This is a genomic window from Pantoea stewartii subsp. stewartii, assembly GCF_008801695.1.
Lineage (GTDB): Bacteria > Pseudomonadota > Gammaproteobacteria > Enterobacterales > Enterobacteriaceae > Pantoea > Pantoea stewartii.
Map to the genome: position 1 here is coordinate 1 of NZ_VZPF01000009.1, position 57,671 is coordinate 57,671.

Consider the following 57,671-nt stretch of genomic DNA (forward strand, 5'->3'; position numbering starts at 1 on the left):
AATGGAGGCGAAGCGCCTCAAGGAGCCATGTCCGGTGTTTCACGCGATAGTGTCCATTAAAAAATGATGGACACTATTTTCCCGGAACCGGAGCCCGCTGCACAGACGGTTTAAATGTGACGCTTACTTACATAACAGCGAGCCGATTCCAACCGATCCGCCCCCCATTCCTCAGCCGCAACCCGATCCGCCACCGGATCCGGAGTTTCCGCCGATAATGGATCCGCCGCCTCACCGCAACGTATAAAAAAAGGGCATGCGTTTACGCGCATGCCCTTTACCTTTAATGTATTCAGCAGCGTTATTTAATCTCTAAAACATCAAGGCGTTCACTGACATCGGGTGCATCGTCTTCATCGCTGCGCCAGCCAACCGGATTCGCTGGCAGGGTTTCACGATCGAAAGCGAGATCGCCGCCATCCACCACCGCATCCCCGTGCTGAATGCCTTTGAAATCAAACAGATTCACGTCGGCCATGTGTGACGGCACGACATTCTGCATCGCGCTGAACATGGTTTCAATCCGGCCCGGATAGCGTTTATCCCAGTCGCGCAGCATATCTGCCACCACCTGACGCTGCAGGTTAGGCTGCGAACCACACAGGTTACACGGGATAATCGGGAACTGACGCGCTTCGGAGAAACGAATGATATCTTTCTCGCGGCAGTAGGCCAGTGGACGAATGACAATGTGTTTCCCGTCATCGCTCATCAGCTTCGGTGGCATGCCTTTCATCTTGCCGCCGTAGAACATATTTAAAAACAGCGTTTGCAGGATGTCATCGCGATGGTGGCCCAGCGCGATTTTGGTACAGCCCAGCTCTGTGGCTGTGCGGTACAAAATGCCACGACGCAGACGCGAGCACAGCGAGCAGGTGGTTTTGCCCTCTGGAATCTTCTCTTTAACGATAGAGTAGGTGTCTTCCTCGACAATTTTGTACTCAACACCTTGCGCCTCAAGATATTCCGGCAGGATATGCCCCGGAAAGCCGGGTTGCTTCTGATCAAGATTGACTGCCACCAGACTGAAACTCACTGGCGCGCTCTTCTGCAGGCTACGCAGGATCTCCAGCATGGTATAGCTGTCTTTACCACCAGACAGGCAAACCATGATGCGGTCACCTTCTTCGATCATATTAAAATCGGCAATGGCCTCGCCTACGTGACGACGCAAACGCTTCTGGAGCTTGTTGAGGTTGTACTGTTCTTTCTTGTTAATTTCTTGATTTTGCAGCATTACGTCGCTTCTCAATAATCAAAGGGCCACATTTGAGCCTGTTGCCGTGCCCCCTGATTTGCTTTTATGACAGGTTATCACCCGCCGAAGATTGTCAGCAGGCAAAGTATGCCGCGTATGGTACGGATTACGCGTGCAATTTCCAATATCAATTATCGTTAAGCATAAACCTGATGGTGACTGACCACGATATTTTGCCTTCCGTCTTATTTTTGCCAACTGCACTGGCAAGAGAGATAAGATGAAAAGCAGAGAATAAACACGGTCAGATAAAGGCGTTATTCACGCCGACAATAAGCCGCAATGAAAGCAGAAATGAAGATTTCATGGTGAGGGTAAGGATATGTCTACTGTCGGGTGGGATTTATCCCGCCCGACAAGAACGTGCATCTACGCTTTTATCGTGCGGAAGCGGCACAACGCAGCATCCATGTCCTACATCATCTCCAGCGACTGCACGCCCTTTACTTCCATGATTTTGTCATACAGATGCGCATCGCTGGATTTCCGGGAGAGGGTAACCTGAACGCTTAATTCACATAAACCGCTTTCCTCGTCCCGGTTAATGACCGAAATATTGCCATAGCGGATGCCTTCGCGTTGCATGACCAACAGCACCAGCGGCACGCTTTTCGCCTTGAGATAAACAATTAACGTATGGTGTTTACCAATCAGTAAATGACTCAAACGGCGGAAAACCTCGAGCACCACCAGAGCCAGCACGGTGCCGTAAATGCCGATTTCATACATGCCGCTCCCGATGACCAGGCCGATTGCGGCGGTAACCCAAAGCCCGGCTGCCGTCGTCAGGCCTTTAACCACCTGTTTCTGGATCAGAATCGTTCCGGCACCCAGAAAACCCATGCCGCTGACAACCTGTGCCGCGACGCGGCTGGGATCGAGTGCAACGTGATCCTTCATCAACATGTCGGCAAAGCCATATTTAGACACCAGCATAAACATCGCACTGCCAATCCCGACCAGAATATGAGTACGTAATCCGGCTTCTTTGGCACGCATCTGACGTTCCAGGCCAATCAGACCGCCCAGAATGCCCGCAAGCGCGATACGAATCAGCATATCCATTAACATTCTTTTTCTCCGCTCGACATCATGGTTAAACTATATTCCGCCACGTGACTATGTGATAACAGGATAATTCTGCTTGTAATAGGTCAGAATATTTTTTGTAAAAAGCTATTTCTTCTCTCGACCGCGTGTCAGGGCTGACATATTCTTGCTTAGCCTTTAACTCACCTTCCCGGAGTCTGATTGATGAAAGCCGCGACTTTTCTGCTGGCTGGTGCCGCGTTGTTATTGTCTGCCTGCAGCAGTAACAGCGATGACAACGAGCCGCCACAACAAGCCACCGCCGCCCACGTTCAGCCACGTGTGGTTATGTCTGCAATGGCGGAGGCCAGTTGTACCAATGCAGGGGGAACGCTGGCGTTTTCAAATCAACTGGACGGCTCGCGCATCGGCATGTGTCAGTTAGTCAACGGACGCCGCTGCAGCGAGCAGGCATTGCTCGGCGGTAACTGCGCCCGCTAAACGCGGAGGCCGGCTGTGACCGGCCTGCGTTATCAGGCCGTCACCCGGTTCGGACAGTCTTCGCCACGATGAAGCCGGCTGAGGTTTTCCAGCGTGGTTTCTGAAATCGCCGTCAGAGCTTCAGCGGTCAAAAAAGCCTGATGGCCTGTGAACAGCACGTTGTGGCAGGCTGACAGGCGGCGGAAAATATCATCCTGAATGACATCATTCGATTTATCTTCAAAGAACAAATCCCGCTCATTCTCATAAACGTCCATGCCTAACGCGCCAATTTTTTGCTGCTTAAGTGCATCAATGGCGGCCTGAGAATCAATTAACCCACCCCGACTGGTATTAATAATCATGACGCCATCGCGCATCTGCGCAAACGCGTTAGCATTAAGCAGATGATGGTTTTCCGGCGTTAACGGGCAATGTAGTGTAATCACATGCGACTCGGCAAACAGGGTTTTCAGATCGACATATTCCGCGCCCAGCGATAACGCCTGTTCCGAAGGATAGGGATCGAAGGCCAGTAAACGCATGCCAAATCCTTTTAAGATGCGCAGGGTGGCTATGCCTATTTTGCCGGTGCCAATAATGCCGGCGGTTTTGTTATGCATATTAAAACCGGTCAGGCCGTCCAGCGAAAAATTCGCATCGCGGGTGCGTTGATAGGCGCGATGAATACGGCGATTCAATGTCATCATCAGGCCGACGGCATGTTCAGCGACGGCTTCCGGGGAATAGGCGGGCACGCGAACCACTTCCAGACCCAGTTCAGCCGCGGCTTTCAGATCGACATTATTAAATCCGGCGCAGCGCAGGGCGATAAATTTCACCCCTAATTCCGCCAGTTCCTCCAGCACCGGGCGGCTACCGTCGTCATTCACAAAAAGACAAACCGCATCACAGTCTACGGCAGTCTTGGCCGTGCTTTCGCTCAGCAAAAAATCATAAAAGACCAGATCGAAACCATACTGTTTATTGACCTGTTCAAAATATTTCTGGTCATAGTGTTTAGTACTGTATACGGCGATTTTCATCGTGGTGCTCCTGGAAAAGGGATGCAACAAGGATAACGTTTTCTCTTACTTTTTGCTGACACCTCTTTAACCTTACCGGTCAAACCTTCACCTTCGGCGTGTTACGTGCCATCATTACGCCCAGGATATTGAAAAAAAAGGAGTCTTGTTTTCATGCCACGGAGTTTCCGTCGACGCCTGGCCGCGATTCTGGCGCTGATTTTATTGCTGCTGGGATTACTGCTGACCCTTACACAGTGGCTGCCGCGTCTGGTGGGCCTCTGGCTACCTGCAGGCACGCGCGTCGAACTGGAAAACAGCCCACGCTGGCATGACGGGCAACTCATTTTTCCGTCTCTTCATTATTTAGCCGGTGACTGTCGCCTGGCGAGCGTCAAAAACGCGGCGCTGGGCCGGCAACAGTCGCGCTGGACGCTCAACGCACAACAGGTCACGTTACAAAGCGAATGCCTGCAACAGCTTCCCGAATCACAAACCGCCCCGACCGCACCGAAAACGCTGGCAGAGTGGCAGGCCATGCTGCCGGGCGCAGATATTCACATTGATAAGCTGACGATCTCGCCCTGGCAGGACTATGCAGGTGGCCTGGATTTGACCCTCAATAAAGCCAGCCAGCAGCTGCATTACCGGGGCGATAATTTACAGCTTGAGGCCACGCTGGAAGGTCAGCAACTGACGGTCAGACAACTGACGATCACCCATCCGGCGCTTCCCGAGCCGCTCAGCCTCAAAGGTCATTTTGAACTACCGCAATACGCTAACGGCCTGCCGGTTAACGGCGAGATCGCGGGCGCGCTGGCCCTGGACGGGTTTCCGCAACCGCTAAAAGCGGCACTGCGCTGGCAGTATGAAAGCGGCCTGCTGAACATCACCACAGCGGATGCTGCCCGTCCCTTGCTGCGTCTTCCGTGGCAGGCCAGCCGTGACCGCATCACTATTGAGAAGGGTGAATATTACTGGCCACTCACGGCGCAGCCCTTGTCGGGCTTTGTGACGCTGACGCTGGATAACTGGCAGGCCGGGCTGGATGCCACAACGGTCACTGGCCGCCTTAACCTGCTGACGCAGGGGCGGGGCGGCAAAGGCAATGTCGTTCTGGGCATAGGTCCCGGTCATCTCAGCCTGACGCAAAGCCAGCTGCCGTTACAACTGACCGGCGACAGTAAATTTGCTGCCATGCAGCTGTCTGGCAGTATTCCTGGGCAACTGACCGGATCATTACTGAATCCCGAACTGGTTGTTAAACCCAACGCACTGTTGCGCCTGCGCGGGCGTTTACTTTCAACGCTGAACGTGGATGAAGCGCGCTGGCCGCTGGCGGGGGTGCGCTTATCGTCCCGGGGCATTTCTGGACGTCTGCAGGCCATTCTGCGCGCGCACGATCCCAGCTTTGGCCGCTTCACCCTGCATCTGGACGGCGGGGCCCGTGACTTCTGGCCGGATACGGGTGAATGGCGCTGGCGCTACTGGGGAGAAGGCGAGATGCATCCGTTACAGGCGAAATGGGATGTCAGGGGAACCGGTGGCTGGCGCGGCACGCTTATCCATCTTGATACCTTGTCGACCGGTTTTAACCAGATGCAATACGGCAGCGTGCGGGTGGAAAAGCCGCGTTTAATCCTGACTGCCCCGGTGAACTGGCAGCGAGAGGCGGACAATCCTTCCTTTGACGGAAAATTTCAGATGCAGGCCGGTCAGACGCACTTCAGTTACGGGGGCTGGCTGGCTCACTCAACGCTGGATTTTGCCGCTCGCGGGCGCGATCTTGGTCATTTTGTCTGGGGCGGCGAACTGAAAGCCGGCAAGGTCGGCCCGGTACGGGTTAACGGGCGCTGGGATGGCGAGCGCCTGCGCGGTCAGGCCTGGTGGCCCACGCAGTCGCTGACGGTTTTTCAGCCGTTGCTCAGCCCCGATCTGAAAATGAAAATTCGCGCGGGCGAACTGCGCGCTCAGGTGGCGTTTTCTGCCGCCGCTCAGCAGGGTTTTCACGCGGGCGGACACTGGACGGTGAAAAACGGCAGCGTCTGGACGCCAGACAGCCAGATTAACGGCATCGATTTCTCGCTGCCATTCCGTCTGCAAAACCAACAGTGGCATTTTGGCTTACGTGGACCGGTTTCATTGCGCATCGCAGAAATCAAGAATCAGTTTGCCCTGCAGAATATTCAGGCTGACTTACAAGGCGCCTGGCCATGGCGGGAAAACGATCCGCTCTGGTTGCAGGATGTCAGCATGGATCTGCTGGGCGGGAAAATTACGATGCCGTCTCTGCGGATGCCACAGCACAGCCCGGCGCGCGTGTCGCTTCGGGATATCAGCCTGAGTAAACTCGTCAGCGCGATTAAACCCAGGCAGTTCGCGATGTCGGGCAGGGTGAATGGCGAATTACCGCTGTGGATCACGAATGCGCGCTGGATCATCGAAAATGGCTGGATTGCCAACAGCGGGCCGCTGACCTTCCGGATGGATAAAGACATGGCCGATGCCATCACCGCAAATAATATTGCGGCAGGCGCCGCGATGGACTGGCTGCGCTATATGGAGATTTCGCGTTCCTGGGCCACGCTGAATCTGGATAATCTGGGCGAACTGACCATGGTCGCGCAGGTGCAGGGCACCAGCCGTTTCAGCAACCGCAACCAGACCGTAAATTTAAACTATCGTCATCAGGAAAACCTGTTCCAGTTGTGGCGCAGCCTGCGCTTTGGCGATAATTTGCAATCCTGGGTGGAGGAAAATGCCACTCTGCCGTCGAAAAAGGAACCCTCACCATGAGCCTCAGGGCCTTACTGCTGCTGATAGCCGGACTCCCGCTGACGGGCTGTGTACCGCGCATCGAAGTTGCCGCGCCAAAAGATCCGATTACCATCAACATGAATGTGAAAATCGAGCATGAGATCCACATTAAAGTGGACAAGGATGTGGAAGCGTTACTGAAAAATCAGAGCGACCTGTTTTGAGGAGAGTCCGCATGAAACGCAACGGCATCACATGCTTACTGGCCCTTACGATGAGCCTGCCCGCCTGGGCATTGACGCTGGATGAAGCCCGTCAGTCAGGCCGGGTGGGAGAAACACTGTCAGGATATATTGCGCCGCGCGCAGATGACAGCGACACGCTGGCACTGGTTAAACGCATTAATGACGGTCGTGCTGCACAGTATCAACGTCTGGCAGAGCAGAACAACCTGATAACGGATGAGGTGGCCAGAATCGCCGGACAGAAGCTGGTAAACCGTGCCGCAGCGGGGGAATATGTACGCGGCATCAACGGACAGTGGCTCAGGAAATAGCCGGGCGACAACGTTGTACGGCAGGCATAAAAAAACCGGGCTCAGCCCGGTTTTCCAGATAAGATCGGCGAATCAGGCCGCAACGATGTGTTTGATCGCGTCTTTTGCTTCGGCGGTGGCTTTTGTCGCGACTTCCGGGCCATAGGCAATGCCTTCGGCAAACACAAACTCGACATCAGTGATACCGATAAAGCCCAGGAACAGCTTGACGTAAGGAGTCAGCAGGTCAGAAGCGGTATCTTTGTGAATGCCACCACGGCTGGACAGAATCACGGCGCGCTTGCCTTTGACAAGGCCTTCCGGGCCGGCTTCGGTATAACGGAAGGTCACGCCAGCACGGGCGATCAGGTCGAAATAGTTCTTCAACTGCGTAGGAATGTTGAAGTTGTACATTGGGGCAGCAATCACCACCACATCATGTGCCTGCAGCTCTGCAATCAGCGCATCAGACAGTGACAAGGCTTCCTGCTGACGCGGAGACAGCGGCGCATCAGAAGGACGCAGCGCGCCCACTAACTCACCATCCAGCACCGGTACCGGGTTTTCTGCCAGGTCACGCACGGTCACCTGATCGCCTTTGGCCTTTGCCTGCTCAGCATAGAAGTCAGCCAGCTGACCAGATTGTGAATAGCCTGCAAGAATGCTTGATTTCAGAACTAATACTTTGCTCATCGTAGTTTCCTGTCTGTTACGCGGAAGGCTTCCCGCTCAATGGCTTACACTTTACAAATATTGAACGGAGCGGGAAAGCGCAATATTTCGAGAGCTATATTCGAATTAATTGAACAACCCGTCATGCGCGAGGTCCGCGCGGCAAACGGGAATGTGCTATGATAGGCGCAATTATTATCGTTAATCAGCGGGTTATCTTAGCACTGTACGCTGAGTCCATACCGCCTGAGTAAGGTACGTCATTACTATGTCTTCTCCGGTTTCATCTCCCTTAACGCCGCTTTGGTCGCGGCTTGATGCCCTGATGCTGCGCGACCGGCAGCGGCTGCAACGCCGGTTGCACGGTGCCAGAAAAGTGAAAAATCCTGATGCCCAACACGGTATTGCCGCCGAACTGGAGCAGGATATTCTCGCGGCTGAGCAGCGCGTGGCCCAGCGTATTGCCGCCACACCGCGCATCACGTTCCCGGATAATCTTCCGGTCAGTCAGAAACAGCAGGATATCGCGGATGCGATTCGCGCTCATCAGGTCGTGATCGTGGCAGGTGAAACCGGCTCGGGAAAAACCACCCAGTTGCCCAAAATTTGCCTGGCGCTGGGACGCGGTATCACCGGTTTAATTGGCCATACGCAACCTCGTCGTCTTGCGGCGCGCACCGTCGCGAACCGCATTGCCGAAGAGCTGGAAACGTCGCTGGGCGGCTGCGTCGGCTACAAAGTGCGCTTTAATGATCAGGTCGGTGAAACCACGCAGATTAAGCTGATGACCGACGGGATTCTGCTGGCGGAGATCCAGCAGGATCGCCTGTTGATGCAGTATGACACCATCATCATCGATGAAGCGCACGAACGCAGCCTGAATATCGACTTCCTGCTGGGCTATTTGCGTGAGCTGCTGCCGCGCCGTCCGGATCTTAAAGTCATTATCACCTCGGCGACTATCGATCCGCAGCGCTTCTCCCGCCACTTTAACAACGCGCCGGTGATTGAAGTATCGGGCCGGACTTATCCGGTGGAAGTCCGTTATCGTCCGGTCGTCGAAGAGGCGGACGATGTGGAACGCGATCAGCTTCAGGCGATCTTTGATGCGGTTGATGAGCTGAGCCAGGAGGGCCGGGGCGATATTCTGATCTTCATGAGCGGCGAGCGGGAGATTCGCGATACCGCCGATGCGCTGATGAAGCGCGATTTGCCGCATACCGAAGTGCTGCCGCTGTATGCGCGTCTGTCGAACAGTGAGCAAAATCGGGTATTTCAGTCACACAGCGGGCGACGTATCGTGCTGGCGACGAACGTTGCCGAAACCTCGCTCACCGTGCCGGGCATCAAGTACGTCATCGATCCGGGCACGGCGCGCATCAGCCGCTACAGCTACCGCACCAAAGTTCAGCGTCTGCCGATAGAGCCCATTTCTCAGGCTTCCGCGAATCAGCGTAAAGGACGTTGCGGCCGCGTATCGGAAGGGATCTGTATCCGGTTGTATTCTGAAGCGGATTTCCTGAGCCGTCCGGCCTTTACCGATCCCGAAATTCTGCGCACCAATCTGGCCTCAGTCATTCTGCAGATGACCGCGCTGGGACTGGGCGATATTGCGGCATTCCCGTTTGTGGAAGCGCCGGATAAACGCCATATTCAGGACGGCGTCAGATTGCTGGAGGAGCTGGGCGCGCTGACCCTGAGCGAAGAAGGCCATTATAAACTCACCGGCTCGGGCCGCCAGCTGGCGCAACTGCCGGTGGATCCGCGCCTGGCACGCATGGTGCTGGCTGCCCGGCAGTACGGCTGTGTGCGCGAAGTGATGATTATCGCGGCAGGTTTGTCGATACAGGATCCGCGCGAACGCCCGGCAGAAAAGAAGCAGGCCTCCGATGAAAAACACCGGCGTTTTGCTGACAAAGAGTCTGATTTTATGGCCTTTGTTAACCTGTGGAACTACCTGGGCGAGCAGCAAAAAGCGCTGTCCGGCAATGTCTTCCGTCGCCAGTGTAAAGCCGATTTCCTTAACTACCTGCGCGTACGGGAATGGCAGGATATCTATACCCAACTGCGTCAGGTGGTCCGTGAGCTTGGTATTCCGGTGAACAGCGAACCGGCGGAGTATCGCGAGATCCACTGTGCGTTACTGACCGGTTTACTGTCGCATATCGGCCAGAAAGATGCGGAAAAGCAGGAGTTTACCGGTGCACGCAATGCGCGCTTTGCCATTTTTCCGGGCTCAGGTTTATTCAAAAAACCGCCCAAGTGGACAATGGTGGCGGAGCTGGTGGAAACCAGCCGACTCTGGGGCCGTATTGCCGCGCGTATCGATCCGGAATGGATAGAACCGCTGGCACAGCATCTGATCAAACGTAGCTACAGTGAACCGCACTGGGAGAAATCGCAGGGCGCCGTCATGGCCAGTGAGAAAGTCACCTTGTACGGCTTGCCGATTGTGGCCGCGCGCAAGGTCAACTATGGCGCGATCGATCCTACGCTGAGTCGCGAATTGTTTATTCGCCACGCGCTGGTGGAAGGCGACTGGCAAACGCGCCACGCATTTTTCCGTGCTAATCAGAAGCTGCGCAGTGAAGTGGAAGACCTGGAACATAAATCGCGTCGCCGCGACATTCTGGTAGATGACGAAACCTTGTTTGCCTTTTACGACCAACGTGTAGGGAAAGAGGTGGTTTCCGCACGCCACTTTGACAGCTGGTGGAAACAGGTCAGCAAAACCACCCCGGAACTGCTCAATTTTGATAAGCAGATGCTGATCAAAGCGGGCGCCGATACGGTCAGCCAGCTCGACTATCCCAATGTCTGGCATCAGGGCAATCTCAAACTCAGATTGAGTTATCAGTTTGAACCTGGTGCGGATGCAGATGGCGTGACGGTCCATATTCCGCTTCCGCTGCTGAACCAGGTCGATGAAGCCGGCTTTGAGTGGCAGATTCCCGGTGTACGGCGTGAACTGATTATTGCGCTGATTAAATCGTTACCGAAGCCGCTGCGTCGTCATCTGGTGCCCGCGCCAAACTATGCCGAGGCGTTTTTAGGCCGCGTGACCGCAATGGAAATGCCGCTGCTTGATGCCCTGTCGCGCGAGTTCCGCCGGATGACGGGCGTGACGCTGGAGCGGGACGACTGGCAATGGGAACAGGTGCCCGATCATCTGAAAATGACCTTCCGGGTGGTAGACGAACACAACCGTAAGCTGCAGGAAGGTAAAGATCTCGCGGCGCTGAAAGTGCTGCTTAAAGGCAAGGTGCAGGAAACGCTGTCCAACGTGGCAGATGATGGTCTGGAACAGCGCGGTTTACACCTCTGGTGCTTTGGCGATTTGCCTCGCAGCTACGAGCAAAAACGCGGCAACTACCAGGTAAAAGCCTGGCCCGCGCTGGTCGATGAGAAAGACAGTGTGGCCATCCGGTTATTCGACAGTGAGCATGAGCAGCAGAAAATGATGTGGCGCGGTCAGCGTCGGTTGCTGTTGCTGAATATTCCGTCGCCGGTGAAATATCTGCACGAAAAATTGCCGAACAAAGCCAAGCTGGGCCTCTATTTCAATCCCTATGGCAAAGTGATGGAGCTGATCGATGACTGTATTGCCTGCGGTATCGATAAGCTGATTGCCGAGGCGGGTGGACCGGCCTGGGAACAGGCGGCCTTTGATGCGCTGTGCGAGAAGGTCCGCGCCGAGCTGAATGATACCGTGGTGGAGATAGCAAAGCAGGTTGAGCAGATTCTGACGGCGGTCTTCAATATCAATAAGCGCCTTAAAGGTCGGGTTGATATGACACTGGCACTGGCGCTGGCCGATATTAAGGCGCAGATGAATGGGCTGGTGTACCGGGGATTTGTGACCCAAAATGGCTGGCAGCATCTGGCAGATACCTTACGTTATCTGCACGGTATTGAGCGTCGGCTGGAAAAATTGCCGGTTGATCCCCACAGCGACCGCGCCCGTATGCTCCGGGTTCAGGCCGTTGAACAGGCCTGGCAGGCCTGGCGCAACAAACTGCCGCCGCAGCGTCAGGATGATGAGGATGTGCTGCATATTCGCTGGATGCTGGAAGAACTCCGCATCAGTCTGTTCGCACAGCAGCTTGGCACGCCTTATCCCATTTCAGATAAGCGCATCATGCAGGCGATGGAGCAGATCACCGCCTGACGGCGGCAAACAGGGTCTTGTAAGAATAAAAAAGCCCGCATTCTTAAATGCAGGCTTTTTTGTGTAACGGTGAGAGCTACTGCGCCAGCGCTTCCAGCCGGTCTTTAAATGACGTCACGGCAATCGCGCGGTTGTCAGCCAGATAACGGTCTTTCGCCGCCGGGGCAGAACTCTGCACCGCTATCAGTTGCCAGCCCTTATCGCCTTTCAGCAGGAGCGGAGAACCGCTGTCGCCAGGCAAGGTATCGCACTGATGCGATAAAACCGCCCGTTGCGCCCAGCCGGTAATCAGGCAGTCGCTGTGTGAATACAGGCTGTCGAGATGATCGGCGGGATAACCTGCTTGGGTCACCTTGCGGCCCGCCGCTTTCAGCGCTTCGGTTAAGTCACTACGCGAACCTTCAAACAGCGGAATCGGCGTAATGGCAGAAGGGGGATTGCGCAAAATAATCAAACCGTAATCGAACGGCGCTGCATTGCTGGGGACGATCCAGCCTTCGCCATCCGCTTTCAGCTTATGCACCAGCGACGGTTCAACGCGCGCATCGATGTCATGAATTTCGTAGCGCCAGCCTTTTTTGGTAGACATAAAACGTAGCGCTACGGGTTTATCAAATTTACCTGGAGGTGTCAGTAAACAGTGGCCCGCCGTCAGGGCAAGATGGGGAGAAATTAACGTGGCGGTGCACAGATTACCGCTTTCGGTTTCCAGTTGTCCTATCGCATCCCAGGGGGCCGCGCTGACATCGGTAATGGCCTGGCGATGATCTTTGCCAAAAAACAACATTTTAATTTCGGCGGGTGTCGGTGAATCATCATTATCATCAGCATGAACAAACGCGGTGAAACTGAAAAGTCCAACGATTAACAGGGTAGCCAGGCGCATAGAACTCTCAATAGCGAGAAAAAGAAAACGTTTTGTTATTACTAAAGTGACATAACTATAGTCAGTGAGGCGTGAAAAAGGGAGTTTTTTCAGTGAATCAGTACGCTACAGCGACTAAATAAAAAAACTGGCCGCGATAACGCCACATAAGATCATCACAATCAGAATAATTTCGAAGCTATAGCGACGGACCATATTAGCCACTCCAGTAAAGAAACACCCGGCAGAACCGGGTGTTTTTAATTATTAACGCTTACTCGGACCCTAAAGGGCGACCTTATTTTTTAGCGGCTTTTTTGTGGTGCTTTTTAGCTGCCTGGGCTTTCTGAGCTGGCTTTTTGGTGTGTTTTTTAGCGGCCTGAGCTTTCTGGGCTGCTTTTTTGTGGTGCTTTTTAGCGGCCTGAGCTTTCTGGGCAGCTTTTTTGTGGTGTTTTTTAGCAGCCTGGGCTTTCTGAGCTGGTTTTTTGGTGTGTTTCTTAGCAGCCTGCGCTTTCTGTGCAGTGTCTTTCTTCGCTACTTTCTTCTTAGCGGCCTGCGCTTTCTGGGCAGCTTTTTTGTGGTGTTTCTTAGCAGCCTGCGCTTTCTGTGCAGCTTTATGATGCTTCTTATGGACAGCAGCTTTGTGCTCAGCTTTAGCAGGTGCAGCGGTGGTGGTCGCAGCCGCTGGAGCAGCAGTTGCAGGAGCGGCAGTTGTCTCAGCAGCGAAAGCAACTGAAGACAGACCCATAGCAGCGGCGATTACCAGTGCAAATAATTTTTTCATTGCAAAATCCTCGGACTATTTTTTCATGTGTAGCCCACTGCGGGGCCGGTGAGAAGACTATATGAAAATAAAACTGGCGCGTCCGTGGGTGATTGGTATCGCTGTGTAACCGATTGTACAAAGGGGATGTACGGAAGGAAAAGGCGGCCCTCAGGCCGCCTGCTACCTTAACTGTTCAGGTAACGTTGCTCAAGATGTTTGCGGAAATAGTCTGGGTTGAGCGCTTCGCCAGTAGCATTGACAATCAACTGTTCGGTGGTGAAACGGCTGCCATGTTGCCAGATATTCTGCTGCAGCCAGTCAAATACCGGCTGCAGGTCGCCATGCTGTATCAGCTCGGCGGATTGCGGAATTGCGTTTTGTAACGCCTGGAACAGCTGCGCAGCGTACATCGCCCCGAGTGTGTATGTCGGGAAATAGCCGAAGGCGCCATCGGCCCAGTGAATATCCTGCATGCAGCCATTGCGGTAGTTGCCGCGCGTATCCAGACCCAGGGATTGTTGCATCTTCTCATCCCACAGCGCCGGAATGTCTTCAACCTCAATCTCGCCTTCAATCAGCGCGCGTTCGATCTCGTAGCGCAGAATGACGTGCGCCGGATAGCTCAGTTCGTCCGCATCCACTCGAATCAGGCCCGGTTTAACCTGCTGCGTTAGCCGGACAAAGTTATCTGCCTGAAGGGCGGGCTGGTCACCGAGCTGACTGATGATTTGCGGCAGGATACGCTGCAGGAAAGGTGCGCTGCGTCCCAGTTGCATTTCCATTAACAGACTTTGTGACTCATGGATCGCCGTGGATCGCGCCAGCGCAACCGGCTGACCGCGCCATTGCTCAGGCAAATTCTGTTCGTAGCGCGCGTGGCCAGTCTCATGAATGACGCCCATCATGGCGCTCAGAAACTCATCCTGATTGTAGCGGGTAGTAATACGCACATCCTCGGGCACGCCGCCGCAGAAAGGGTGCGCGCTAATGTCCAGGCGGCCATGGTTAAAATCAAACCCCAGCTCGGCCATCACGCGTAAACCCAGTTCGCGCTGTGAGGCTATCGGGAACGGTCCCTGGGGCGTGATCACCGGCTGCTGAGCCTGTTTTTCGACGACCTGCTGCAACAAGTGTGGAAGCCAGGTTTTTAACTGCCCGAAGGTATGATCCAGCGTGGCGCTGGTCATGCCCGGTTCAAACACGTCAAGCAGCGCGTCATAGCGGGAGCAGCCGTTCGCTTGCGCACGCAGTTCAGCTTCCTGACGGCTTAAGCGTACGACCTCTTTCAAATTGGTCGCAAAACCCTGCCAGTCGTTTGCCGGACGCTGTGTACGCCAGGCATGCTCACAGCGCGATCCCGCAATGGATTTGGCTTCGACCAGTTCAGCAGGCAGTAATGTTGCCTGAACATAAGCGCGGCGCATTTCGCCCAGATTGGCGCGTTCAACATCATTCAGCGATTGCTGTTCTGCCTGATCCAGCCAGTCACCAATGCGTTTATCCGTCAGAATCTGATGTCGCAGCACACTCATTTCCGCCAGCGCTTCGCCCCGTGCGGCGCTGCCACCGGCGGGCATCATGGTTTGCATGTCCCATCCGGCGATGGCGCTGAGATGACTGAAACGCGACAGGCGCTGGAAGGTCTTACAAAGGTGTTGATAGGCTGAAGTCACACAAAGCTCCTGAATGCGTTAACGTCGTGGAAGTTCCCGAAAAGGGAGATCGAGCGGCCAGCTAAAACGCAGGCTGGCACCGCCAAGCGGGCTGGTTTCAACGGAAACCCGGCCGCTGAGCGCATGGGCGATGGAGTGAACGATGGCCAGGCCAAGTCCACAGCCGCCCGTTGCGCGGTCGCGACTCGGATCGAGCCGGACAAAGGGTTCAAATACACGTTCACGTTCTTCATGGGGGATCCCCGGACCGTCATCGTCGACCTGCAAATTACCGACTGCGCCGTCAAACCATAAGCTGACCCGCAGGCGCTGGTTTGCATAGCGCAGCGCATTATTGACAAGGTTGTCCAGCACGCGCTCCATAAGCCGGGTGTCTGAAACGCCGTAATTTTCCCGCTGGGGTAAATCCAGCTCAATCTGCGTATCCGGGTTGATGGCCTGGAAGTCTTCCATGCGTTCACGCAACCAGCTGGCCAGATCCAGCGACTGCAAATTAAGGTCGACGCGTGGACGATCCAGACGGGCATAGGTCAGCAGCTCTTCAATCAGGCTTTCCAGCTGACTCACATCACGATTCAGCGCCGCAGATTCGGCTTCGCTCAGATTATCGCTCATCTCCAGACGATAGCGCAGCCGCACAAGCGGTGTACGCAACTCGTGAGCGATACCATCAATAAGCTGTTTCTTGCTGGCGACGAGCGTATTGATATTCTCAGCCATTTGGTTAAACGCCACGCCAACGCGAAACAGGCTGGAGGTGCTGTCGAAATGAGTACGCACGTCCAGTTGCCCCTGACCAAAACGCTGAGCGGCATGTTCGAGTCGCAGCATCTCTTTCCAGTGCGGACGCAGCCAGATAAATACCGGCAGCCCAAGCGACATGCCAATAAATACGACCAGTGCCATATCCAGCAGGCGCATTTGATGCAGATAAAAAAGGTAAGGTATAGGTCCGACGGTCAGGACGTAATGACTACGCGGAATGTGTTGCAGGAAGGTGTATTTGTCGTCCAGCGCAACGATTTCGCCCGCACGCAGACGGCGTAACTCATTTTCATCCAGTTCGAACCGGCTCATGGGCTCAATATGCAGCTCAAATGACAAACCGAGATCCAGACTTTTGATCGTCTTATTCCAGTCGCGCGGCGGGATTTCACGCAGTTCACTGCGAATCAGGTAGAGCGAGCTGGCCATCAAGTCGTTCATGGACTGGCGGCCTGCGCGTTCGGCGGTAAATTTATAGACCAACCCGACCATCAGCGACATCACCAGAAAACAGACAAACAGCAGCAGGTAGAACTGAATAAAAAGTTTTTTCATACCGAACGCGTGTCCCAGGCCTGCGGCGCAAACAAATAGCCTTTGTTGCGGATGGTTTTGATACGGAATGGCTCTGTTGCGCTGTCGTGCAGTTTTTTACGCAAACGCGAGATGGCGACATCAATACTGCGATCCATGCCATCGTAACTGACGCCGCGTAAGGTTTTCAGCAAGGCATCACGGTTAAGAATTTGCCCGGCATGGCTGGCCAGCACCCAAAGCAGATCAAAATCCGCCGTGGACAGGGCGATATTTTCTTCAAACAGCACGACCTGGCGATTCAGGGCATCGATGGTCAGTGAGCCAAAGCGCAACATGCGTGTATTTTTCGTCGGCGCAGGGGCTTCTTCACTTTGCACCTGTTGTGACTGACGCAGGTGCAGACGCAATCGCGCCAGCAGAACGGCTGGGGGAGCCGTTTTCAGAATATAGTCCTGCGCGCCCATCTCCAGCGCAAGGATATGGTTCATATCGCTGTCAAGGGAGGTCAGCAGCACGATCGGCCCCTGCCAGTTTGCCCGTAAGTCACGGCAGATTGACATGCCATCTTTGCCGGGCAGCATGATGTCGAGCATGACCAGGTCGGGTTGCTGTTCGGCAATGGTGGCTTCAGCCCGATCGCCGCGCGTCTCAACAATCACCTCAATATCATGACGTCCCAGGTAGGCGGCAATGAGCGAACCGACCTCCGGTTCATCTTCTACGTAAACGATTTTATGCATAATTCACACTAACGTAAAAAGGAGGGATAAAGCATAACTTTTCCTGGCGCAGAGCTCTATCCAATCACACGAAATATCCTTGAGTAACTGGTATATAATCCGCAAAATATGCAATCATTAACCCTGCGTTTAATATGAGTTCCGGATTCATTGTGATCACCTTGAGGAGCCAAAGTGTTTGATAAAGAGCTGGCATCAGCGGTATACCGTGATCGCATCCGCTTTAACTACAGTGATTTCCTGTCGGCATCCTGCAAAAAACGTTGGAGCTTTGTGGATGCCATCTATGGCGTACTGCCCATATTCGGCATGGTGACACGCAAATCTGCGCACAGTTTACAGGCAAGTGAAGATCACCTGAAAGAATTAGCCTTGCAAATCATATCAACCCAGGTCAGCGACGAAATCAACATCGCCCGCCTGATTACGTTAGCCGAGCAGCAGCACATTGCCCGCGTGGATATCCAGCTTCCGTATCCGCTGTCAGAGAAACAGCTGGAGGCGATTCATGAAGAGTACCGTAAGCCCGTGACGCTGACACAGCAGGATGACCTGCTGTGCGTGGTTCTCGGTCAGTCTCACTAAGTCAGTAGGGCCCACATCGCAGGCAGGGTTGCCACCATAATACAGACCATGGCAACCCGCTCAACGGGCCGCAGTGCCACCGCATGTCCGCCCCGACGTGCGAACATAAACAGCAAAATGCCCGGCGCATAGAGCACGACAGACATAAACAGATGCAGTGGACCGGAGGCATACAGCAACCAGATGCCGTACACGCTGGCACCAATGCCTGTCACGAGCGCCCAGGGTTTATTTTGCCCTTTGACCACCTTGATCAAATACAATCCCACCAGCAAATAGGGCACCAGAATCATTTCTGAGGCAATGGTCAACAGCATGTTGTAATCCGCACCGGTCAGGGCGATCAGGATCAGGCAAACCTGCACACTACCGTTTGTCAGCCACAGTGAGGCGGCTGGCGCATTACGGACGTTCTGGCGGGCAATACTGCGGGGGAAAGCACCTTGCTGCGCGGCAATAAACGGCACTTCTGCCGCCATAATGGTCCAGCTCAGATAGGCACCGCAGACAGAAATAATCAAGCCCACGACAATGATTGCGTTACCCCAGCTTCCCGTCAGTTGCGTCATCAGGCCCGCCATTGAAGGGTTACGCATTTCGGCCAGCGCCGCGCGCGGCACGATCCCTAACGACAGCAGGATGACCAGCAGATAAACCAGCAGGGCGGCCAGCACGGCCAGCAGCGTTGCCCGTCCGACATCCTTTTTATGGCGAGCTCGCGACGAGACCACTACAGCACCTTCCACGCCGATAAACACCCACAGCGTGATTAACATGGTCTGTTTGACCTGTTGCCATAACGGAACGCCGAGGCTCAGCCCGGAAAAATCAAAATGGAAGCGGTCATAATTGAAGGCCATGACGGCCAGCACCACAAACAGCAGCAGCGGCACCTGTTTGCCCAGTGTCGCCAGCAGGTTAATGCTGGCGGCGGTCTGAACGCCCCGCAATACCAGCCAGTGAACCAGCCACAGCACTACGGATGCGCCCAGCATCGCCTGCCAGGTATTCCCGTTACCAAAAATAACCCTGTCTGGCGTATCGGTGAAGAAACTCAGGGCAGAGAAAACAATAACCAGATAGGACACGTTGGCGATAACCGCACACAGCCAGTAACCCCAGGCGGAACAAAATCCCGTCAACTCACCGAATCCAGCGCGGGCGTAGGTAAAGATACCGCCATCCAGATTGGGTTTGAGTCGCGTCAGCAGCAGCATCGCCAGCGACAGGAAAATAATCCCTGCGCCGGTGATCAGCCAGCCAGTCAGCAACGCGGCCGGACCTGCGACCGCCGCCATATTTTGTGGCAAGCTGAAAACACCCGCACCCAGCATGGAGCTGAGTACCAGCGCGGTCAGGGCACTGAGGCCTAATTTTTTCTCCAAAACATTCTTCCTGCGAGCATAAGTGGCTGGGTGACCAGCATAAACACCCTATTATATCGGTGTTGTGTTGCGTAAATCGCGTGTAATACGCTGAAAAACAGGCGGAGGATTTTACGGAGTGCGGTGAAGGATGGCAATGCGTGACTATGCAAAATTGCGCAGGGATTATGCAAACAGTTGGGCGGCTTGCGCCGCCCTTACTTGCTTATTTGAACAGATCGGCGGTCACGGTCAGGTTACCCCCGCTCTGGTTCTGCCACTGGCGTGTGATGTGGTAGAACTTCGCACCTTTGCCAGCCGCACGTTTGGCGGCTTCCTGCGAAACTTCGGTTGGTGTGCCGAAATGGCCGCTGAAGGTGACCGTATCAAACGGCTGCATCTGTGCCGCGGTGACTGCGTTCAGCTCCTGGATTTCCCGGCCGTCTGGCAGCGTCACAGAATAGCGTTTACCGGTTGAACTCTGCGTTTCAAAGAAGCGGCCCACGGCATTGCTTGGGGTTTCAGAGGAGGCAACGCCCGGAATCTCGACTTTTTTCGCCTCAGCACCGCCTGCGGCCAGCGCGGCTTTACCTGCCTGAGAATCAGCCGGAATGCTATCCGGGCTCTGCACGGCGCGCTGTTTTGCATCCGCCTTATAGATGTAAGCGGTAATGAACTGGTTGCCACCGGTATTGGCATCAACCTGACGCACAATAAAGAAGGACGCAGCGCCTTTTTCTTTCGCGGCTTTAGAAATTGCCTCGTTCACATCGGGCTGGCTGGGGAAAAAGCCGGTCACCGTCACGGTATCAAAGGGTTCAAGGCGATAGGCTTCCGCTTTCGGCAGCTCTTTCAGGCCATTAAACATCCGGTAGTCGGTTTCCTGACTCGCTTTAGGCGCATTCGCCTTATACAGATCCGCGGTTACGCGCCAGTTACCACTGTTACCGTTGCTGTCGTTAATACCTTGAATGTAATACGAATCTGCATTCAGTTCATCAGCACGTTTGGAGACGGCATCCGCCGCATCGCCAATTGCATTAAAACGACCGGTGATATTAATACGTTCGAATGGCTTCAACGCGGCCGCTTGTTCTGGCGTCAGCTCTTTAGCGGCAAACGCATTTCCCGCCAGCAGAGATAACAATGTAGATGCCAGAATAGTGTTCTTCAGCTTCATAAAAATGATCCTTCGCCTTACGCAAAATGAGTACGAAAACGTGTTGGACTCTTGATGTATAACAGAATAGCTGCTGATTATTACATGTTATAAACACGCTGTCGCAGCCAATTTTTGCGATTTCTCTCTTGTTGTGATCCGGTTTTTTTTATCACGGCATCACGAATCGGTATTTTACCTTACGCTTAAGACAGGCAGATGAATTAAACGTTCGTAACTTTATTAAAAACGTTAATGCGTTGTTAAATTAAGGCTTTTCCGAAAGGAATATTCGTATCGAAGGGCGCTTAGTTAGTTATTTATCTGCCAGTGATGCGATCAGACAGTGACGTTATGCGGCATAACGAGGCCAAAACTGGATATTACCGCAAATGTGACATTGGTGCGTCTGTACAGTAGATCACCTGTAACATTTTCAGTAGGTTTAGACACGATTATGCCCTTGCATTTATTCACACCGCCTGAACGCGGATGACGTCAGAGCAGTCTGTACCACAAGGGTCATCATCCTTTAATCGATGAAAGGGAACACTATGTTAATTGGAATACCCAAAGAGCGGTCAGCCAATGAGTCGCGCGTGGCTGCCACGCCGAAAACCATTGAACAACTCATCAGGCTGGGTTTTAGCGTCACGATTGAACAGGGTGCGGGTAAGCCTGCCAGTTTTGATGATGACAGCTATGTCAACGCTGGCGCCACGCTGACCGATCGCCAGCAGGTCTGGCAAGCCGATATTGTGTTGAAAGTGAATGCACCCGGTGAAGACGACATTGCGCTGATGCGCGAGGGCAGCACGCTGGTCAGTTTTATCTGGCCTGCTCAGAACCCTGAACTGCTGGATAAACTGGCTGCGCGTAAGGTCACCGTTATGGCGATGGACGCCGTGCCCCGTATTTCCCGTGCGCAGTCGCTGGATGCGCTGAGCTCAATGGCCAATATTGCAGGTTATCGGGCCATCGTGGAGGCGGCACACGAATTTGGTCGCTTTTTCACCGGTCAGATCACCGCTGCCGGGAAAGTCCCGCCTGCCAAAGTGATGGTGATTGGTGCGGGCGTGGCGGGTCTGGCGGCAATCGGTGCCGCAGGCAGCCTGGGCGCGGTTGTTCGCGCCTTTGACACGCGTCCGGAAGTGAAGGAACAAGTGCAAAGTATGGGCGCAGAGTTCCTTGAACTGGATTTCAAAGAAGAGGCGGGCAGTGGTGATGGTTACGCCAGAGTCATGTCGGATGCTTTTATTAAAGCAGAAATGGCGCTTTTCGCTCAGCAGTCCCAGGAGGTGGATATTATTGTCACCACGGCGCTGATTCCGGGTAAACCTGCGCCGACGTTGATCACCAGGGAAATGGTGGCCAGCATGAAGCCTGGCAGCGTCATTGTTGACCTGGCGGCACAAACCGGCGGCAACTGTGCGCTTACCGTCGCCGATCGGGTCACTGTAACGGACAACGGCGTAAAAATTATCGGGTATACGGATCTGCCCAGCCGGTTACCGACGCAATCATCTCAGCTCTACGGCAGCAATCTCGTCAACCTGATGAAATTGCTTTGTAAAGAGAAGAATGGCGAGATCGTCATTGACTTTGATGATGTCGTCATCCGCAGCGTCACGGTGATTCGAGACGGCGAGATCACCTGGCCTGCGCCGCCAGTTCAGGTCTCCGCCGCGCCGAAAACCGCGGCTGCCGCTGCACCGACGCAAACGAAAAGCCCGGCGGCACCCGTGCCCCCCCGGCGTAAATATGGGCTGCTGGCAGGCGCTGTCGTACTCTTCGCCTGCCTCGCGAATGTTGCCCCCAGTGAATTCCTGTCACATTTCACCGTCTTTGCGCTGGCCTGTGTGGTGGGCTACTACGTGGTCTGGAATGTGAGTCATGCGCTGCATACGCCGCTCATGTCAGTCACCAATGCGATTTCGGGCATTATTGTGGTAGGGGCAATATTGCAAATGGGGCACGGCGGCTGGGTGAGTTTTCTTTCTTTTATTGCCGTATTGATCGCCAGCATCAATATCTTCGGTGGCTTCACCGTCACGCAGCGTATGCTGAAAATGTTTCGTAAGGGGTAAGCTATGTCTGGCGGATTAGTGACGGCAGCCTATATCGTTGCTGCAATTTTGTTCATTATGAGTCTGGCGGGTCTTTCAAAATATGAGACCTCAAGACAGGGCAATATATTTGGTATCAGCGGCATGGCGATTGCGCTGATCGCGTCTGTATTTGGTCCCGACAGTAGTCATGTTGTCTGGATTTTGCTGGCGATGGTTATTGGCGGTGCCATCGGTATTCGGCTGGCGAAACGGGTAGAAATGACCGAAATGCCCGAGCTGGTGGCGATACTGCACAGCTTCGTCGGCCTGGCCGCCGTACTGGTAGGCATTAACAGCTATGTCGATCATGCTCCTGGCTTGCCGGCAGTTATTGAAAACATCCATCTCAGCGAAGTCTTTATCGGCATCTTTATCGGTGCGGTCACCTTTACGGGCTCGCTGGTCGCCTTTGGCAAGTTGTGTGGCAAACTCTCGTCGCGGCCCTTAATGCTGCCTCAGCGGCATAAGCTGAATCTGCTGGCGCTGGTCGTCTCGTTTTTACTGCTACTGTGGTTTGTCAACACGCAAAGTCTCGGTGCGCAGGTGTTTGCGCTGGTGATCATGCTTATCATTGCGTTGGCGTTTGGCTGGCACCTGGTGGCCTCCATCGGTGGTGCAGACATGCCGGTCGTTGTTTCGATGCTCAACTCTTATTCCGGTTGGGCGGCCGCAGCGGCAGGGTTTATGCTCAGTAACGATCTGCTTATCGTGACCGGTGCGCTGGTTGGTTCCTCGGGGGCAATTCTCTCTTACATAATGTGTAAGGCCATGAATCGCTCGTTTATCAGCGTCATTGCCGGTGGATTTGGCAGCGATGGCACAGCTTCAACGGCAAGTGATGAGACCGGCGAACATCGTGAAATCAGCACAGAAGAAACGGCAGAGATGCTCCGATCTTCCCGTTCCGTGATCATTACGCCCGGCTACGGCATGGCCGTTGCACAGGCACAGTATCCGGTAGCGGAAATCACGGAAAAACTCCGCGCCCGCGGCATCAACGTGCGTTTTGGTATTCATCCGGTCGCCGGCCGTTTGCCCGGCCATATGAACGTTTTGCTGGCAGAGGCGAAAGTGCCTTATGACGTGGTGCTGGAAATGGACGAAATCAACGATGATTTTAGCGATACCGATACGGTACTGGTTATCGGGGCCAACGACACGGTTAATCCTGCGGCGCAGGATGATCCGGGCAGCCCGATTGCCGGTATGCCGGTGCTGGAAGTGTGGAAAGCGCAAAACGTTATTGTGTTCAAACGCTCAATGAATACGGGCTATGCCGGTGTGCAAAATCCGCTGTTCTTTAAAGAAAATACTCACATGCTGTTCGGGGATGCCAAAGCCAGCGTAGAAAGTATTCTGAAAGCGCTGTAAAAGAAAAGGGCGACGATAACCGTCGCCCTTTTTACTGAAGGCCGCGTTAATCGTGCTCGTCTTCGTCGTCAAGCGTAATGGGTGAGACAAAATCATCCGGCTTAATCGCCAGCAGGTCACAGCGCAGGTGATCGATCACCTGCTCAGCCGTATTCCCTAGGAAAGCTGCCGACAGTCCGGTCCGTCCAATCGTCCCTAACACCACAATGCCCGCGCCAAGGTGGGCGGACAATTCCGGGATCACTTCTTCCGGCAGGCCTTTTTCAACGTGGGTAAACTCTTCACTGATGGAGAATTTTTGTCGCAGGGCCTTCATGGCTACCAGATGCTGGCCGCGAATGGCATCGTTGTAGACGCTGGGATCAAAATCGGGCAGTTCGATAGCAATGTTGATTGGCGTAATCGGATAGGCGCCCACCAGATGCACTTCGGTATGATTGACGCTTTCGGCCAGTTTAACGGTTTCGCGAATGAGTTTCTGATTAAGCGCATCGTGGTGCGGTTCTTCGCTGGCCAGATTGACCGCCACCAGCGCTTTACCGCCTTCGGGCCAGGGTTGATCCTTAACCATCCACACCGGGCAAGGGCACTTACGTAACAGGTGCCAGTCTGTCGGTGTAAAAATAACGGCTTCCAGCCGGTCGTGCTGGTGCGCCATTTTAAGCACTAAATCATGTTGATGCGCCAGCACTTCCTGGATGATTGCTTCATAGGGCCGGTTGTGCCAGATGACTTTAATGTCTATATCCACACCAGCATCCAGATAAGCCTGCGCCTGTTCGCGAATCCATTCCGAGCGCTGGCTGATCACACCCTGACGCATCGCGGTGCGTTCATCTGGTGACAGCAGGGTGGTCATTTCGTATGAAAAGTCGTAGATGGGCAGAAATGCTTTGATTTTGCCGCCGATAAGCTGGTTGAGATAGACCGCACGTCGCAGCGCGGGCTGGTCATCCTGCTGAGGATCAATGGCGACCAGAATGTTTTGATACTGGGACATAGGCTACTCTCCTTAGACCAACGCGACTGGTTTAAAGATAGCCTATGTTAAGTGCACTAAGAAAGTGAAAAGATGTAGCCGGATCAACAAAATAAGATTTGTTAACCCGGCCTGAGGATTACGCCGCCTGATGGCTCTGACCGGCCAGCGCTTCCAGCATCGCGTGGTTCTCAATGGTGATATATTTGCCTTTTACGGCCAGCATACCCGATTTCTGGAAACGCCCCAGCAGTCGGCTAATGGTTTCAACGGTTAAACCCAGATAGTTCCCGATATCGCCGCGCGTCATCGTCAAACGGAACTCACGCTGTGAGAAGCCGCGCTGGCCATAGCGGCGGGATAAGTTCCAGACGAAGGCGGCCAGGCGCTCTTCCGCGTTTTTCTTGGACAGCAGCAAAATCATGTCCTGGTCGCCTTTAATTTCACCGCTCATCAGGCGCATCATCTGCTGACGCAGGGCAGGCATTTTGCCGGACAGGTCATCCAGCGTATCGAAAGGAATTTCGCAGACCATCGCCGTTTCCAGCGCCTGGGCGAAGCTGGGATGACTGGCGTTCATAATGGCGTCAAATCCCACCAGATCGCCGGCCAGGTGAAAACCGGTGATTTGTTCATCTCCCTGCTCGGTGATGGTATAGCTTTTAATGGTGCCGGAACGGATTGCGTAGAGCGACTTCAGCTCATCACCCGCTTTGAACAGCGTATGGCCTTTTTGAATGGGTTTTTTTCGCTCAATAATATTATCAAGCTGATCCAGCTCATGTTCATTAAGGGTGAAAGGGATGCATAGCTGACTGATGCTGCAATCCTGGCAGTGAATCGCACAACCGCCTGACTGAATACGTTTTTCAGGGAACATAGTAGTTTGCTCGACGATAATTGACTGGGGTCAATTTTACCATTTTCTCGGTGTAAGGGAACTCATCCGAGCAGTTTTTAGGCATACAAAAAGTGTGGTTTCCGCAATACTGCTAAAGGCTGTTATGACAGGGTTTTTTGATGTCATCTTATTAAGATCGTAAACAAATCTTTACGGATTTTTGATCTCATACAGAATTTATCTTAATCTGAAAGGCCAGAAGGGACGATAAAAACGGGATTAGCGCAGGCTTTACCGATTTTGCTACTATTTGGTTTCAAGTCAATTTTGCGTCATATCATTTACCAGGGGCGAGCCATGAACCTTGACGATGACAATCTGTTTCGTGACGCGATGAATGACGTTACGCCACTCAAAGATGCAGAAAATACGCGCTGGAATCACAGCGCCGCCGGCAAAAAAGTGCCGCCTCGGTCACCAGAACCTGAAGACGAAAACTTTTTAACCCGCGGTTACCTGGACATCATTCCTCTTGAGCAGCAACTTGAGTTTAAAGCTGAGGGCATCCAGCAGGGCGTGCTGGATAAATTACGCAAGGGGCAATATGCGCTGGATGCCAGCCTGAATCTGCTACGCCAGCCCGTTGAAACCTGCCGTCAAAATTTGTTTACCTTCATGCAGGATGTCCGTAAAGCCGGCTACAGAAACCTGCTGATTATTCACGGCAAAGGCCGGGACAATGATTCTCATGCCAACATTGTGCGCAGCTATCTTGACCGCTGGTTGCGTGAATTTGACGACGTCCAGACCTTTTGTGTCGCACAGAAGCAGCATGGCGGCTCCGGTGCGCTGTATGTCGGTCTACGCAAAACGGAAAAAGCGCGTCAGGAAAACTGGGAGCGCCATGCTAAACGCAGTCGCTAGCTGTGAAACTTACGAATGGTACTCATCAATACTTCGGCGCTCAGGCTTAAGGTGTTACCGGTGCGCGTGATAATCCCTACGGGTTCACCCGGGCCGGGAGAGGTGATGGGCAACGATATCAGGGCATTGTGGCTAAGATCTTCTTTGACGGCCCCGGAAGGCACAAACCAGATGTAGTCATAGCGCAGCGCCAGCTGGCGGGCCAGCGACGTTGATGACGTTTCGACGCAATGGGGCGGCAGACTGCACCCTTGCTCATCCAGCATCTGCTGTGCCAGGCGGCGCGGCGCGGTGCCTTCCGGGGAAATTACAACAGGCCACTGCATGGCACGTGAAAGCGTGACGTTGTCACTTAAAAGCGGATGCTCCGGTCTGACGACCAGCTTTAATGACTCCAGAAACAGCAGTTCATAGGTCAGGCCGGTCATCATCTCTTTATCCGCCATTCGGCCGATGCCCAGATCAAACTCGCCCGCTCTCAACCCCGCCAGCAACACATTATTATGTAAGGTAGCAACCTGAATGGTCGTGTTGGGACGCAGTTGATGAAAACGGTCAAGAATCTGTGGCAACATGCCCATCGCCGCCGTGGTTAAGGCACCAAGACGAATGACTACCGGACGCTCGTTAATCTGTTCATTAAAACTCTGGCCGGCATGATTCAGCGCTTCTAACACTTTTACCGCATGGATAAGAAACTGTTCTCCCATGGTGGTGAGTTGTGCGCCCAGCCGACCGCGTTCGAACAGACGGACGCCGGTGAGTTCTTCAAGTTCGTTGAGGGTTTTAGAAAGGGCAGGTTGACTGAGACTTAAGGTCTCGGCTGCACGCCCCAGGGTTCCCTGCTGCGCGACGGCAACAAAGGCATGTAAATGGCGCAAGCGAATGCGCTGATTGAAAAGGATATTTTTTTCCATTTACCCAACTTAATGACATTGCCAGGTGACAGGCAACTATTTAAGCTGGATTTTGTTAACTTTGCTGCAAATTTTTATTAACAATGTGTACTTTTTGCAGCGGAGCGTTTTAAGTGGTTGATTATTAATGATGGCGTTGTTTTTTTGCCTGACACAACGTTTTTCACGGTTGCTGAAAAAACATCAACTTACCGCATTGCTTCTGCTTCGGTCGGAAATTTCATGCGTTTTATCGTTAACGATCAGCTATCATAAGTGCCGTTTTTTTTACCAAATCTGATAGTTGTTTAAGTCAGCCGTTGAGGAGTTTACCCGTGAGCAGTGTCGAGGCGGTAGATGTTCGCCAGTTAATTAATCAGGGTACTCTGAGTGGTGGCCAAATTCGGTTAATTGTACTCTGTTTTATCGTGGTTGCGCTTGATGGTATGGATATTGCCCTGATGGGCTTTATCGCGCCGACGCTGAAAACCGCCTGGCACGTCAGTACTCATCAGTTGGGTGTCGTGATCAGTGCAGCGCTGATTGGTCTGGCGCTGGGGGCGATGGTCGCCGGGCCGCTGGCCGACCGCTTTGGCCGCCGGTTAATGATCATTTTCAGCGTCCTGTTTTTTGGTCTGTGGACGCTGGTGACCGCATTTTCCCATAGTATCGAACAGATGATCCTGTTCCGTTTTTTGACCGGGCTGGGGCTGGGAGCAGCCATGCCCAACGTCAGTGCGCTGGTGGCTGAATATGCGCCGGAGCGGCGCCGTTCATTCATTATCACCGTGGTGTTTTGTGGCTTTACCTTTGGGGCCGCCAGCGGCGGCTTTGCCGCGTCATGGTTGTTACCACGTTACGACTGGCATTCCGTTCTGTTGCTGGGCGGTATTCTTCCTTTGCTGGTCCTGCCGGTCCTGATCCGTCAGCTTCCTGAATCGGTACGTTTCCTGATTAGTCGCGGTGCGCCCGCGCAGCACATTCGCGCCATTCTTGAACGTATTCTTCCCGGCAGTACGAGCCCGGATACGCATTTCCATGCGACCGAAGCGGAAAAATCACCTGCTGAACACAGCGCCATCGCAACGGTCATTTCTCCTCGCTACCGCATCGGCAGCCTGATGCTCTGGGGCGGCTATTTTATGGGGCTGTTCCTGGTGTATCTGATCGGCAGCTGGCTGCCATCCCTGGTCAATACACAGGGAATGTCCGTGACGGAAGCGGCGATAATCACCGCGATGTACCAGGCAGGCGGCACGCTGGGATCGCTGTTTGCCGGCTGGCTGATGGATCGCTTCAATGCCAGTCTGTCGCTGGCTGTGATCTACTTCTGCGGCGGTATCGCTATTGTCGCGCTGGGTTTTTCACCGCCGCAGGTCGTTATCATGAGCGCCATTGCCTTCTGCAGCGGTTTTTGTTTTAACGGAGCGAATACCGGCATGAATGCGCTTTCCGCCAGCTACTATCCTACCCATGCCCGCGCAACCGGTTCCAGCTGGATGCACGGGGTGGGCCGAATCGGTGCCATCCTCAGTGCCTTTGTCGGGGCTGAAATGTTGTCACTCGGCTGGTCGTTCAGCGTTATTTTCTTGCTGCTCGCCATACCGGCACTGCTGACCACCGTGATGCTGGCGGTGAAAAATCGCTACGGTTTTAAGCCGATCACAAATTCATGATATTTTCCGCTGACCGCAGCGCGTTGGATTACAGTAGCTGCAACGCTCATGCTGTCAGGTGGTAAATATGGATAACTTTATCAGTGCGGATACGATTCGCACGGGCTTCTCCCAGGCCATGTCGGACATGTATCAGCAGGAAGTGCCGCTCTACGGGACGCTGATGCAGTTGGTGAAAGCGGTTAATGAGGCAACGCTTACGGCTGATAGCGTGCTAGAGCAACGGCTGACCCAGGCCGATGAACTCAGCCGCCTCAGTCTGGAGCGCCACGGGGCCATTCGCGTCGGTAGCGCGGACGAGCTTGCCATGCTGCGCCAGATGTTTGCCGTCATGGGCATGTTTCCGGTGGGCTATTATGATCTGTCGCAGGCGGGCGTACCGGTGCACTCCACCGCGTTTCGCCCCATTGATGATGAAGCGCTGCAGCGCAATCCTTTTCGTATTTTTACCTCGCTGTTACGGCTGGAGCTGATTGCCGACCCGGCGCTTCGGGATGAAGCCGCACGAATATTAGCCTCGCGCGATATTTTCACGCCGGAATGCCGAAACCTCATCGCGCTGCATCAACAGCAGGGCGGACTGACGGCGCCCCAGGCGCAGGCGTTTATCAACGAAGCGCTGGAAACCTTCCGCTGGCATTCACACAGCCTTGTGGAGAGCCGCACCTATCAGGCGCTGAACCAACAACATCGGTTGATCGCGGATGTGGTATGTTTTCCGGCCTGCCATATCAATCATCTTACGCCACGCACGCTGGATATTGATCGTGTTCAGGCGCTGATGCCGACGTATGGCATTGATCCCAAAACGGTGATCGAAGGTCCACCCCGGCGCAAGGTGCCTGTTTTGTTACGCCAGACCAGCTTCAAGGCACTGGAAGAACCCGTCATTTTCACCGACGGTTTTCAGGGCACGCACACGGCGCGCTTCGGTGAGATCGAACAGCGCGGCGCGGCCTTAACGCCGCAGGGCCGCGCGCTTTACGATCGTCTGCTCAGCGAAGCCGGGAGCGGTGCGGATAATCAGCAGCACCAGCAGCAGCTCACGGCGACCTTTGCGGCTTTCCCGGATGATGAAAACGCATTACGTGAAGCCGGCTTAGCCTGGTTTACTTATCGGCTCAGCGAAAAAGGGCGAGCGGAACCGCCGCAGCGTGGGGAATCACTGGCAAGTCTGATTGAGCAGGGGCGGATTCTGGCGGACCCTATTATTTATGAAGATTTTCTACCTGTCAGTGCGGCAGGGATTTTTCAGTCTAATCTCGGGGACAAAACGTCGACACGTTCGGCGGGACAGGCAAGCCGGAGCAGCTTTGAAACCGCACTGGGCTGCCCCGTGCAGGATGAAATGGTGCTGTATGCGGAGCGGCAGCGGGCGTCCTTACAGCGCTGCGGCATTACCTTATAATATGAACGGGGCGGAACCGCCCCGTTTTTCCTTTACTGCAGGCGCGTATCACGGAGCAGCGTAAATCTTCCCGCCCCCAGAAACATCACCACCAGAGCGCCGAACAGGTAAAGTGCTTCCGTTTCCAGTGCCCAGGCACCGACATCGGTGCGATGCCATACTGCGCCGGTTTTGACCAGCAGCGTGGCGACAACCATATTCACGGCAATGATAAACGCCGCTGGCCGTGTCATGAAGCCTGCGATCAGCATCAGCGGCGCAATTATTTCCCCCATCCAGGCACCCCAGGCGATAAAGCCCGGCAGACCGTGTTGTCGCAGTAAATGGGCAATCCAGCCCACGCCATGCACGAGCTTAAACTCACCATGAAACAGCAATAATCCCCCCAGAGTCAGACGTAGCAACAGTTTGCCGAGATCGGGATGATCGGTCATGCGCACAAAAACCTGATTGATACCGCTAAACATTGTCAGTTCCTCAAAGGCGTTTTCGTTACGCTCTCTACTAAAAACATTTTCATGACAGGGGTCAATCACGGCGACGCCTTCGGGCGATTTTTCAGCGCATTTACCGTTTTGCTTAACAACGCGTCAGAACTGGACAACATCAGATTGCCTGAAATAATGAAAAGGCACGCTAACAAGGAACACTGCATGAAAAATGACGGCCTGAAAATCGCGCTGACTGACGGAGAACTGCAGGGCACCCTTGATGACGGGATCTTTGTATTCAAGGGCATTCCGTATGCGGCACCGCCTGTCGGCGCGTATCGCTGGCGCGCGCCACAACCGGTTAAGCCCTGGCACGGTGTACTCAATGCACAGCACTTTTCTGCAGCGAGTTGGCAGAATCGTGACTACTGCCTGGCGATTGGCGGAGGCGATCCTGGTGTATTCAGTGAAGACTGCCTGTACCTCAACGTCTGGACGCCAGAGCTGCAGCCAGAGGTTCCACTCCCGGTCATGGTCTGGCTTCACGGCGGTGGCTTTACGATCGGTTCAGGTGGGCTGGCACCCTATAGTGGAAAACCCTTAGCCTCGCGGGGTGCGGTGGTGGTGACCCTTAATTACCGTTTGGGACATCTGGGTTTTTTTGCTCATCCCGCACTGGAAAAAGAGCAGGCTGACACGGGCCATATCAACAATTTCGCGCTGCTTGATCAGATCGCGGCATTACGATGGGTACAGCAGCATATCGCCGCGTTTGGCGGGAATGCCAGCAACGTGACGCTGTTTGGCGAATCGTCGGGCGCCCGCAGTGTGCTTTCGCTTTGCTGCTCACCGCTGTCCCGGGGGTTGTTCCACAAAGGGATCGTGCAAAGTGCCTATAGCCTGCCAGACGTCACCCGCGACGCGGCACGTGAAAAAGGCGTTATGGTGGCGACCGCGCTGGGTTTACCGGCGGATGCCAGCATGGCGCAGCTGCGTGAGCTGCCTGCGGACGCCTTCTGGCCGCTGGACAGCTCGCTGGGCCTCGGTCCGGTGGCCATTGCCGGTGATATGGTGCTGCCCGAGCCGGTCCTGAAAACATTGATGGCGGGAAAACAGCATCGCCTGCCGCTGATGGCGGGCAGTAACAGCGATGAAGCGAGCGTACTGGTCTGGTTTGGCGTGGAGGCTGCCGCCGTGGTGGGACAGCTACGGCGTAATAACCATTTTCATTATCGGTTACTGCGCTGGATTTACCGTACCGGGGATGATGCGCTGCTGGGGCGGGCTGTCGCGCGGGATATGACGTTTAGCATTGTTCCCTGGCTGATCATGCGTGCGCAGGAGAAAGCGGGCATGCCGGGCTGGCGCTACTGGTTCGACTACGTTTCAGAACGATCGCGCGATCTCTACCCGCACGGCACCTGGCATGGTAATGAAATCCCTTACGTGATGAATACGCTGGCGATGATGCCGCCTGCCGACGACGATCGCACCTTTACCGCCGCAGATCATGCTTTTTCTCAACAGGTTTGCGATTACTGGTTTCGTTTCGCATGTGATGTAACCCCGCACACGACGATGATTGAAGGCAAACAACGCTGGCCCGCCTGGCGCAAAAAGCATGACGTGACAATGTCACTAGGATGGCAGGGTCAAGCGGCTCTCAAACTGTTACCGGGTTTTATGCGCCGCCGCCTCGCTTTGTTCCGTTTGATGATGTCCCGCCTGGTGCGACTGTAAAGGGTGAACCAGCGCGGTGCATGCCAGACGTACGCCGGCCTGCACATTTCCACCCGCACATTATCTGTGCGGGTGGATGAAAAAAAATAACAATACCGTTACATTTTCCCGCGAGCTGCCGATAAATCTCCTGTGTCCGGTTTTACGGATTAACGTTCAAGGGATTTCTGTATGGGTATGCTTAAAAATTTCACTATTCGCACGGTTATGTTGACCATTCTGGGACTGTTTAGTCTGTTGTGGAGCGGCATTGGGCTGTTCAGCATTCATTCGCTTAACTCCCTCAGTGATGGCAATGATGTGGATCGCCATATCGTTGAGCAGATGACCGCGTTAAGTCAGGGTAACGACCAGTATTTTCGTATGTATTACGCGTTTGTCGCGTGTGATGGAGAAAAAGGCCGCCGGTGTCGCCCAGGATGACACCACCTTTGCTCCGGTACAGCAGGCGTTAGATAACATGCGTCATCAACTAGCGCTGTTTAAACAGCTGTCACCCGGACCCATGGACGCGGCCGTGACGAATGAGGTCATTGATAAATGTCAGCAACTGCTGGATCAGGGCGTCACCGTGCAGTTGCAGCGTGCCCGTCAGGATTCGCTGGATGCCTATCGTCAACAGGCGAATGACGTCACACCTGCGCTCAGCCGCGCCTTCGGTGCCAGCACCGAAGCGTTTAACAACGTGGCCAACAAGAAACTGGGACAAACCCGTGTCGAAGTGGATCGCCTGACCGCCGTGACTAAAACGATGATTTCAGCCACCGTGGTGATTGGTCTGCTGATTCTGCTGTTTACCGATCGTTATCTGGTCACAATGCTGGTCAAACCGCTGGAGAAGATTCGCGAGCATTTTGCCGTAATCGCCAAAGGGGATCTCAGTAAACCCGTTCAGGATATGGGCCGTAACTGCGTCGGTAAACTGGTTCCGCTGCTCAGTGCGATGCAGGACAGCCTGCGTGATGCGGTCAGTGCCATTCGCAGCGGCACAGAGAATATCTCGCGCGGTGCCGCCGAAATCTCTATTGGTAATAACGATCTGTCCTCCCGTACGGAAGAGCAGGCTGCCGCGCTGGAGCAAACCGCCGCCAGTATGGAACAGCTGACCGCGACCGTGAAATTTAACGCGGAAAATGCCCGTCAGGCCAGTGCACTGACCGAAGCGGCAACGCTGACGGCGAAGCAGGGGCGGCAACCTGGTGGATGAAGTTGTGACCACCATGAACGGTATTTCCGACAGCTCGAAGAAAATCGCTGAGATCACCAACGTCATTAACGGTATTGCGTTTCAGACCAACATTCTGGCACTGAATGCGGCCGTAGAAGCCGCGCGTGCCGGTGAACAAGGGCGAGGCTTTGCCGTCGTCGCCAGTGAAGTGCGCAATCTGGCACAGCGCAGCGCCGGTGCGGCGAAAGAAATCGCCGGGCTGATTGCCGATTCTGTGCAGCGAGTGGAAAAGGGCGCGGAACTGGTGGGTACCACCGGCGGCACGATGAGCGGCATTTTAAAATCCGTCCAGGATGTGGATGCAATTATGAAGCAGATCGCCGCCGCCTCGGAAGAGCAGAGCAAGGGCATTTCTCAGGTTGGTACGGCCGTGACGGAAATGGACAGTGTGACGCAGCAAAACGCGGCTCTGGTTGAAGAGGTTTCTGCCGCCGCCAGCGCGCTGGCGCTGCAGACGGAAGCGCTTCAGGCTTCTGTTGCACAGTTCCGGTTATCGAGCGATGCGCCGGTAGCGCTGACACAGGACAGAAGGCCGCCAGCGGCGTCTGCAGGCCCTGCAACAGCACCGTCTCCTGTACTGCGTCCAAAAGCCGCCACGGCGGACAACGGCGACTGGGTCACCTTCTAATCAATATGACTACCGCCTTCATCATGAAGGCGGTGATGTTTCAACTGCCTGTCTTTGCCGTACTCCTCGATTGCGCCGCCAGATAACACAGTTTCTCCGCGACCTGATACGACTTAACGAACGACTTCACCGGCAGGAATTCGAAACGTGAATGGAAATTGTGCGCGCCTGTGAAAAAGTTAGGGGTGAAAATACCGCGGGCAGATAAGGCCGCGCCATCGGTACCGCCGCGCATGGGAATCACTTTGGGTGTAATGTCCAGATCGCGCATGGCAGCAAAAATCAGATCCAGCGCCCGGCGGTCGTCGCCCATGGCATTGCTGATATTGCTGTAAATATCGTGAATCGTTATCTCGACCTGTCCGGTGGGATAGCGTTCAGCAATCAGGCTGGCAACATGCTGCAATTGTTCTTTGCGCGCGGCAAAGCTCGCCAGATCGAAATCGCGAATTGATGCTTTCAGCGTCGCAACACTGGCATTGGCCTGCATTTCATTGAACCAGATATAGCCTTCACGGCCTTCCGTGTGTTCGGGCGTCGCCTGCCTGTCGAAGTGACTGATAAAGTCATGGGCCATCAGCAGCGGGTTGACCAGCACACCTTTACCGGACATCGGATGGGCGGGAACCCCGGTGAAACGCAGCTCTGCCGCCGCGCCATTGAAGTTTTCATAGACCACTTCACCCAGTTCACAACAGTCGATGGTCTAGGCAAAGTCCACATTAAAGCGGGTGTTAAGATCCAGCGCTTTGGCACCGCGCAGGCCAATCTCTTCATCGGGGACAAACGCGACGACTACATCACCGTGCTGACCCTGCAGGTTTTCCATTAACGTCATAACAACGCTAACCGCCGCTTTGTTATCGGCGCCCAGCACGCTGGTCCCGTCGCTGAAAATAATGTCCTGGCACATATAAGGGGCAATTTCAGGATGCGCATCCCGGCGCAGCCAGATGTTCTGTTCGGGATTAAGGCACAGATCTTCGCCCTGCCAGGTCAGGATCTGCGGGTGAATATCAGGTGACAGACCGACGTCAACCGTATCAATGTGCGTAATAAACCCAATGCGTGGCGCGTCAGGGCAGTTGCCCGGTTTAACTGCCGTTACCGTCGCCTGTTCATCAACGACGACCTGTTCAAGCCCCAGTTCGCGCAATTCATCCGCCAGCAGCGCCGCCATCGCATGTTGACTCGGGGTGCTCGGTAAGGTGCTGGACTTTGCATCACTCTGACTGCTCACCGCCAGATAACGGAAAAAACGCGTGATCAACTGCGTCTGAAGTTTGTCGGTCATCACTAATCCTTATTAGTTGACTACATGCGGGGTTCGCTATGGTGAAGATTCATGCTATCAATCCACTGTTTGCACCGTTTATTTAGAGAGTCTGATATATAGAAGTCAACATAAAGCGAGGATAATAATGAGAAACAGGTTTACAACCCTGTGATTGCTGACGGCCGGTATCGCATTGGCAGGAAGTGTTAACGCGACGACGCTGGTCTACTGCTCAGAAGGCTCACCGGAGAACTTTAATCCGCAACTTTACACCTCGGGAACCAGCGTGGATGCCAGTGCCGTGCCGGTGTTTAACCGCCTGGTTGATTTTAAAACCGGCACCACAGAATTAATTCCAGGCCTTGCAGAACGCTGGGAGATCAGTCCCGACGGCAAAGTCTATACGTTCCATCTGCGGCATAACGTTAAATTTCAGAGCAATAAGCTGTTTACGCCCAGTCGTGATTTTAATGCGGATGACGTCATCTTCTCTTTTATGCGCCAGATGGACAGCAACAATCCCTATCACAACGTCTCGGGCGGGCACTATTCCAACTTCGACAGTCTTGAACTGGCCACGTTAATCACCCACATTGGCCGCGTTGACGATCACACCGTGCGCTTTACGCTGGCGCACCCGGAAGCGCCATTTCTGGCCGATCTGGCCTGGTATTTCGCCTCCATTCACTCGGCAGAATATGCAGACAAGATGCTGAAAGCCGACACACCGGAAAAAGTGGATAGCGATCCCATCGGAACCGGGCCTTTCCAGTTGGTTCAGTATCAAAAAGACTCACGCATTCTGTATAAGGCGTTTCCGGACTACTGGCAGGGTAAGGCCAGACTGGATCGGCTGATTTTCAGCATCACGCCAGACGCGGCCGTGCGCTACGCCAAACTGGAAAAAAATGAGTGCCAGGTCATGCCGTTCCCGAATCCTGCCGATCTCGAAAAAATGAAACAAAATCCGGACATCACGCCTGAAACAGGCCGCGGGACTGAATACCGGTTTCCTGGCCTTTAACACCACCAAAGCCCCGACCGATAATGTGCAGGTTCGCCAGGCGCTGGCCATGGCGATCAACAAGCCTGCTATTATCGAGGCGATTTTTAAAGGCACTGGCGTGGTGGCGAAAAATATTCTGCCCCCCGGCGTCTGGAGTGCCGACAAAGACCTGAAGGATTACGATTACGACCCGGAAAAAGCGAAAGCGTTATTGCAACAGGCAGGCGTGAAACCAGGGACGGAAATTGCGCTCTGGGCGATGCCGGTACAGCGTCCCTATAATCCCAACGCACGCAGAATGGCGGAGATGATCCAGGCAGACTGGGCAAAAGTGGGCATCAAAGCCAATATTGTCAGTTACGAATGGGGCGAATACCTGAAACGTGTGCGCAGCGGTGAACATCAGGCGGCCCTGATGGGCTGGACGACGGCAACCGGGGATCCGGATAACTTCTTTGGTCCGCTTTACAGCTGCACGTCGGCGAAAGGGGGATCGAACTCATCAAAATGGTGCTATCAGCCCTTTGAAAAGCTGATTACCGCCGCCCGTGCCGAACCCGATCAAGCCAAACGCACGGTCATGTATCTGCAGGCGCAGCAAATCATGCACGACCAGATGCCAGCCGTAATGATTGCCCATTCCACCATTTTCGAACCGATCCGCAAATCGGTGACCGGTTACGAAGTGGATCCCTTCGGCAAACATATCTTTTATCAGGTCGATATTAAGCCGTAATGTCCGTCACCGGCTTCACAGGGAGGTGAGTCGGTTTGCCTGCAAAATCCCTGATATGTTGTACAGTTAACCTGTACAGGTAATGAAGTGGAGCACAAAAATGGCAAACGGCTGGGCAGCAGAAGGGGCAGTACAGGAGCAAATCGACAGCACCGTTAATGACGGTATCGAACGTGTGCGTCAGTCACTGGGACAGGGGGAAAGTGCCACAGAATGCGAACTGTGCGGCGAGCCGATTCCCGAAGCCCGCCGTCAGGCACTCAAGGGCGTGCGTTATTGCGTTTCCTGTCAGGAAAAGATCGATAAGCAGAAAAAAGAGAGCAGTCTCTACAACCGGCGTGGAAGTAAAGACAGCCAGCTACGCTGATCTCAGGAGCCAGGCATCGCCAGGCCGCTGCCGATGAACCAGGCGAGAAAGCCAATACCTGCCACGATGATAGCGATGGGGAACAGCAGACCAATTCTCATAATTATCCTGTGAGGTTACGCCACGTCAGGCCAGCCGCAAGGCGGCACGGTTGTTCTTCAGCAAAGTAAATAATTCAAACTGCGTGGCGTCCGTGATCTGACGCTGCACTTCACCTTGTGTATACAGCAGCAGATGAATATGCCCCAGTTGACGCCAGACGATGATCGCCGAGGCAATCAAGGCGCAGGTCGTTTCTGCCTGCACGCATTCTACTGTAGCGTAGCGAACGTCGTCTAAATCATTCGTGAAAATTTTCACCGCCTCAGCAGGTAAGATGGCCTGGAGATCCTGCAACATCACCCGGCTGACGCTACGCGACAGGTACAGCGTTAACCACTTTCTCGTCATGAACGTTGATCCTTTTTCGAGGTTAACGGATGTAATGGATGAGTCAGGTAGAAGGGCATCCTCTGACAATATAAGCGGTTATCGGGTGTGTTTAGCACCTTTCTGACGCGCTGCCCCTTCGGGCGCCGGAACAGGTCGTCTGGCCGTTCAGTGCCGCAGTGCATGATAGCAGACGAAGACGCATCGGCAGGCTTCTGCGAGGCGCAGAAGCCTGCTTCAGTTAACCATTAGAGCGTAACTGTGGGTAGCGCCGGAAAATATACACGCACCACAGCAGCGCGACCAGGCCGATCATCGCCCCCACGTTACCGACGTCAGACAGGCTCATATATACGCTCACCTGACTGCCCAGTAACGCGCCCGCACCGATGCCGATGTTATAAATGCCGGACATCAGCGACATCGCCACGTCGGTGGCATCGGGTGCCAGTGACAGGACACGGATTTGCATCGCCAGGCCAATCATCATCATCGCCATTCCCCAGACGACGCAGAGGGTGATAATCGCGCCAGGACGCACGGCGGCAAAAATTAACAGCCCCATGCATAAGGTGACCAGGGCGATGGCGCTGATCAGCAACGCTGAGGGAAAGCGTTTACCCAGCGAACTGAACAGCAGACTGCCAAAAATGCCGGCAGAACCAAACAGTAACAGCAGCAGGGTGGTAAAACTTTCGCTGGCATTCGCCACCAGTTGCATAAAGGGTTCAATATAGCTGTAAGCCGTATAGTGCGCGGTCACAATGAGTGTAACCAGCAGGTACATGCCTGCCAGGGCCGGGCGGCGGAACAACAGCGGTACGCTGCTTAATGAACCGGTGTGTTCACTGGGCAGACGCGGCAAGACGCGCGCCAGCATAATCATCAGGATCAACGCTGACAGCCCGATCACGCCAAAGGTGGTGCGCCAACCCAGCGCCTGCCCCACAACGCGACCAATGGGCACCCCCAGCACCATGGCCAGTGCCGTACCGGTTGCCAGCATACTGAGCGCCTGCGTTTTTTTACCGGCAGGCGCCACACGAATGGCCAGTGAGGCGGTAATGGACCAGAACACCGCATGTGACAGCGCAATGCCAATGCGGGAAACGATTAACGAACTGAAGCTCCAGGCGAATGTCGAAAGAACATGGCTGGCTACAAAGAGGCTAAACAGTACCGTAAGCAGTAACCGCCGTTCAACATTTCGCGTCAGCAGCATTAACGGCAGGGACAGCAGCGCCACCACCCAGGCATAAATCGTCAGCATAATGCCCACTTCAGCGGTTTTCATCGAAAACCCGGCAGCAATATCCGACAGTAAACCCACCGGTACGAACTCAGTGGTATTGAAAACAAAAGCGGCGATGGCCAGCAGCACCACGCGTAGCCAGGCCGTTTTACGGGAAACAGTTGTTAAAGGCATGAGAAGTTAAATCTGTCTGTGCGTCAAAAGAGGATGACAACGATCATCCCACGAAAGTGACCTGCGTCACAATTTAGTGGCTATTGTGTAGGAATCAAGCGCCGGGTGGAACCACCTGGCGCAGATTATGGTGATTTTTTTAGCCCGATGTGCAGCGTCAGGGAATCAGGGCTGGCGCGTCCCGCGTCCCGGCATCATACGCAGCAGCGTATTGTCCTTCAGCGCATAGTGATGGAACAGGGCTGCAGCGACATGTAAGCCGATGAGCCAGTAGCCCAGTGGCGCCAGGGTTTCGTGCCAGTCGACGAGCGTATCAGAGAGATCGAAATCAGGTTCCGCAGCGACCGGCATGGGAATGCCGAATAATAACCACTCACGGCCCTTCAGGTAACGTGAGGCGATACCCAGCACCGGCAGGCTGATAAATAAGGCATAAATCAACGTGTGCGTCAGGTGTGCCAGGCCCGTTTGCCAGCGCGGTACGGGGGGCGTAATCGCGGGGCTGCGATGGCGAATTTTCAGCAGTAACCGTGAGAGCATCACCACCAGAATGGTTGCGCCCGCGCTAAAGTGTGTCACGGTCATCACAAAGCGCTGCCAGGAGCCCCGTTCCACATAACCGCGCAGCTCCATCGTGGCATAGACAATAATCAGCAGCAGCACGGTCAGCCAGTGAAGGGCAATTTGAGACGCCGCATATTTATCACGCATGTTAAATCCCTGTATGAAGAGTAAGGCCTCTAAGATAACGGAAAAAAGGCAAAATGCTTAACGAATTGGCGACTTAAAGCGGGACGGCTACAGGGGCAGGTCGGCAGCAACTGAATGGCGGGCTGACAGGGCAGATGGCGGCGATATTCCGCCATCCTCGGGAAAAACGCGGCTGAATGGGATCGCAAAGGCATGCGCTGTGATCAGAAATCGATACCGTGCTTCAGTCCAACGCTGTAATGCAGGGGTGGGGTTTGAGCAGACATAACCGGGCAACAGTCGTCGCAGCCTAATGCGCTGGCATAATATTTTCGGGCCTGCTGTATAGCCGCTGTTGCAGAGTAAAACGTGCCCAGAAACAGTCGGTCTTCCAGACCCGGAAGGTAGCGACAGCCTTTGGCGTGTACCACGTGGTTATCGTTGTAACCGGATTGTTTATTGACGTAATAGTAATGCGCCATGAGGTCTCCCCTAACAGTGAATTCAAAGATGGCATTAATCTTTGGGATTAAACCGATTATAGCGGGGAAACACCGGTAGTTAGCAATGATACTGATAATACGGACAATTCTTGTACAGCGGATTTTCCGGGCCGCATTGTGCCCGGAAAATTTGTTAAGTTTTGCTAGAGTTTGCGTTGATGCAGCCGCCACGCGACCGCCAGGGCCAGCAGCAGCAGGGTAGAGATAAACACGGTGATGCCCGGCCAGCCAAACTGATGCCAGAAAAAGCCCCCTGCCGTACCCGCCACGCTGGACCCCACATAATAACTGAACAGATACAGTGAAGACGCCTGGCCTTTTGCGCGACGCGCGCGTGGCCCAATCCAGCCGCTGGCCACGGAGTGTGCGGCGAAAAAGCCAGCACTGAACAGCATCATCCCGATAAAGATCAGAACCAAGGCATGAAAGGCGGTCAGGAGCAGGCCCGTCAGCATGATAAGCGTTGCGCCCAGCATCACCGGCCCCCGGCCATATCGACTGGTTAACGCGCCGGCTTTGGGCGAACTCCACGAACCGGTCAGGTAAACCACGGACAGCAGTCCCACCACGGCCTGGCTTAAATGCCACGGCGCACCCAGCAGCCGATAGCCGATATAGTTAAACAGGGTGACGAACGCCCCCATCAGCAGTAAGCCTTCCGCGAACAGCAATGGCAGGCCCGCGTCGCGCCAGTGCAGGCGAAAGTTAATGGCCAGATGGCGGGGGCGCAGGGATGTCGGGTGAAAATGCCGCGAGGCGGGCAAAATTTTCCAGAACATCAGGGCGGCCGCCAGGGCAAAACAGCCAATGGCGGCAATGGCGACGCGCCAGGAGAAAAAGTCGGTTAATACGCCGCTGATCAGGCGACCGCTCATCCCGCCAATCGAATTTCCGCTGATATACAGCCCCATCGAAAAGGCGACTACGCTGGGATGGATTTCTTCACTGAGATAAGTCATCCCGACGGCCGCTACACCGCTGAGCGACAGGCCAATAAGCGCCCGCATCAGCAGAATTCCGTGCCAGCTTGTCATGGTGGCCGAAATCAGCGTGCAGACGGAAGCCAGCATCAGCGCGGTGACCATGACAGATTTGCGACCGACAGCATCGGACAAGGGGCCGGTAATCAGTAAGCCCAGCGCCAGTGTCGCGGTGGAGACCGACAGGGAAATACTGCTGGCGGCCGGCGACACGCCAAACTGTGCAGAGAGGACCGGCAGCAGCGGCTGCACACAATACAGCAGTGCAAAGGTGGCCAGCCCGGCCGAAAACAGCGCCAGTGTCACGCGCATAAAGGGCGGAGTGCCGCGCACGATCCACGCCTGAGAAGGTGATGCAGGCTGCTGCGCCACATTTCTGTCCAGGGCGACAGCCGATGAAGAGCGATTCACAGTAATCCTTATGAGTAAAAACAACGAATAACGTAAGGCTAGGAAAAGCGGATTAGGTTGTCTAATATATTAATAATCTCAAATAATATTTTTAACCTATGAATATCGAGCTGCGTCACCTTCGTTATTTTATTGCCGTTGCAGAAGAGCTGCATTTTGGCCGCGCGGCGCAACGGCTGCATATTTCTCAGCCGCCGCTCAGTCAGCAAATCATGCACCTTGAGGCAGAAACCGGGGCGCAGCTGTTTAACCGCACCAACCGCAGCGTGCAGCTCACGCCGGCCGGGCAACAATTTTTGCAGGATGCGCGCGCCATTCTGTTGCAGGTTGAGCAGGCGACCCAGCGTGCGGCACGACTACATCGGGGAGAAGAAGGGGAACTGCGCATCGGCTTTACCTCCTCTGCCGCTTTTATTGGTGTCGTCTCGGATGCGCTCTACCTGTTTCGCCAGCGCTGGCCTGATGTTCATGTTCAGATGCAGGAAATCAATACCCGGCAGCAGCTGACGCCGCTCCATGAAGGGAAACTCGATTTGGGTGTGATGCGCAACACGCCGCTGCCTGCCGATCTGCATCATCAACTGCTATTACAGGAGCCGCTATGCGCGGTGGTGCACAAAGCCCATCCGCTGGCGTCCGCCGGGAAGATTTCTTTACAGGCGCTGGCCAGTGAGCCTTTTGTCTTTTTCGATCCGCAGGTGGGAACGGCGCTTTACAGCGAAATACTCGATTTACTGCAACGCTATCAGATCAAACCCTATATCACTCAGGAAGTGGGCGAGGCGATGACAATTCTCGGTCTGGTCGCGACCGGTTTAGGCGTGTCTATTTTACCGGCATCGTTCAGCCATGCCCGCCTGACGAATGTCGTCTGGCTGCCGCTTGAGGAACCGGATGCACTTTCGGAAATGTGGCTGGTCTGGTCTGCGCAACGGGAAATGAGCGTGCAGATGGCCCATATGATGGCGCTGTTGCGGCGGGAAAACGAACGCTCTCGCTAAAGGCGGAAAAATTATGTGTGATAAATCACATATCTAAGCAAATATTTGCCGCAAAAGGTGAATCTGCCGCACCATAGCGGATATTTATTTAGAAGCGCGAAAATAACCGGAGCAGGGTGTGAGTTCGGACAGCCAACCTGGCCATATTGACCAAATTAAACAAATCAATGCTGGCGTCGTTTACCGATTAATTGATCAGCATGGCCCCGTCTCGCGCATTGAATTGTCCAGGCGCGCCCAGTTAGCCCCAGCCAGTATTACCAAAATTGTCCGGGAAATGCTGGATGCCCATCTGGTTCAGGAAACCGAATTTCAGGATCCGGGCGCGCGTGGTCGTCCCGCTATCGGGTTAATTCTGGACACGGAGGCCTGGCACTACCTGGCCCTTCGCCTGCACCGTGGCACATTAACCCTGACGCTTCGCGATTTGAGCAGCAGGGCGCTGGTTGAAGACCATTTGCCCCTCCCGGATGATCCCACCCAATCCTTACTGACCACACTGACCGACCATGTTGATGCGTTTTTTATCCGCCATCAAAAGCGGCTGGAAAGGCTGACCGCCATTGCTATCACGTTGCCGGGGCTGATCAACGTCGCATCAGGCGTGGTGCACCGGTTACCCGGTTATAACTGCCATGATATGCCACTGGGCAGCACCCTGGCGGCCCGAACCGGCCTGCCGGTGTTTATCCAGCATGATATCTCGGCCTGGACATTGGCAGAGTCCCTGTTTGGCGCATCGCGCGGTGCGCAGGATGTCATTCAGATTGTCATTGATGAAACCGTGGGGGCGGGCGTGATCACGGACGGACAGTTACTGCACAAAAGCGGACGTGCGCTGGTCGAAGTGGGCCATACGCAGGTCGATCCCTATGGTCAGCAATGTTACTGCGGGAATCATGGCTGCCTGGAAACGGTGGCCAGTACCGGCAGTCTGCTGGCCCTTGTTGCTCAGCGTCTGCCAGGACAGCCCGACAGCCTGTTACATCATCAAACCTTAACGCTGGAGGCGGTCTGTGAGGCGGCCCGGGCGGGTGACAGGCTGGCCCGCGATGCCATCGCCACGGTAGGGCATCATGTGGGCAGGCTGCTTGGCATGATGGTAAACATCTTCAATCCTCAACATATTCTTATCGGTTCACCGCTAAATCAGGCGGCGGACATCCTGTTCCCGGCGGTACAAAACACCATTCATCAGCAGTCGTTACCGGCTTACAGCGCAGGCATTCAGCTTGCACCTACTGAGTTTACTGAGCCTGGCACACTCGGTGCGGCGGCGCTCATTAAAGATTCGCTCTATAGCGGTTACCTGTTAGTGAAGTTACTACAAGGTTAAGCAACACTAACCTTGCGCTAACGCAATCTGCCTGTGCTTTTCCTTCCTTAGAATGTCTGTTCGCACGAAAGACTCATCGCCGATGAGTCGAAACCGCTGGTGAAGGAGACGTCGAGTGAAAACGCTATTTATTGCGGGAACAGATACCGAAGTGGGAAAAACCGTTGTGTCGCGCGCCCTGTTACAGAGTTTTATTCAGGCCGGTTTCAGTGCCGCAGGCTACAAGCCTGTTGCCCGTTGTGGTGTCAAAACGGAAGAGGGCCTGAGAAATAAAGATGCGTTGTTTTTACAAAGCGCCTCGTCCATGACGTTGCCTTATCAGGCTGTGAATCCCGTTATTTTCGAAAAAGAAGAAATCGGGGGTTATCCGCCTTGTGAGGTTAACTATGCGCGAATCAGTCAGGGGTTAAAGAACCTGCATCAACTGGCCGATCGCGTCGTGGTTGAGGGCACAGGAGGCTGGCGCAGCCTGATGAATGATGCCCAGCCGTTATCGGCCTGGGTGGTGGAACAACAGTTGCCGGTGATCCTGGTCGTGGGGATTAAAACGGGCTGCATCAGCCATGCGTTGCTGACGGCTGAGGCTATTCTGGGTGATGGCTTACCGCTGGCAGGCTGGGTGGCAAACCGGATCAATCCGGGGCTGGCGCACTATGCGGAGATCATTTCAGTCCTGCTTGACAAGCTTCCTGCGCCGCTGTTGGGTGAGTTGCCCTATTTGCCACGTGTTGAGCAGCGTGATGTGTCCCGCTACCTGGATATCTCCCTGCTCGATGCCGACAAGCTGCCGGTTGCAAAGGCGAAAATAGCCTGACGCCCTTCATCTGAAAACACACGCTAATAAGAAAGACAGTGACACAGGATGCGAAACACGAAACCCGCTCGATGGAAAAGGGCCGCAACCGGGGTGCGGCCCTGATTTTTCAGGGATTCAGACGGCGACGCGTACGGCCGGAACTGAGGTAGTCCGCGATATAATCCTGCGAAATTTCCCCGCTGTAACGGCCTTCTTCATCCACAATCGGCATCCACACCGTGTTGTGTTCATACAGCTTTGACAGCACCACGCGCAGGTTCTCCTCGGCTTTGCCGGTTACCCGGAAGGTGTGCAGGATATCCTCACAGCGACCGCTGGCGCTACGCGCCTCGCGACGTTTAACAAACCCGAGCGGTTTACCATCGTCGTCCACGACGGTAATGGAACGCATATCGTTATCGTCCATAGTGCTGAACGCATCCATCAGTGGCGTCGAACGTTTCACCGTGATGGTCGGTTGCTGATCGGTCACATCACCCGCCTGCACCAGCAGCAGACGTTTCAGAGTGCGGTCCTGACCGACAAACGACCCGACAAAATCATTCGCTGGCGTCGCCAGTAATTCGTCCGGGCTGGCGCACTGCACGATTTTGCCCTGGCCAAATACGGCGATGCGATCGCCAAGTTTCAGCGCCTCGTCAATATCGTGGCTGACCAGCATGACCGTTTTCTTTAACTGACGCTGCATATCCAGGAACTCATTCTGGATGACTTCACGGTTAATCGGGTCCACCGCACCAAAAGGTTCATCCATCAGCAAAACCGGCGGATCCGCCGCCAGCGCGCGAATAACGCCTATACGCTGCTGTTGCCCGCCCGACATTTCACGCGGATAGCGATGCAGAAATTTCGTGGGATCCAGTGCCACCATGCTCATTAATTCGGTGGCCCGCTCACGGCACTGTTTTTTGTCCCAACCGAGCATGCGCGGCACAACGGTAATGTTTTCCTCAATCGTCATGTTAGGAAACAAACCAATTTGCTGAATAACGTAGCCAATATTGCGGCGCAGCGTGGTCGTGTCCTGGGTGTTGGTGTCCTCACCGTTGATGAGAATACGTCCGCTGGTGGCCGGAATCAGGCGGTTAATCATTTTCAGTGTGGTCGTTTTCCCACAGCCGGAAGGGCCCAGCAGTACGCACATTTCGCCCGCCGGCACCTCAAGACTTACATTGTCCACCGCTTTCATCAGCGTGCCATTTTTCTGGCTGAAGGTTTTCGTCAGATTTTCAAGTTTTATCATTATCGAATTCCCTTAGGAGTCAGCGCCAGCTGCAAACGGTGCAGCAGCCAGTCAAGAACAATCGCCAGCAGGCAAATCATCAGTGCGCCGGCAATCAGCATGCGCACGTCACTTCCGCTGATGCCATCAAGCAGGAGCAGGCCAAGTCCGCCCGCACCGATCACCGCCGCGATGGCCATAACGCCGACATTCATCACGACGGCGGTGCGGATACCGCCAAAAATGACGGGCAGGGCCATAGGGATCTCAACCCAGCGCAGACGCTGCCAGAACGTCATCCCAATGCCCCGACCGGCCTCACGCAAGCCATCCGGCAGGTTTTCCAGCGCGGTATGGGTATTACGTACAATCGGCAGCAGGGAATACAGGAACACCGCCGTGATGGCAGGCACCGCACCGATTCCCTGACCGATCAGCGAAAACAGCGGGATCATCAGACCAAACAGGGCGATGGTCGGAATGGTCAACACGATGGTGGCGATGCCCAGTACCGGCGTGGCCAGCCATTTAATGCGGACAATTAAAATGCCCAGCGGCACGCCGGCCAGAATGGCGCAGCCCACAGCGACCAGCACCAGCCAGGTATGCTGCCAGGTCAGCGTGAGCAGGTTATTCCAGTTATCAATGATGTAATGAAGGGTATCCACGATGCCTCCTTACAGCATGTTTTTGGATTGAAGGAAATCGCGCGCCACCTGTTCCGGTGACTGATGATCGATATCCACGCGCTTGTTCATCTCGGTGATGGCCTCATCCGTAATCAGCGGTGAAAGCTGATTCAGCGCCGCCTCAAGGCCGGGATGGCTCTCCAGCACATCTTTGCGTACGACCGGCGTCACGTTGTAGCTGGGGAAGAAGTGCTTATCATCTTGCAGCACCTTGAGATCGAATCCTTTTACGCGCCCATCCGTGGTGTAAATCAAGCCCGCATCAACAAAACCGTCGCGGATCGCGTTGTACACCAGACCCGGGTCCATCTGACGAATTTGCGGTCTGTCCAGCGTGAGGTTGTAGGTCTTCTGCAGCGGCTTCATCCCATCCGAACGGCCATAGAACTCCAGATCCAGCCCCAGTCGCCAATTATGTTTCGGGTCGGTTTTGCGCACCTGATCAATTTTGGCCACCAGTTGCGACAGGGTAGAAATACCTTCTTTATCCGCCCGCGCCCGCTGCATGGCAAAAGCATAGGTGTTGTTCATCGGGGCTGGATTAAGCCAGATCAGACCCAGCCTGCCATCCAGATTTTTAACGGTCTGGTAAGCTTCCTGTGAGGACATGGGCTTGTTGATATGGTTGAAAATAATCAGTGAGGTACCGGTATATTCCCACGTCATGTCGATTTGCTTGTTAAGCATGGCATTTCGACTGATTGTCGTGGCAATGTTGCGTTTTGGGATAACCTGAAACCCTTTCTTTTGCAGCCACATCACGGTCATGGCAGAAAGGATGTGTTGTTCCGTAAAACTTTTCGTCGCCAGCACCAGCGGGGCGGCAGCCTGAACGCTCTGGCTGAGCGCCAGCGTCGCCGTCAGGGCCAGCGTACAGTGCTTAATCCAACGCGTAAGCATCATCAACTCCTGTTTTATGCCGCAGCGTGCGGACTCAGATAACGGCCTAACGTCGCCAGCAACATATCCAGTATCAGGGCCACTAACGCCGTTGCCACCGCGCCCAGAATCAGGACCGGGAAGTCATTGAGGTAAATCCCCGGAAAAATCAGCTCGCCAAAGCTGCTGGCACCAATCAGGAAGGCAAGCGGGGCGGTGCCAACGTTAATGGCTGTCGCAATGCGCACCCCTGCCAGAATGACCGGCAGCGCATTCGGCAGCTCAACCTGACGCAGGCGTTGCCATTTTGTCATGCCGATACCGTTAGCGGCTTCAATCAGTGAGGGCGGAACGGCGCTCAGTCCGGCATAGGTGTTGCGGACAATGGGGAGCAGCGAGGCCAGGAACAGGGCAAACAGCGCCGGCTTATCGCCAATGCCGATCACCACCATGGCCAGCGCCAGTACGGCCAGCGGCGGCAACGTATTGCCCACGTTAAAGATTTGCATGACATATTCTGCCCAGCGACGGGCAAAGGGACGGCTTAGCAGGATCCCACTGGGAATACCGACCAGCAGGGCAAACAGCATTGACCAGAACACTAAAAACAGGTGCTGTTGGCCAAGATAGATGAGATCAACGCGGCGGGCGACCAGTGTATCCCAGCCCAGCCCCCAAACCAGTGCGCCCAACACTGCTATCACAGCAAGCAGCGCCAGACCGGCACGTTTGGCCAGCGAAGCGTTATGCATACGGATTCTCCCTGTAGACCAATCTGGTGTTATCAAACCCTGAACCGACATGACAGACGCCACAAAAAGGGCCGCCGCGTCCAAAACCATGCCGATTGTTAAACGTGTAAAACGTTTGCGAATTTCTGCGTAATTTCGTTAATCACAGTCAACGCAGTTTTAAACCTATAGCAACGTCAAGCGAAGCGCGCCAGCTTTTATCGGTAAAATCATGGAGATAGCATGGGGGCAAAATCGCCGCAGCCCTTACTACAACTGGTTTAACAGCGAAACTACCTGATTCGCCCCAATTTAGGTGACAACGTCACAAAAGCACTGAATTGATTCCTGGACGCGCAGATTTGCGCTAGCCTTAGGGAACGCAAAAAGGGAGCATCATGATCAACAGCACTTCCGCGCCGCTGCGCCGCAACTGGATTCTTTTCGCCTGCATGCTCGCCATGTTTATGGCCGCCATCGAAGTCACTATTGTGGCCACCGCGATGCCAACAATTGTCGCCGAGCTGGGGGGCTTTGCGCATTTTGGCTGGGTATTTTCGGTTTACCTGCTGACGCAGGCCATAAGCGTACCGCTTTATGGGCGCCTGGCGGATCTGTGGGGCAGAAAGAGGATGCTGTTTCTGGGCATCACGCTTTTTTTGGCAGGGTCGGTGTTATGCGGCTTTGCGCACAGCATGTTTTGGCTCATCGTGTTCCGCGCCTTTCAGGGCCTGGGCGCGGGGGCCATCATGCCGCTGACGTCCACGATTGTGGCCGATATCTATTCCCCCCGTGAGCGGGCCAGCGTGCAGGGCTGGCTGTCCAGCGTCTGGGGCGTGGCGGCGATTGTCGGGCCGCTCTCGGGCGCGTGGCTGGTCCAGCACTTCAACTGGTCGGTGATTTTCTGGGTCAATGTCCCGATTGGCATCATCAGTATGCTGTTGCTGGCCATCCTGCTGCCAACACATCCACAGAAACATCCGGCCCCGTCACTGAATCTGATTGGCAGTGGCTGGCTGACGCTGTGCATCAGCGCCGTACTGATTGCCCTGTTACAGGCAGAACAACTGGGCTACTGGCTCCTGTTGTTTTTACTTGTGGGCGGGCTGGCCGGCTGGCAGTTAACCCGCCATGAACAGCAGGCACAGGCGCCCCTGTTTCCGATGCGTCTCTGGCAGAGTAAGCTGATTATTGCCGGCAATATAGGCAACCTGGTGATTGGGGCGACCATGATGGGCGTCAGCGCGTTTTTACCGACATGGATACAGGGCGTCACGGGCGGTTCGCCACTTCAGGCCGGCACCGCGCTGGCGATGATGTCCATCGGCTGGCCGCTGGCCAGTACGGTCAGTGGCCGCCTGATGCTGTTCACTTCCTATCGTTTTACCGCCCAGCTGGGCGCAATATTGTTAATTGCAGGCAGCGCCTTACTGCTGCTGTTACACAGAGAAAGTTCGCTACTGCAGGCGGGCTTCACCTCATTCCTCATCGGCACCGGCATGGGGATGACCAGCACGACGTTTCTGGTGTCTGTGCAGAATCATGCCGAATATGGCATTCGCGGTATTTGCACGGCGTCGGTAATGTTCAGCCGTATGATTGGCTCCGCGCTGGGAACGGCGGTGATGGGCGCCGTGCTAAACCTCAACCTGCAGTGGCGGTTGCCACATGCAGAGGATCCGGTGCAGCAAATTATGTCGCAGACAACCCGCGACCAGTTGGCCCCGGATGAGCTGCAGCACCTGTTACAGGCGATTGCTGCCTCACTGCACTGGGTGTTTATCGTGGCGTTGGTTATCGCGTTATCGGCGATGTGGGTCGCTGGAAAAATGCCGCGTCAGCAGCCGCAACAGGCCGACTGATACCGGACCGTTTAGTCGTCAGGGTGCGATTCGGACGGGAACAGGAGAGAAAACGAAAAAAAGAGAAGGGCAACAATGTCGCCCTGAGCGTTACTGCGTTGAGGTGTCCTGCGAGCTACCCGCGCTGTCAGGGACCGCCGCCCCGTCATCGCGACCCAGCTTTTTATAAACGATTTTCTGTGTGTCGTTATCGCAATGACCGACAACCTGTCCGACCGCCTGGTCGGCCTGATCGTTGGGCACCACATCCAGACTAAAGCCTGATTCGGGCACACCGTTCTGGATAATTTTCTGGCTGATATCCGCTTTTACGGATTCACAGGAGGCCTGCGCCAGCAGCGGGAATGCCAAAAACGTCACTGTCAGTAATGCATGCTTCATCTTCATAACCTTTTCCTTTTGTCATGCGTCAGTCATTACTATAGCTGAAAATTACGGCAGTACCGGACGACCGGTGCGGCGATCCAGACAGCGCAACGTGTTGGGTTCCCAGTAGGCGTTCAGGTTAGCGCTCTGCTCACACTTGTCGCGGGTATCAAACGCGCGGTCCGCTTTATCAAACTCTTTTTCCACCCGGCGGTTCACTTTATTGCGCAGCATGTGCGTGTCATTCCACTGCTCTTTACTCTGACGGGCCGCTTCATTATTCAGCGCGCTACTGCCATTTTCAATTATCAGGCGATCGGTGTTTGCACTCACGCCAAATGCCGTGACAGAAAGCAGGGCCACCATCAGAACCGGAAGCAATTTTTTCATCGTAATATCCTTCAGTTAACACGGGCTTACCTGTGGGTAAACTTTTGCAGCCTGTGCGCAATAGTATACCATTGCCGCTCAGATGCTCACCAGCAGTGTGCATGTCGTTTACCTGCCTGAGAGATTAACGTGCTGATCAAGACTGCATTACTGTTTTTTATTACCGCCCTGGCAGAGATCACAGGCTGTTTTTTGCCCTGGCTGTGGCTGAAAAAGGGCGCGTCGGCCTGGCTGTTAGTGCCTGCCGCACTGAGTCTCACGCTGTTTGTCTGGCTGCTGACGCTCCATCCGGCGGCAAGTGGGCGCGTATACGCGGCTTACGGCGGCGTTTATGTTCTCACGGCGCTGGTCTGGTTGCGCATCGTAGACGGGGTGAAGCTGAGTATCTGGGACTGGAGTGGTGCGCTGATTGCGTTCAGCGGCATGTTGATTATCGTGCTGGGCTGGGGCAAAGCGTAAAAAGCCAGCCCGAGGGCTGGCCTCTTAATCAGGGTTTATGCACTTTAAGGCCTGCCAGCGTCTGGCTGACGGGCATCATTTCCAGGGTGTTGATGTTGACGTGTTCAGGCAGGGTTGCCACCCAGTAAACCGCTTCAGTCACATCTTCCGGCGTCAGTGCCGTCGCGCCCTCATAAACCTTATCAGCCTTGTCATCGTCGCCTTTAAAGCGCACGTTAGAGAATTCGGTGCCGCCAACCAGGCCTGGCTCAATATCCGTTACGCGCAGGGCGGTGCCGTGCAAATCGGTGCGCAGGTTCAGGCTGAACTGACGGACAAAGGCTTTGGTGGCCCCATACACGTTACCGCCCGCATAGGGCCAGCTTCCGGCAATCGACCCGATATTAATGATATGACCGACGTTGCGCTCAACCATCGCAGGCAAGACGGCGCGCGTCATATACACCAGCCCCTTCGTGTTGGTATCGATCATATTTTCCCAGTCATTCACATCTGCCCGGTGCGCCGGTTCAATGCCTAATGCCAGACCCGCGTTATTGACCAGCACATCAATGTCGCGCCATTCTGCTGGGAGGTGTGCAATTGCCTCTTCAATGGCGGCCCGGTTACGCACATCCAGTTGCACCGTATACAGGTTGTCGCCCAACGCGTCTTTCAGCGCTTTCAGACGTTCTGCGCGACGGCCGCTTGCGATCACTTTGTGTCCTGTTTCGATGAACCGGCGGGTAATGCTCTGACCAAATCCTGCCGTTGCCCCCGTAACAAAAATAATCATCGTGTTTCCCTTATTCCGTTTCATGGTGTTCCTTTCACCTTAACACGGCATTTTTGGCGATGTCCGCTGAATTTTACGTGCATGGTCGCCCGCGGTCTGCGCTGTTTTCGTGCAGCCCGCCCCGTTATTGTGCAAGCGCGTCAGGCCGGCAGGGCGCATTTTGGCCATCATTATGCAGGCAACCGATTGCGAAAGAATGGCAACCGTTTGCGTCGTGTATTAAGACGTTTTTTCGTTGCGCAACGAATAATTTTGATTAAGTTACTGATATATAACTTTTTATTTTATAAACAAGGCTGGCATGACTCTTGCAAAATGTTCAAACAGAGACCAGGGTTAAGGCACAGGGCGACATTTACCCCGCCCGGCAGAGGAAACATTATGCTGACATATACGGACGCGGCGATTCGCGCCAGCTTCTTCGATTTTGCCGCAGTGGCACACGATCCCGAATCGATACTGGCGCAGGCACGCTATCTGGACGATGGCGTGCTGACGCTGCGTGAAGGGCGTGTTGTCGATCTGCGTCCCTGGCAGGAGAGCACAGACAGCCTGAATGCAGGCGGCATGATTGACCTGCGCGGTAAGCTGATCATCCCGGGCTTTGTCGATTGCCATATTCATTATCCGCAAACGGAAATGATCGGTGCCTTTGGCGAGCAACTGCTGGAGTGGCTGAATCAGTACACTTTTCCCGTGGAAGCGCAGTATCACTGCCCGGATTATGCCGCGCAGATGTCAGCATTTTTCCTGCAGCAGTTACTGGCGAACGGCACGACCAGCGCGTTGATTTTCGGCACGGTGCACCCGCAGTCGGTAGATGCGCTGTTCAGCGCAGCCGAGGCGCTTAATATGCGTATTATCGCAGGCAAAGTGATGATGGATCGCAATGCCCCGGACTACCTGACAGAAACGCCAGAAGAGAGCTATGCCCAGACGGAGGCGCTGATTGCGCGCTGGCACGAGCGCGGCCGCCTTAATTATGCGCTGACGCCGCGTTTCGCTCCGACCTCTTCTCCGGCGCTGCTGGAGAAAGTTCAGGCGCTTCGCCAGCGTCACCCGGATGTCTGGGTTCATACGCACCTTAGCGAAAACCCCCACGAAGTGGCCTGGGTGAAGCAGCTTTTTCCTGACCATAACGGTTATCTGGATGTGTATCATCAGTATCAGCTGACCGGGCGCCGCAGCGTATTCGCGCACTGTCTGCATCTGGAAACACAGGAGTGGCAGTGCCTGCATGATACGAACTCCGCCATAGCATTTTGCCCCACCTCAAACCTGTTTCTGGGCAGCGGCCTGTTCAATATCCAGCGGAGCTGGCAGCAGGGCGTTAACGTGGGCATCGGCACCGATGTAGGCGCCGGCACCACCTTCAATATGCTGCAAACGCTGGGAGAAGCCTACAAAGTGGGGCAACTGCAGCAGTACAAACTGAGCGCCGCAGAAGCGTTTTATCACGCCACACTGGGCGGCGCCCATGCGCTGGATCTCGACAAACACATCGGTAACTTCGCCCCGGGCAAAGAAGCGGACTTTGTGGTGCTGGATCCCGCCGTGTCCGCCTTGCAGAGGTTACGCATGGCAAACAGTAAAGATATCTGGGAAAAACTGTTTGTGCTGATGACGCTCGGCGATGACAGAAATATCGTACAAACCTGGGTTAACGGTCGCCCGGTCTGGCAATCCGCAGCAAAGGAGAACGCCGCATGATTCAGTTCCTGCTTAATGACCGTCCGGTGACAGAAGAGCAGCTCGATCCCAATCTGACGGTCCTGTCGTATTTGCGCACGCATCAGCGTCGCTGCGGCACCAAAGAGGGCTGTGCCTCCGGCGACTGCGGCGCGTGTAGCGTCACGCTGGGCAGTGTCGTAGACGGGAAGCTCACCTACCAGACCGTGAACAGCTGCCTGATGCTGGTCAGTGGGTTACAGGGTAAGCAACTCATTACGGTTGAGGATTTACGCCAGGGAAAAAGCCTGCATCCGGTACAGCAGGCAATGGTGGACTGCCATGGCTCGCAGTGTGGATTCTGTACGCCGGGTTTTGTCATGTCGCTGTTCAGTCTGCAAAAAAACCAGCCTGAGTGGAATCGTCAGCAGGCCGAACATGCGCTGGCGGGTAACCTGTGCCGCTGTACCGGCTACCGTTCCATCATGGCGGCTGCCGAGCAAAGCCTGAGCGATGTTCAGCCCGACAGCTTTGATCGTCAGGCACAGCAGGTGACTGAACAGCTGATGAACCTGACACACGAGGCTATCCAGACGCTGGAAAAGAACGGTCGCACCTGTTTTATCCCGAAAACCGTGCAGCAGCTTGCCGAATGCTGTATCGCCCATCCTGATGCCGCATTGCTGGCGGGCGGCACCGATCTCAGCCTGCTGATTACCCAGCGCGACCAGCATCTCACCAAAATGATTGCCCTGGGGCAGGTTGACGCACTGAAAGCCTGCGGCGAGGACGATAAACACTATCAACTGGGTGCCGCTGCGTCGCTGGAGCACATTGCCGATTTTATGGCGACGCGCATTCCGGGTTTTGCCGGAATGCTGACGCGCTTTGCCTCGCTACAAATTCGTCAACTCGGCACGCTGGGCGGCAACCTTGCGAACGCTTCGCCGATTGGTGATGCCTCGCCTACGCTGCTGGCGCTTAATGCATCGCTACTGCTGCAGCACGGCGACACGCAACGCACCGTGCCGCTCGATGGCTTTTTCACGGGCTACCGACAGACAGTGCTAAGGCCGGGGGAGTTTATTCACACCATTCTGATTCCTAAAGTGACAGTGTCACCGGATTTCGTGGCCTGGAAAGTCTCAAAACGACTGGATGACGACATTTCAGCGGTGTTTGCCGCCTTTAATATTCATACCGATAACGGCATCGTCACGCGTGCGCATATTGCATTCGGCGGTATGGCGGCAACGCCGCTTCGTGCGGTCGCCTGTGAACAGGCGCTGTGTGGTGCCGCTTTATCGCCGGAAACGCTGGCGAGAGCCTGTCAGGCGCTGGAAGCGACGTTTCAGCCGCTGAGCGATTTCCGGGCCAGCGCAGATTACCGTCTGCAGGTCGCCTGTAACCTGTTGCGTCGTTATGTTTACCGTTCAAACGGACTCGCCATCACAGAGGTAAGCCGCTATGTCTCATAATCGTCCGGCATTGCCTGAATCTGCGTTACCCGTCCTGTTCGCCAGCGATATGACCACGGGCGTAGGACGCAGTCAAAAACACGAAAGTGCGGAAAAACACGTCTCCGGTGAAGCGCAATATATTGACGATAAAGCAGAACAGCCGGGCTTACTGCACCTTTGTCCGCGTCTGAGCGACCACGCGCATGCGCGTATTACACGCGTCGATCTGCAACCCTGTTACGCGGTTCCGGGCGTAGTACGCGTACTGACCTGGCAGGATGTGCCCGGCGTCAATGATATCGGGCCCTTGCAGCCAGGCGATCCGCTTCTGGCACAGGATATCGTCCACTATGTGGGCCAGATTGTGATTGCCGTACTGGCCGAAACGCCTGAAGCGGCGCGTCAGGGCGCTAACGCGGCGATGATTGAGTACGCCAGTCTTCCGGCGCTGCTGGATGTCGAAGACGCGCTGAAGCAGGGCAGCTTCGTGCAGGAACCCCATATTCATCAGCGCGGTGACGTTGAGGCGGCACTGGCGCGCGCGCCGCATCGGGTTCAGGGGGCGTTCCACATTGGCGGACAAGAGCATTTCTATCTGGAAACGCAAACCGCCTTGGTGATTCCCGGCGAAGACGACGCATTGCAGGTCTTTTGTTCGACGCAGAACCCCACTGAAATTCAAAAGCTGGTGGCCGAAGTCATGGGCATCACCATGAACAAGGTCACGATTGATATGCGGCGTATGGGCGGCGGATTTGGCGGCAAGGAAACCCAGGCCGCCGGTGTTGCCTGCCTGTGTGCTGTCGCCGCCAGGCTGACCGGGCGCGCCGTGAAAATGCGCCTCGCGCGGCGTGATGACATGCGTATTACCGGCAAACGGCATCCGTTTTTTGTGCGCTACGACGTGGGGGTTGAGGATGACGGCCGCTTGTGTGGCGTGAAAATCGATCTGGCAGGTAACTGTGGTTACTCACTGGATCTCAGCGGATCGATTGTGGATCGGGCAATGTTTCATGCCGATAACGCGTACTACCTCGGCGATGCGCGGATTACCGGTTACCGCTGCCGCACCAATACCGCGTCCAATACTGCGTTTCGCGGGTTTGGCGGTCCGCAGGGCATGGTGGCGATAGAGCAGATTATGGACCATATCGCCCGCGAGCGCGGAATCGATCCGCTGACGCTGCGTAAACGGAACTACTACGGTAAACACGAGCGCAATATCACGCATTACCACCAGCAGGTGAAAGATAATCTGCTGGATGAGATCACGGAACAGCTGGAAATCAGCAGTGATTACCACACGCGGCGGGAAGCCATCGCGGCCTTTAATGCCAGCAGTCCGCTGCTAAAACGCGGTCTTGCGCTGACGCCGGTGAAGTTTGGGATTTCTTTCACCTCAAGTTTTCTCAACCAGGCCGGTGCGCTGATTCTGATCTACACCGATGGCACAGTACAACTCAACCACGGCGGAACGGAAATGGGCCAGGGGCTCAATACCAAAGTGGCGCAGATTGTCGCGCAGGTGCTGCAAATCGATACCGATAAGATCCAGATCACCGCCACAGACACCGGCAAAGTGCC

Annotated in this window: 50 protein-coding genes and 3 pseudogenes (1 of these 53 running past the window's edge); 23 read left to right on the top strand and 30 right to left on the bottom strand. The window is 54.7% G+C overall.

The window, feature by feature from the left end; all coding sequences use genetic code 11:
- Positions 1-301: 301 nt before the first annotated feature.
- Complete coding sequence (gene ttcA / locus F7Q90_RS03830) at positions 302-1,237, bottom strand: tRNA 2-thiocytidine(32) synthetase TtcA (protein ID WP_006119273.1); 936 nt, start codon at positions 1,235-1,237, stop codon at positions 302-304.
- Positions 1,238-1,672: 435 nt separating this feature from the next.
- A complete protein-coding gene (locus tag F7Q90_RS03835; RefSeq protein WP_006119272.1) occupies positions 1,673-2,329 on the bottom strand; it encodes an MgtC/SapB family protein in 657 nt (218 codons plus the stop codon).
- A gap of 183 nt (positions 2,330-2,512) precedes the next feature.
- Between F7Q90_RS03835 and F7Q90_RS03840 the strand changes: the two genes are divergently transcribed.
- Entirely contained in the window at positions 2,513-2,788 is a 276-nt protein-coding gene (locus F7Q90_RS03840) for a putative hemolysin (protein WP_006119270.1), read from the top strand.
- Positions 2,789-2,820: 32 nt separating this feature from the next.
- On the opposite strand, the gene F7Q90_RS03845 is transcribed toward F7Q90_RS03840, so the two are convergent.
- A complete protein-coding gene (locus F7Q90_RS03845) occupies positions 2,821-3,813 on the bottom strand; it encodes a 2-hydroxyacid dehydrogenase (protein WP_006119268.1) in 993 nt (330 codons plus the stop codon).
- Positions 3,814-3,966: 153 nt separating this feature from the next.
- Here F7Q90_RS03845 and F7Q90_RS03850 point away from each other — a divergent pair, with 153 nt between their 5' ends.
- The 3 genes from F7Q90_RS03850 to F7Q90_RS03860 are packed head-to-tail and all read left to right on the top strand — an operon-like array spanning position 3,967 to position 7,105.
- Positions 3,967-6,588, top strand: coding sequence for a YdbH family protein (locus F7Q90_RS03850; protein WP_006119267.1), 2,622 nt, complete (start codon positions 3,967-3,969; stop codon positions 6,586-6,588).
- A complete protein-coding gene (locus F7Q90_RS03855; protein WP_006119266.1) occupies positions 6,585-6,773 on the top strand; it encodes a YnbE family lipoprotein in 189 nt (62 codons plus the stop codon). The genes F7Q90_RS03850 and F7Q90_RS03855 overlap by 4 nt, the downstream gene beginning before the upstream one ends.
- Positions 6,774-6,784: 11 nt before the next feature.
- Entirely contained in the window at positions 6,785-7,105 is a 321-nt protein-coding gene (locus tag F7Q90_RS03860) for a YdbL family protein (protein WP_006119265.1), read from the top strand.
- 72 nt (positions 7,106-7,177) lie between these two features.
- Here the strand turns inward: F7Q90_RS03860 and azoR are convergent, their stop codons facing one another.
- The gene (azoR, locus tag F7Q90_RS03865; protein ID WP_006119264.1) at positions 7,178-7,777 is read right to left on the bottom strand and encodes an FMN-dependent NADH-azoreductase; all 600 of its coding nucleotides are present in this window, start codon (positions 7,775-7,777) and stop codon (positions 7,178-7,180) included.
- Positions 7,778-8,024: 247 nt separating this feature from the next.
- Between azoR and hrpA the strand changes: the two genes are divergently transcribed.
- On the top strand, positions 8,025-11,924 hold the full coding sequence (hrpA, locus tag F7Q90_RS03870; protein ID WP_006119263.1) for an ATP-dependent RNA helicase HrpA: 3,900 nt from the start codon (positions 8,025-8,027) through the stop codon (positions 11,922-11,924).
- A gap of 76 nt (positions 11,925-12,000) precedes the next feature.
- On the opposite strand, the gene F7Q90_RS03875 is transcribed toward hrpA, so the two are convergent.
- The 6 genes from F7Q90_RS03875 to rstA all read right to left on the bottom strand — a co-directional run bounded on the left by F7Q90_RS03875 (position 12,001) and on the right by rstA (position 17,270).
- Positions 12,001-12,810, bottom strand: a complete 810-nt coding sequence (locus F7Q90_RS03875) for a trypsin-like serine peptidase (protein ID WP_006119261.1) — start codon at positions 12,808-12,810, stop codon at positions 12,001-12,003.
- A 114-nt stretch (positions 12,811-12,924) separates the two neighbouring features.
- Positions 12,925-13,005: a small membrane protein YdgU gene (gene ydgU, locus F7Q90_RS28100; RefSeq protein ID WP_455906681.1), complete on the bottom strand. Its 81-nt coding sequence runs from the start codon at positions 13,003-13,005 to the stop codon at positions 12,925-12,927.
- Positions 13,006-13,087: 82 nt separating this feature from the next.
- Positions 13,088-13,573, bottom strand: coding sequence for an acid resistance repetitive basic protein Asr (gene asr, locus F7Q90_RS03880; protein WP_006119259.1), 486 nt, complete (start codon positions 13,571-13,573; stop codon positions 13,088-13,090).
- 167 nt (positions 13,574-13,740) lie between these two features.
- The gene (locus tag F7Q90_RS03885) at positions 13,741-15,228 is read right to left on the bottom strand and encodes a carboxypeptidase M32 (RefSeq protein WP_006119258.1); all 1,488 of its coding nucleotides are present in this window, start codon (positions 15,226-15,228) and stop codon (positions 13,741-13,743) included.
- 18 nt (positions 15,229-15,246) lie between these two features.
- Positions 15,247-16,548: a two-component system sensor histidine kinase RstB gene (gene rstB, locus F7Q90_RS03890; RefSeq protein ID WP_006119257.1), complete on the bottom strand. Its 1,302-nt coding sequence runs from the start codon at positions 16,546-16,548 to the stop codon at positions 15,247-15,249.
- Complete coding sequence (gene rstA, locus F7Q90_RS03895; protein ID WP_006119256.1) at positions 16,545-17,270, bottom strand: two-component system response regulator RstA; 726 nt, start codon at positions 17,268-17,270, stop codon at positions 16,545-16,547. Before rstA ends, rstB begins: the two co-directional genes overlap by 4 nt.
- Positions 17,271-17,444: 174 nt before the next feature.
- Between rstA and F7Q90_RS03900 the strand changes: the two genes are divergently transcribed.
- Positions 17,445-17,855: a hypothetical protein gene (locus F7Q90_RS03900; protein ID WP_006119255.1), complete on the top strand. Its 411-nt coding sequence runs from the start codon at positions 17,445-17,447 to the stop codon at positions 17,853-17,855.
- On the opposite strand, the gene F7Q90_RS03905 is transcribed toward F7Q90_RS03900, so the two are convergent.
- Entirely contained in the window at positions 17,852-19,240 is a 1,389-nt protein-coding gene (locus tag F7Q90_RS03905; protein ID WP_006119254.1) for a basic amino acid/polyamine antiporter, read from the bottom strand. The two genes, F7Q90_RS03900 and F7Q90_RS03905, sit on opposite strands and share 4 nt — an antisense overlap.
- A 205-nt stretch (positions 19,241-19,445) precedes the next feature.
- Positions 19,446-20,399, bottom strand: coding sequence for a DUF1471 family protein YdgH (gene ydgH, locus F7Q90_RS03910; RefSeq protein WP_006119253.1), 954 nt, complete (start codon positions 20,397-20,399; stop codon positions 19,446-19,448).
- A 533-nt stretch (positions 20,400-20,932) separates the two neighbouring features.
- On the opposite strand from ydgH, the gene pntA reads away from it, so the two are divergent.
- Positions 20,933-22,465 (top strand): Re/Si-specific NAD(P)(+) transhydrogenase subunit alpha, encoded by a 1,533-nt coding sequence (gene pntA, locus F7Q90_RS03915; RefSeq protein WP_006119252.1) that lies wholly within the window; start codon positions 20,933-20,935, stop codon positions 22,463-22,465.
- A gap of 3 nt (positions 22,466-22,468) precedes the next feature.
- On the top strand, positions 22,469-23,857 hold the full coding sequence (gene pntB / locus F7Q90_RS03920; RefSeq protein WP_006119249.1) for a Re/Si-specific NAD(P)(+) transhydrogenase subunit beta: 1,389 nt from the start codon (positions 22,469-22,471) through the stop codon (positions 23,855-23,857).
- Positions 23,858-23,903: 46 nt separating this feature from the next.
- Here the strand turns inward: pntB and uspE are convergent, their stop codons facing one another.
- Both uspE and F7Q90_RS03930 read right to left on the bottom strand, forming a co-directional pair.
- Positions 23,904-24,857: a universal stress protein UspE gene (uspE, locus tag F7Q90_RS03925; protein ID WP_006119247.1), complete on the bottom strand. Its 954-nt coding sequence runs from the start codon at positions 24,855-24,857 to the stop codon at positions 23,904-23,906.
- A gap of 118 nt (positions 24,858-24,975) precedes the next feature.
- On the bottom strand, positions 24,976-25,716 hold the full coding sequence (locus F7Q90_RS03930; protein ID WP_006119246.1) for an FNR family transcription factor: 741 nt from the start codon (positions 25,714-25,716) through the stop codon (positions 24,976-24,978).
- A gap of 318 nt (positions 25,717-26,034) precedes the next feature.
- Between F7Q90_RS03930 and smrA the strand changes: the two genes are divergently transcribed.
- Positions 26,035-26,601: a DNA endonuclease SmrA gene (gene smrA / locus F7Q90_RS03935; RefSeq protein WP_006119245.1), complete on the top strand. Its 567-nt coding sequence runs from the start codon at positions 26,035-26,037 to the stop codon at positions 26,599-26,601.
- Here the strand turns inward: smrA and F7Q90_RS03940 are convergent.
- Positions 26,598-27,518 carry a LysR substrate-binding domain-containing protein gene (locus tag F7Q90_RS03940; RefSeq protein ID WP_006119244.1) on the bottom strand — a complete coding sequence of 307 codons (921 nt, stop codon included), beginning with the start codon at positions 27,516-27,518 and terminating at the stop codon, positions 26,598-26,600. The two genes, smrA and F7Q90_RS03940, sit on opposite strands and share 4 nt — an antisense overlap.
- Before the next feature lie 314 nt (positions 27,519-27,832).
- Between F7Q90_RS03940 and F7Q90_RS03945 the strand changes: the two genes are divergently transcribed.
- Together F7Q90_RS03945 and hglS are read left to right on the top strand one after the other, a co-directional pair.
- Positions 27,833-29,173, top strand: a complete 1,341-nt coding sequence (locus F7Q90_RS03945) for an MFS transporter (protein WP_006119243.1) — start codon at positions 27,833-27,835, stop codon at positions 29,171-29,173.
- A 67-nt stretch (positions 29,174-29,240) separates the two neighbouring features.
- Complete coding sequence (gene hglS, locus F7Q90_RS03950; RefSeq protein ID WP_006119242.1) at positions 29,241-30,581, top strand: 2-oxoadipate dioxygenase/decarboxylase HglS; 1,341 nt, start codon at positions 29,241-29,243, stop codon at positions 30,579-30,581.
- Between the two features lie 32 nt (positions 30,582-30,613).
- Here hglS and F7Q90_RS03955 read toward each other — a convergent pair whose 3' ends face one another.
- Positions 30,614-31,048, bottom strand: a complete 435-nt coding sequence (locus tag F7Q90_RS03955) for a DoxX family protein (RefSeq protein WP_006119240.1) — start codon at positions 31,046-31,048, stop codon at positions 30,614-30,616.
- A gap of 186 nt (positions 31,049-31,234) precedes the next feature.
- Between F7Q90_RS03955 and F7Q90_RS03960 the strand changes: the two genes are divergently transcribed.
- Both F7Q90_RS03960 and F7Q90_RS03965 read left to right on the top strand, forming a co-directional pair.
- The gene (locus F7Q90_RS03960; RefSeq protein ID WP_006119239.1) at positions 31,235-32,752 is read left to right on the top strand and encodes a carboxylesterase/lipase family protein; all 1,518 of its coding nucleotides are present in this window, start codon (positions 31,235-31,237) and stop codon (positions 32,750-32,752) included.
- 171 nt (positions 32,753-32,923) lie between these two features.
- A pseudogene (locus F7Q90_RS03965) lies at positions 32,924-34,608 on the top strand (methyl-accepting chemotaxis protein).
- A gap of 40 nt (positions 34,609-34,648) precedes the next feature.
- Here F7Q90_RS03965 and pepT read toward each other — a convergent pair.
- Positions 34,649-35,902, bottom strand: a pseudogene (gene pepT, locus F7Q90_RS03970) (peptidase T).
- A 154-nt stretch (positions 35,903-36,056) separates the two neighbouring features.
- Between pepT and F7Q90_RS03975 the strand changes: the two are divergent.
- Together F7Q90_RS03975 and F7Q90_RS03980 are read left to right on the top strand one after the other, a co-directional pair.
- Positions 36,057-37,626, top strand: a pseudogene (locus F7Q90_RS03975) (ABC transporter substrate-binding protein).
- Positions 37,627-37,726: 100 nt separating this feature from the next.
- Positions 37,727-37,993, top strand: a complete 267-nt coding sequence (locus F7Q90_RS03980) for a DksA/TraR family C4-type zinc finger protein (RefSeq protein WP_006119238.1) — start codon at positions 37,727-37,729, stop codon at positions 37,991-37,993.
- Between the two features lie 2 nt (positions 37,994-37,995).
- Here F7Q90_RS03980 and F7Q90_RS03985 read toward each other — a convergent pair whose 3' ends face one another.
- The 6 genes from F7Q90_RS03985 to F7Q90_RS04010 all read right to left on the bottom strand — a co-directional run bounded on the left by F7Q90_RS03985 (position 37,996) and on the right by F7Q90_RS04010 (position 42,432).
- On the bottom strand, positions 37,996-38,094 hold the full coding sequence (locus tag F7Q90_RS03985; protein WP_015700245.1) for a YoaK family small membrane protein: 99 nt from the start codon (positions 38,092-38,094) through the stop codon (positions 37,996-37,998).
- Between the two features lie 25 nt (positions 38,095-38,119).
- The gene (locus F7Q90_RS03990) at positions 38,120-38,443 is read right to left on the bottom strand and encodes a hypothetical protein (protein WP_006119236.1); all 324 of its coding nucleotides are present in this window, start codon (positions 38,441-38,443) and stop codon (positions 38,120-38,122) included.
- A gap of 220 nt (positions 38,444-38,663) precedes the next feature.
- On the bottom strand, positions 38,664-39,848 hold the full coding sequence (locus F7Q90_RS03995; protein WP_006119235.1) for a sugar transporter: 1,185 nt from the start codon (positions 39,846-39,848) through the stop codon (positions 38,664-38,666).
- Between the two features lie 165 nt (positions 39,849-40,013).
- The gene (cybB, locus tag F7Q90_RS04000) at positions 40,014-40,559 is read right to left on the bottom strand and encodes a cytochrome b561 (protein WP_006119234.1); all 546 of its coding nucleotides are present in this window, start codon (positions 40,557-40,559) and stop codon (positions 40,014-40,016) included.
- Positions 40,560-40,762: 203 nt separating this feature from the next.
- Positions 40,763-41,020, bottom strand: coding sequence for a hypothetical protein (locus tag F7Q90_RS04005; RefSeq protein ID WP_006119231.1), 258 nt, complete (start codon positions 41,018-41,020; stop codon positions 40,763-40,765).
- Positions 41,021-41,184: 164 nt separating this feature from the next.
- A complete protein-coding gene (locus F7Q90_RS04010) occupies positions 41,185-42,432 on the bottom strand; it encodes an MFS transporter (protein ID WP_006119230.1) in 1,248 nt (415 codons plus the stop codon).
- Positions 42,433-42,530: 98 nt separating this feature from the next.
- Here F7Q90_RS04010 and F7Q90_RS04015 point away from each other — a divergent pair, with 98 nt between their 5' ends.
- The 3 genes from F7Q90_RS04015 to bioD all read left to right on the top strand — a co-directional run bounded on the left by F7Q90_RS04015 (position 42,531) and on the right by bioD (position 45,583).
- Positions 42,531-43,433: a LysR family transcriptional regulator gene (locus F7Q90_RS04015; protein ID WP_006119229.1), complete on the top strand. Its 903-nt coding sequence runs from the start codon at positions 42,531-42,533 to the stop codon at positions 43,431-43,433.
- Positions 43,434-43,551: 118 nt separating this feature from the next.
- Complete coding sequence (mlc, locus tag F7Q90_RS04020) at positions 43,552-44,769, top strand: sugar metabolism global transcriptional regulator Mlc (protein ID WP_006119228.1); 1,218 nt, start codon at positions 43,552-43,554, stop codon at positions 44,767-44,769.
- A 115-nt stretch (positions 44,770-44,884) separates the two neighbouring features.
- Complete coding sequence (gene bioD, locus F7Q90_RS04025) at positions 44,885-45,583, top strand: dethiobiotin synthase (RefSeq protein WP_006119227.1); 699 nt, start codon at positions 44,885-44,887, stop codon at positions 45,581-45,583.
- A gap of 109 nt (positions 45,584-45,692) precedes the next feature.
- Here bioD and osmV read toward each other — a convergent pair whose 3' ends face one another.
- The 4 genes from osmV to F7Q90_RS04045 are packed head-to-tail and all read right to left on the bottom strand — an operon-like array spanning position 45,693 to position 49,128.
- Positions 45,693-46,829 carry an osmoprotectant ABC transporter ATP-binding protein OsmV gene (gene osmV / locus F7Q90_RS04030; RefSeq protein WP_006119226.1) on the bottom strand — a complete coding sequence of 379 codons (1,137 nt, stop codon included), beginning with the start codon at positions 46,827-46,829 and terminating at the stop codon, positions 45,693-45,695.
- Entirely contained in the window at positions 46,829-47,476 is a 648-nt protein-coding gene (osmW, locus tag F7Q90_RS04035) for an osmoprotectant ABC transporter permease OsmW (protein ID WP_006119224.1), read from the bottom strand. Before osmW ends, osmV begins: the two co-directional genes overlap by 1 nt.
- A gap of 9 nt (positions 47,477-47,485) precedes the next feature.
- Positions 47,486-48,397, bottom strand: a complete 912-nt coding sequence (locus F7Q90_RS04040; RefSeq protein ID WP_006119223.1) for a glycine betaine ABC transporter substrate-binding protein — start codon at positions 48,395-48,397, stop codon at positions 47,486-47,488.
- Positions 48,398-48,411: 14 nt separating this feature from the next.
- Complete coding sequence (locus tag F7Q90_RS04045) at positions 48,412-49,128, bottom strand: ABC transporter permease (protein WP_006119222.1); 717 nt, start codon at positions 49,126-49,128, stop codon at positions 48,412-48,414.
- A 377-nt stretch (positions 49,129-49,505) separates the two neighbouring features.
- On the opposite strand from F7Q90_RS04045, the gene F7Q90_RS04050 reads away from it, so the two are divergent.
- Positions 49,506-50,969, top strand: a complete 1,464-nt coding sequence (locus tag F7Q90_RS04050) for an MDR family MFS transporter (RefSeq protein WP_006119221.1) — start codon at positions 49,506-49,508, stop codon at positions 50,967-50,969.
- 90 nt (positions 50,970-51,059) lie between these two features.
- Here the strand turns inward: F7Q90_RS04050 and F7Q90_RS04055 are convergent, their stop codons facing one another.
- Both F7Q90_RS04055 and F7Q90_RS04060 read right to left on the bottom strand, forming a co-directional pair.
- Positions 51,060-51,356 (bottom strand): DUF1161 domain-containing protein, encoded by a 297-nt coding sequence (locus tag F7Q90_RS04055; RefSeq protein ID WP_006119220.1) that lies wholly within the window; start codon positions 51,354-51,356, stop codon positions 51,060-51,062.
- Between the two features lie 45 nt (positions 51,357-51,401).
- Complete coding sequence (locus tag F7Q90_RS04060) at positions 51,402-51,725, bottom strand: DUF1283 family protein (protein WP_006119218.1); 324 nt, start codon at positions 51,723-51,725, stop codon at positions 51,402-51,404.
- 132 nt (positions 51,726-51,857) lie between these two features.
- Here F7Q90_RS04060 and F7Q90_RS04065 point away from each other — a divergent pair, with 132 nt between their 5' ends.
- Positions 51,858-52,184: a YnfA family protein gene (locus F7Q90_RS04065; protein ID WP_044242046.1), complete on the top strand. Its 327-nt coding sequence runs from the start codon at positions 51,858-51,860 to the stop codon at positions 52,182-52,184.
- Between the two features lie 28 nt (positions 52,185-52,212).
- Here F7Q90_RS04065 and ydfG read toward each other — a convergent pair whose 3' ends face one another.
- Entirely contained in the window at positions 52,213-52,959 is a 747-nt protein-coding gene (gene ydfG, locus F7Q90_RS04070) for a bifunctional NADP-dependent 3-hydroxy acid dehydrogenase/3-hydroxypropionate dehydrogenase YdfG (RefSeq protein ID WP_006119216.1), read from the bottom strand.
- A gap of 381 nt (positions 52,960-53,340) precedes the next feature.
- Here ydfG and guaD point away from each other — a divergent pair, with 381 nt between their 5' ends.
- The 3 genes in view from guaD to xdhB are tightly spaced (each overlapping or abutting the next) and all read left to right on the top strand, a layout consistent with a single transcriptional unit that may run on beyond the window.
- Complete coding sequence (gene guaD, locus F7Q90_RS04075; RefSeq protein ID WP_006119215.1) at positions 53,341-54,669, top strand: guanine deaminase; 1,329 nt, start codon at positions 53,341-53,343, stop codon at positions 54,667-54,669.
- Positions 54,666-56,105, top strand: a complete 1,440-nt coding sequence (gene xdhA / locus F7Q90_RS04080) for a xanthine dehydrogenase small subunit (protein WP_006119214.1) — start codon at positions 54,666-54,668, stop codon at positions 56,103-56,105. Before guaD ends, xdhA begins: the two co-directional genes overlap by 4 nt.
- Positions 56,095-57,671, top strand: partial view of a xanthine dehydrogenase molybdopterin binding subunit gene (gene xdhB, locus F7Q90_RS04085; protein ID WP_006119213.1) — the 5' portion only. Its footprint extends 781 nt past the window's final position; only the first 1,577 of its 2,358 coding nucleotides appear in the window; the start codon lies at positions 56,095-56,097; its stop codon lies off the right edge, out of view. The genes xdhA and xdhB overlap by 11 nt, the downstream gene beginning before the upstream one ends.

Excerpts from the sequence above, each read along its gene's own strand:
- hrpA (WP_006119263.1), top strand. The coding sequence starts at position 8,025 with ATGTCTTCTCCGGTTTCATCTCCCTTAACGCCGCTTTGGTCGCGGCTT.
- F7Q90_RS03875 (WP_006119261.1), bottom strand. The coding sequence starts at position 12,810 with ATGCGCCTGGCTACCCTGTTAATCGTTGGACTTTTCAGTTTCACCGCG.
- asr (WP_006119259.1), bottom strand. The coding sequence starts at position 13,573 with ATGAAAAAATTATTTGCACTGGTAATCGCCGCTGCTATGGGTCTGTCT.
- uspE (WP_006119247.1), bottom strand. The coding sequence starts at position 24,857 with ATGTCCCAGTATCAAAACATTCTGGTCGCCATTGATCCTCAGCAGGAT.
- F7Q90_RS04005 (WP_006119231.1), bottom strand. The coding sequence starts at position 41,020 with ATGGCGCATTACTATTACGTCAATAAACAATCCGGTTACAACGATAAC.
- F7Q90_RS03835 (WP_006119272.1), bottom strand. The coding sequence starts at position 2,329 with ATGTTAATGGATATGCTGATTCGTATCGCGCTTGCGGGCATTCTGGGC.
- F7Q90_RS03980 (WP_006119238.1), top strand. The coding sequence starts at position 37,727 with ATGGCAAACGGCTGGGCAGCAGAAGGGGCAGTACAGGAGCAAATCGAC.
- rstA (WP_006119256.1), bottom strand. The coding sequence starts at position 17,270 with ATGCATAAAATCGTTTACGTAGAAGATGAACCGGAGGTCGGTTCGCTC.
- F7Q90_RS04040 (WP_006119223.1), bottom strand. The coding sequence starts at position 48,397 with ATGCTTACGCGTTGGATTAAGCACTGTACGCTGGCCCTGACGGCGACG.
- pntA (WP_006119252.1), top strand. The coding sequence starts at position 20,933 with ATGTTAATTGGAATACCCAAAGAGCGGTCAGCCAATGAGTCGCGCGTG.
- F7Q90_RS03940 (WP_006119244.1), bottom strand. The coding sequence starts at position 27,518 with ATGGAAAAAAATATCCTTTTCAATCAGCGCATTCGCTTGCGCCATTTA.
- rstB (WP_006119257.1), bottom strand. The coding sequence starts at position 16,548 with ATGAAAAAACTTTTTATTCAGTTCTACCTGCTGCTGTTTGTCTGTTTT.
- F7Q90_RS04015 (WP_006119229.1), top strand. The coding sequence starts at position 42,531 with ATGAATATCGAGCTGCGTCACCTTCGTTATTTTATTGCCGTTGCAGAA.
- F7Q90_RS03845 (WP_006119268.1), bottom strand. The coding sequence starts at position 3,813 with ATGAAAATCGCCGTATACAGTACTAAACACTATGACCAGAAATATTTT.
- smrA (WP_006119245.1), top strand. The coding sequence starts at position 26,035 with ATGAACCTTGACGATGACAATCTGTTTCGTGACGCGATGAATGACGTT.
- ydgU (WP_455906681.1), bottom strand. The coding sequence starts at position 13,005 with ATGGTCCGTCGCTATAGCTTCGAAATTATTCTGATTGTGATGATCTTA.
- pntB (WP_006119249.1), top strand. The coding sequence starts at position 22,469 with ATGTCTGGCGGATTAGTGACGGCAGCCTATATCGTTGCTGCAATTTTG.
- xdhA (WP_006119214.1), top strand. The coding sequence starts at position 54,666 with ATGATTCAGTTCCTGCTTAATGACCGTCCGGTGACAGAAGAGCAGCTC.
- ydfG (WP_006119216.1), bottom strand. The coding sequence starts at position 52,959 with ATGATTATTTTTGTTACGGGGGCAACGGCAGGATTTGGTCAGAGCATT.
- hglS (WP_006119242.1), top strand. The coding sequence starts at position 29,241 with ATGGATAACTTTATCAGTGCGGATACGATTCGCACGGGCTTCTCCCAG.
- guaD (WP_006119215.1), top strand. The coding sequence starts at position 53,341 with ATGCTGACATATACGGACGCGGCGATTCGCGCCAGCTTCTTCGATTTT.
- F7Q90_RS04055 (WP_006119220.1), bottom strand. The coding sequence starts at position 51,356 with ATGAAGATGAAGCATGCATTACTGACAGTGACGTTTTTGGCATTCCCG.
- F7Q90_RS03955 (WP_006119240.1), bottom strand. The coding sequence starts at position 31,048 with ATGTTTAGCGGTATCAATCAGGTTTTTGTGCGCATGACCGATCATCCC.
- F7Q90_RS03840 (WP_006119270.1), top strand. The coding sequence starts at position 2,513 with ATGAAAGCCGCGACTTTTCTGCTGGCTGGTGCCGCGTTGTTATTGTCT.
- F7Q90_RS03930 (WP_006119246.1), bottom strand. The coding sequence starts at position 25,716 with ATGTTCCCTGAAAAACGTATTCAGTCAGGCGGTTGTGCGATTCACTGC.
- F7Q90_RS03960 (WP_006119239.1), top strand. The coding sequence starts at position 31,235 with ATGAAAAATGACGGCCTGAAAATCGCGCTGACTGACGGAGAACTGCAG.
- F7Q90_RS03860 (WP_006119265.1), top strand. The coding sequence starts at position 6,785 with ATGAAACGCAACGGCATCACATGCTTACTGGCCCTTACGATGAGCCTG.
- F7Q90_RS03985 (WP_015700245.1), bottom strand. The coding sequence starts at position 38,094 with ATGAGAATTGGTCTGCTGTTCCCCATCGCTATCATCGTGGCAGGTATT.
- ydgH (WP_006119253.1), bottom strand. The coding sequence starts at position 20,399 with ATGAAGCTGAAGAACACTATTCTGGCATCTACATTGTTATCTCTGCTG.
- azoR (WP_006119264.1), bottom strand. The coding sequence starts at position 7,777 with ATGAGCAAAGTATTAGTTCTGAAATCAAGCATTCTTGCAGGCTATTCA.
- osmV (WP_006119226.1), bottom strand. The coding sequence starts at position 46,829 with ATGATAAAACTTGAAAATCTGACGAAAACCTTCAGCCAGAAAAATGGC.
- F7Q90_RS03855 (WP_006119266.1), top strand. The coding sequence starts at position 6,585 with ATGAGCCTCAGGGCCTTACTGCTGCTGATAGCCGGACTCCCGCTGACG.
- F7Q90_RS04045 (WP_006119222.1), bottom strand. The coding sequence starts at position 49,128 with ATGCATAACGCTTCGCTGGCCAAACGTGCCGGTCTGGCGCTGCTTGCT.
- ttcA (WP_006119273.1), bottom strand. The coding sequence starts at position 1,237 with ATGCTGCAAAATCAAGAAATTAACAAGAAAGAACAGTACAACCTCAAC.
- F7Q90_RS03850 (WP_006119267.1), top strand. The coding sequence starts at position 3,967 with ATGCCACGGAGTTTCCGTCGACGCCTGGCCGCGATTCTGGCGCTGATT.
- F7Q90_RS04060 (WP_006119218.1), bottom strand. The coding sequence starts at position 51,725 with ATGAAAAAATTGCTTCCGGTTCTGATGGTGGCCCTGCTTTCTGTCACG.
- F7Q90_RS03990 (WP_006119236.1), bottom strand. The coding sequence starts at position 38,443 with ATGACGAGAAAGTGGTTAACGCTGTACCTGTCGCGTAGCGTCAGCCGG.
- F7Q90_RS03995 (WP_006119235.1), bottom strand. The coding sequence starts at position 39,848 with ATGCCTTTAACAACTGTTTCCCGTAAAACGGCCTGGCTACGCGTGGTG.
- cybB (WP_006119234.1), bottom strand. The coding sequence starts at position 40,559 with ATGCGTGATAAATATGCGGCGTCTCAAATTGCCCTTCACTGGCTGACC.
- F7Q90_RS04050 (WP_006119221.1), top strand. The coding sequence starts at position 49,506 with ATGATCAACAGCACTTCCGCGCCGCTGCGCCGCAACTGGATTCTTTTC.